At 72.3% G+C, this 57,671-nt stretch carries 47 protein-coding genes and 1 pseudogene (2 of these 48 cut by a window edge); 29 read left to right on the top strand and 19 right to left on the bottom strand.

The features are described 5' to 3' along the window. The 12 genes from uvrA to ABD832_RS33165 all read left to right on the top strand — a co-directional run. Positions 1–875: the final stretch of an excinuclease ABC subunit UvrA gene (gene uvrA / locus ABD832_RS33220; protein ID WP_344903509.1), read on the top strand. The gene continues 1,966 nt to the left of window position 1, outside the view; only the last 875 of its 2,841 coding nucleotides appear in the window; the start codon falls outside the window, past its left edge; it ends in the stop codon at positions 873–875. Between the two features lie 346 nt (positions 876–1,221). Beyond that, positions 1,222–1,695 carry a Rieske (2Fe-2S) protein gene (locus ABD832_RS33215; RefSeq protein ID WP_344903506.1) on the top strand — a complete coding sequence of 158 codons (474 nt, stop codon included), beginning with the start codon at positions 1,222–1,224 and terminating at the stop codon, positions 1,693–1,695. Between the two features lie 148 nt (positions 1,696–1,843). Next, the gene (gene uvrC / locus ABD832_RS33210) at positions 1,844–3,823 is read left to right on the top strand and encodes an excinuclease ABC subunit UvrC (RefSeq protein ID WP_344904442.1); all 1,980 of its coding nucleotides are present in this window, start codon (positions 1,844–1,846) and stop codon (positions 3,821–3,823) included. Next, positions 3,820–4,692, top strand: coding sequence for an RNase adapter RapZ (gene rapZ, locus ABD832_RS33205; protein ID WP_344903503.1), 873 nt, complete (start codon positions 3,820–3,822; stop codon positions 4,690–4,692). Before uvrC ends, rapZ begins: the two co-directional genes overlap by 4 nt. Then, entirely contained in the window at positions 4,689–5,627 is a 939-nt protein-coding gene (locus ABD832_RS33200) for a gluconeogenesis factor YvcK family protein (RefSeq protein ID WP_344903500.1), read from the top strand. Before rapZ ends, ABD832_RS33200 begins: the two co-directional genes overlap by 4 nt. A 93-nt stretch (positions 5,628–5,720) precedes the next feature. Then, positions 5,721–6,701: a DNA-binding protein WhiA gene (gene whiA, locus ABD832_RS33195; RefSeq protein WP_344903497.1), complete on the top strand. Its 981-nt coding sequence runs from the start codon at positions 5,721–5,723 to the stop codon at positions 6,699–6,701. 382 nt (positions 6,702–7,083) lie between these two features. Then, the gene (gene gap / locus ABD832_RS33190; RefSeq protein WP_344903494.1) at positions 7,084–8,091 is read left to right on the top strand and encodes a type I glyceraldehyde-3-phosphate dehydrogenase; all 1,008 of its coding nucleotides are present in this window, start codon (positions 7,084–7,086) and stop codon (positions 8,089–8,091) included. Beyond that, positions 8,088–9,281 (top strand): phosphoglycerate kinase, encoded by a 1,194-nt coding sequence (locus ABD832_RS33185; RefSeq protein WP_344903492.1) that lies wholly within the window; start codon positions 8,088–8,090, stop codon positions 9,279–9,281. The genes gap and ABD832_RS33185 overlap by 4 nt, the downstream gene beginning before the upstream one ends. 19 nt (positions 9,282–9,300) lie before the next feature. After that, positions 9,301–10,083, top strand: a complete 783-nt coding sequence (gene tpiA, locus ABD832_RS33180; protein WP_344903489.1) for a triose-phosphate isomerase — start codon at positions 9,301–9,303, stop codon at positions 10,081–10,083. 130 nt (positions 10,084–10,213) lie between these two features. Next, positions 10,214–10,444: a preprotein translocase subunit SecG gene (gene secG / locus ABD832_RS33175; protein ID WP_344903486.1), complete on the top strand. Its 231-nt coding sequence runs from the start codon at positions 10,214–10,216 to the stop codon at positions 10,442–10,444. Positions 10,445–10,520: 76 nt separating this feature from the next. Beyond that, on the top strand, positions 10,521–10,868 hold the full coding sequence (locus ABD832_RS33170; protein ID WP_012892502.1) for an RNA polymerase-binding protein RbpA: 348 nt from the start codon (positions 10,521–10,523) through the stop codon (positions 10,866–10,868). A 709-nt stretch (positions 10,869–11,577) separates the two neighbouring features. Then, on the top strand, positions 11,578–12,417 hold the full coding sequence (locus tag ABD832_RS33165) for an arabinan endo-1,5-alpha-L-arabinosidase (RefSeq protein ID WP_344903483.1): 840 nt from the start codon (positions 11,578–11,580) through the stop codon (positions 12,415–12,417). A gap of 214 nt (positions 12,418–12,631) precedes the next feature. Here ABD832_RS33165 and ABD832_RS33160 read toward each other — a convergent pair whose 3' ends face one another. Continuing rightward, the gene (locus tag ABD832_RS33160) at positions 12,632–13,288 is read right to left on the bottom strand and encodes a pyridoxamine 5'-phosphate oxidase family protein (protein ID WP_344903481.1); all 657 of its coding nucleotides are present in this window, start codon (positions 13,286–13,288) and stop codon (positions 12,632–12,634) included. A gap of 281 nt (positions 13,289–13,569) precedes the next feature. On the opposite strand from ABD832_RS33160, the gene ABD832_RS33155 reads away from it, so the two are divergent. Continuing rightward, entirely contained in the window at positions 13,570–14,787 is a 1,218-nt protein-coding gene (locus ABD832_RS33155; RefSeq protein ID WP_344903478.1) for an FUSC family protein, read from the top strand. Positions 14,788–14,832: 45 nt separating this feature from the next. On the opposite strand, the gene ABD832_RS33150 is transcribed toward ABD832_RS33155, so the two are convergent. The 5 genes from ABD832_RS33150 to ABD832_RS33130 all read right to left on the bottom strand — a co-directional run bounded on the left by ABD832_RS33150 (position 14,833) and on the right by ABD832_RS33130 (position 20,820). Continuing rightward, positions 14,833–15,297, bottom strand: coding sequence for a carboxymuconolactone decarboxylase family protein (locus tag ABD832_RS33150; RefSeq protein WP_344903475.1), 465 nt, complete (start codon positions 15,295–15,297; stop codon positions 14,833–14,835). Then, the gene (gene sigJ / locus ABD832_RS33145; protein WP_344903472.1) at positions 15,294–16,169 is read right to left on the bottom strand and encodes an RNA polymerase sigma factor SigJ; all 876 of its coding nucleotides are present in this window, start codon (positions 16,167–16,169) and stop codon (positions 15,294–15,296) included. The genes ABD832_RS33150 and sigJ overlap by 4 nt, the downstream gene beginning before the upstream one ends. 54 nt (positions 16,170–16,223) lie before the next feature. Further along, complete coding sequence (locus ABD832_RS33140) at positions 16,224–17,555, bottom strand: MFS transporter (RefSeq protein WP_344903469.1); 1,332 nt, start codon at positions 17,553–17,555, stop codon at positions 16,224–16,226. 201 nt (positions 17,556–17,756) lie between these two features. Further along, positions 17,757–19,385 carry an amidohydrolase gene (locus ABD832_RS33135; RefSeq protein WP_344903466.1) on the bottom strand — a complete coding sequence of 543 codons (1,629 nt, stop codon included), beginning with the start codon at positions 19,383–19,385 and terminating at the stop codon, positions 17,757–17,759. Positions 19,386–19,416: 31 nt separating this feature from the next. Continuing rightward, the gene (locus tag ABD832_RS33130; protein ID WP_344903463.1) at positions 19,417–20,820 is read right to left on the bottom strand and encodes an NAD(P)/FAD-dependent oxidoreductase; all 1,404 of its coding nucleotides are present in this window, start codon (positions 20,818–20,820) and stop codon (positions 19,417–19,419) included. Between the two features lie 178 nt (positions 20,821–20,998). Between ABD832_RS33130 and ABD832_RS33125 the strand changes: the two genes are divergently transcribed. Further along, complete coding sequence (locus ABD832_RS33125) at positions 20,999–22,030, top strand: GNAT family N-acetyltransferase (RefSeq protein WP_344903460.1); 1,032 nt, start codon at positions 20,999–21,001, stop codon at positions 22,028–22,030. Between the two features lie 487 nt (positions 22,031–22,517). Here ABD832_RS33125 and ABD832_RS33120 read toward each other — a convergent pair. Beyond that, positions 22,518–22,943: pseudogene (locus tag ABD832_RS33120) on the bottom strand (Clp protease N-terminal domain-containing protein); the annotation flags it as partial. A gap of 212 nt (positions 22,944–23,155) precedes the next feature. Between ABD832_RS33120 and add the strand changes: the two are divergent. After that, positions 23,156–24,184: an adenosine deaminase gene (gene add, locus ABD832_RS33115; RefSeq protein ID WP_344903457.1), complete on the top strand. Its 1,029-nt coding sequence runs from the start codon at positions 23,156–23,158 to the stop codon at positions 24,182–24,184. A 36-nt stretch (positions 24,185–24,220) separates the two neighbouring features. Here add and ABD832_RS33110 read toward each other — a convergent pair whose 3' ends face one another. From ABD832_RS33110 to tkt, 9 genes are all read right to left on the bottom strand, one after another. Next, entirely contained in the window at positions 24,221–24,874 is a 654-nt protein-coding gene (locus ABD832_RS33110) for an SLATT domain-containing protein (RefSeq protein ID WP_344903454.1), read from the bottom strand. 5 nt (positions 24,875–24,879) lie between these two features. After that, a complete protein-coding gene (locus ABD832_RS33105) occupies positions 24,880–30,051 on the bottom strand; it encodes a WD40 domain-containing protein (RefSeq protein WP_344903451.1) in 5,172 nt (1,723 codons plus the stop codon). Positions 30,052–30,521: 470 nt separating this feature from the next. Continuing rightward, positions 30,522–32,327, bottom strand: coding sequence for a serine/threonine-protein kinase (locus ABD832_RS33100; RefSeq protein WP_344903448.1), 1,806 nt, complete (start codon positions 32,325–32,327; stop codon positions 30,522–30,524). 50 nt (positions 32,328–32,377) lie between these two features. Continuing rightward, positions 32,378–33,151, bottom strand: a complete 774-nt coding sequence (pgl, locus tag ABD832_RS33095; RefSeq protein ID WP_344903445.1) for a 6-phosphogluconolactonase — start codon at positions 33,149–33,151, stop codon at positions 32,378–32,380. A 467-nt stretch (positions 33,152–33,618) separates the two neighbouring features. Beyond that, complete coding sequence (locus ABD832_RS33090) at positions 33,619–34,530, bottom strand: glucose-6-phosphate dehydrogenase assembly protein OpcA (RefSeq protein WP_344903442.1); 912 nt, start codon at positions 34,528–34,530, stop codon at positions 33,619–33,621. After that, the gene (zwf, locus tag ABD832_RS33085; protein WP_344903439.1) at positions 34,531–36,216 is read right to left on the bottom strand and encodes a glucose-6-phosphate dehydrogenase; all 1,686 of its coding nucleotides are present in this window, start codon (positions 36,214–36,216) and stop codon (positions 34,531–34,533) included. Between the two features lie 19 nt (positions 36,217–36,235). After that, on the bottom strand, positions 36,236–37,864 hold the full coding sequence (locus tag ABD832_RS33080) for a glucose-6-phosphate isomerase (RefSeq protein ID WP_344903436.1): 1,629 nt from the start codon (positions 37,862–37,864) through the stop codon (positions 36,236–36,238). Positions 37,865–37,872: 8 nt separating this feature from the next. After that, entirely contained in the window at positions 37,873–38,976 is a 1,104-nt protein-coding gene (tal, locus tag ABD832_RS33075; RefSeq protein WP_344903433.1) for a transaldolase, read from the bottom strand. 2 nt (positions 38,977–38,978) lie between these two features. After that, positions 38,979–41,012: a transketolase gene (gene tkt, locus ABD832_RS33070; RefSeq protein WP_344904439.1), complete on the bottom strand. Its 2,034-nt coding sequence runs from the start codon at positions 41,010–41,012 to the stop codon at positions 38,979–38,981. 445 nt (positions 41,013–41,457) lie between these two features. Here tkt and ABD832_RS33065 point away from each other — a divergent pair, with 445 nt between their 5' ends. Together ABD832_RS33065 and ABD832_RS33060 are read left to right on the top strand one after the other, a co-directional pair. Next, on the top strand, positions 41,458–42,417 hold the full coding sequence (locus ABD832_RS33065) for a heme o synthase (protein ID WP_344903430.1): 960 nt from the start codon (positions 41,458–41,460) through the stop codon (positions 42,415–42,417). A 322-nt stretch (positions 42,418–42,739) separates the two neighbouring features. Next, entirely contained in the window at positions 42,740–43,924 is a 1,185-nt protein-coding gene (locus tag ABD832_RS33060) for a PrsW family intramembrane metalloprotease (RefSeq protein WP_344903428.1), read from the top strand. Here ABD832_RS33060 and ABD832_RS33055 read toward each other — a convergent pair. Then, on the bottom strand, positions 43,912–44,592 hold the full coding sequence (locus ABD832_RS33055; RefSeq protein WP_344903425.1) for a SanA/YdcF family protein: 681 nt from the start codon (positions 44,590–44,592) through the stop codon (positions 43,912–43,914). The genes ABD832_RS33060 and ABD832_RS33055 overlap by 13 nt on opposite strands. Positions 44,593–44,671: 79 nt before the next feature. After that, positions 44,672–45,718: a COX15/CtaA family protein gene (locus ABD832_RS33050; RefSeq protein WP_344903422.1), complete on the bottom strand. Its 1,047-nt coding sequence runs from the start codon at positions 45,716–45,718 to the stop codon at positions 44,672–44,674. 163 nt (positions 45,719–45,881) lie between these two features. Here ABD832_RS33050 and ABD832_RS33045 point away from each other — a divergent pair, with 163 nt between their 5' ends. From ABD832_RS33045 to ABD832_RS32990, 12 genes are all read left to right on the top strand, one after another. Further along, entirely contained in the window at positions 45,882–47,066 is a 1,185-nt protein-coding gene (locus ABD832_RS33045; RefSeq protein ID WP_344903419.1) for an NAD(P)/FAD-dependent oxidoreductase, read from the top strand. Next, the gene (locus ABD832_RS33040; RefSeq protein ID WP_344903416.1) at positions 47,063–47,467 is read left to right on the top strand and encodes a (2Fe-2S)-binding protein; all 405 of its coding nucleotides are present in this window, start codon (positions 47,063–47,065) and stop codon (positions 47,465–47,467) included. The genes ABD832_RS33045 and ABD832_RS33040 overlap by 4 nt, the downstream gene beginning before the upstream one ends. Continuing rightward, a complete protein-coding gene (locus ABD832_RS33035) occupies positions 47,464–49,107 on the top strand; it encodes an FAD-dependent oxidoreductase (RefSeq protein ID WP_344903413.1) in 1,644 nt (547 codons plus the stop codon). The genes ABD832_RS33040 and ABD832_RS33035 overlap by 4 nt, the downstream gene beginning before the upstream one ends. Further along, the gene (locus ABD832_RS33030; RefSeq protein ID WP_344903410.1) at positions 49,104–49,997 is read left to right on the top strand and encodes a dihydrodipicolinate synthase family protein; all 894 of its coding nucleotides are present in this window, start codon (positions 49,104–49,106) and stop codon (positions 49,995–49,997) included. Before ABD832_RS33035 ends, ABD832_RS33030 begins: the two co-directional genes overlap by 4 nt. 103 nt (positions 49,998–50,100) lie before the next feature. After that, a complete protein-coding gene (locus tag ABD832_RS33025) occupies positions 50,101–51,102 on the top strand; it encodes a proline racemase family protein (protein WP_344903407.1) in 1,002 nt (333 codons plus the stop codon). Between the two features lie 353 nt (positions 51,103–51,455). After that, entirely contained in the window at positions 51,456–52,631 is a 1,176-nt protein-coding gene (locus tag ABD832_RS33020) for a branched-chain amino acid ABC transporter substrate-binding protein (protein WP_344903404.1), read from the top strand. Beyond that, positions 52,628–52,837, top strand: a complete 210-nt coding sequence (locus tag ABD832_RS33015; protein WP_344903401.1) for a hypothetical protein — start codon at positions 52,628–52,630, stop codon at positions 52,835–52,837. The genes ABD832_RS33020 and ABD832_RS33015 overlap by 4 nt, the downstream gene beginning before the upstream one ends. Next, positions 52,834–53,727 carry a branched-chain amino acid ABC transporter permease gene (locus ABD832_RS33010; RefSeq protein WP_344903398.1) on the top strand — a complete coding sequence of 298 codons (894 nt, stop codon included), beginning with the start codon at positions 52,834–52,836 and terminating at the stop codon, positions 53,725–53,727. The genes ABD832_RS33015 and ABD832_RS33010 overlap by 4 nt, the downstream gene beginning before the upstream one ends. Positions 53,728–53,790: 63 nt before the next feature. Next, complete coding sequence (locus ABD832_RS33005) at positions 53,791–54,690, top strand: branched-chain amino acid ABC transporter permease (protein WP_344903395.1); 900 nt, start codon at positions 53,791–53,793, stop codon at positions 54,688–54,690. Then, positions 54,687–55,634, top strand: a complete 948-nt coding sequence (locus ABD832_RS33000) for an ABC transporter ATP-binding protein (protein WP_344903392.1) — start codon at positions 54,687–54,689, stop codon at positions 55,632–55,634. The genes ABD832_RS33005 and ABD832_RS33000 overlap by 4 nt, the downstream gene beginning before the upstream one ends. Then, positions 55,627–56,334 (top strand): ABC transporter ATP-binding protein, encoded by a 708-nt coding sequence (locus ABD832_RS32995; protein ID WP_344903389.1) that lies wholly within the window; start codon positions 55,627–55,629, stop codon positions 56,332–56,334. The genes ABD832_RS33000 and ABD832_RS32995 overlap by 8 nt, the downstream gene beginning before the upstream one ends. 175 nt (positions 56,335–56,509) lie before the next feature. Continuing rightward, on the top strand, positions 56,510–57,193 hold the full coding sequence (locus tag ABD832_RS32990) for a GntR family transcriptional regulator (RefSeq protein ID WP_344903386.1): 684 nt from the start codon (positions 56,510–56,512) through the stop codon (positions 57,191–57,193). 124 nt (positions 57,194–57,317) lie between these two features. On the opposite strand, the gene ABD832_RS32985 is transcribed toward ABD832_RS32990, so the two are convergent. After that, positions 57,318–57,671: the end of an EamA family transporter gene (locus ABD832_RS32985; protein WP_344903383.1), read on the bottom strand. It continues 564 nt past the right edge of the window; 354 of the gene's 918 nt are visible here — the last part of the coding sequence; its start codon lies beyond the right edge, outside the window — the gene reads right to left on this strand; the stop codon is at positions 57,318–57,320.

The following is a 57,671-nucleotide window of genomic DNA, read 5'->3' as shown; positions in this document are numbered from 1 at the left end:
ATGACATCCTCTACAACGCGCTGGCCAAGGAGCTCAACGGAGCGCGCACCGTCCCTGGCCGCCACTCGCGGATCAACGGGATGGACCTGGTCGACAAGGTCGTGCACGTCGACCAGTCGCCGATCGGCCGCACGCCCCGCTCCAACCCGGCGACCTACACCGGCGTCTTCGACAAGGTCCGCGACCTGTTCTCGCAGACCACCGAGGCCAAGGTCCGCGGCTACCAGAAGGGCCGCTTCAGCTTCAACGTCAAGGGCGGCCGGTGCGAGGCGTGCTCGGGAGACGGCACGCTCAAGATCGAGATGAACTTCCTGCCCGACGTCTACGTGCCCTGCGAGGTCTGCCACGGCGCGCGGTACAACCGGGAGACCCTGGAGGTCCACTACAAGGGCAAGACGATCTCCGAGGTGCTCGACATGCCGATCGAGGAGGCCCTGGGCTTCTTCGACTCGATCCCGTCGATCAAGCGCTACCTGCAGACGCTGTTCGACGTCGGGCTGGGCTACGTCCGGCTGGGCCAGCCGGCCACCACGCTGTCCGGTGGCGAGGCCCAGCGCGTCAAGCTCGCCTCCGAGCTGCAGCGCCGTTCCACCGGACGCACGATCTACGTGCTGGACGAGCCCACCACGGGCCTGCACTTCGAGGACATCCGCAGGCTGCTGGGGGTGCTGGGCAAGCTCGTCGACGGCGGCAACACCGTCATCGTGATCGAGCACAACCTCGACGTGATCAAGACCGCCGACTGGCTGATCGACATGGGCCCGGAGGGCGGTTCCCGCGGCGGCAGCGTGCTGGCCGTTGGCACGCCCGAGGAGGTCGCCCTGGTCGACGAGAGTCACACCGGCCGCTTCCTGCGCAAGATCCTCGGCAGCTGAGGGCGGGGCCGGCGGCGGGGCCCGCCGCCGGCGTCCCCGGCACGAGTTCCGTGCCGGCTCCGTGGCGACTCCGTGGCGACTCCGTGCCGGGTCCCCTGGCGGTCCTCGAGCCGGGGTCCCGGTGACGGGCCGCGCCGGTCCCGGTGCCGAAGGGCCCGGTATGAAAGGCCGGTACGAAAGGTCCCGGTACGGAAGGTCCCGGCGTGGAAGGGCCCGTGGCCGGATCCCGGGGCGGCGGACCTCCCCAGGGCGTATTTCTTCACAGTCTCCTGATGCGCCGTACGGCATGCTGAACCGTCATCGGGGTGTTGGCCGTACCTGAACATGACGATCCTGGAGGACATAGATGACTGAGACGACGCGTCGCACGGTGATGTTGAGCGCCGGTGGAGCCGGTATGGCCGCGGTGCTGACCGCCTGTGCCGGGTACGGGGAGCCGGCCGCCGGTGGCGGGGAGACCTCCGCGACCGCCGCCTCGGAGGCGCCCGGGAAGAGCGCGGACACCGGCGCGGGGTCGGGCTCCGACTCCGCGGCGGAGGCGCTGGCCAAGACCGCGGACATCCCCGAGGGGGGCGGCAAGGTCTTCAAGGACGAGAAGATCGTGATCACCCAGCCCACCGCGGGCCAGTTCAAGGCGTTCAGCTCGGCCTGCACCCACCAGGGGTGCGACGTCGACAAGGTGGCCGACGGCACCATCGACTGCCCCTGCCACGGCAGCAAGTTCAAGATCACGGATGGTTCGGTGGTCGACGGTCCCGCGACCAAGCCGCTGCCGGAGAAGACGATCAAAGTGGACGGCGACTCCATCACGCTGGCCTGATCCCCGCCGCCGGACTCGCCGCCGGGGGACGGGTTCCCCGGCCGCGAGGCCCGTGCCGTGACGGGCGCCTCCTTCGAGGAAGGGCGGCGCCGTTATCGTAAGGAAAGCTGTCGGTCGGGGCCGATAGGCTCATGGTGTGGCGAGATCTGTGGGTGGTCCGGCGAGTTTCCGGCCGAAACCGGGGTCGATCCCCGATTCTCCCGGCGTCTACCGGTTCAAGGACGGCGACGGCCGGGTCGTCTACGTCGGCAAGGCGAAGAACCTCCGTCAGCGGCTCAACTCCTACTTCGCCGACTTCGCGGGCCTGCACCAGCGTACCCAGACGATGCTCACGACCGCCGCGGCCGTCGACTGGACGGTCGTCGGCACCGAGGTCGAGGCGCTCCAGCTGGAGTACTCCTGGATCAAGGAGTACGACCCGCGTTTCAACGTCAAGTACCGCGACGACAAGTCCTACCCCTACCTGGCGGTCACCATGGGGGAGGAGTTCCCCCGGGTGCAGGTGCTGCGCGGCGCCAAGCGCAAGGGCACCCGCTACTTCGGCCCCTACTCGCACGCCTGGGCGATCAGGGAGACCGTCGACCTGCTGCTGCGGGTCTTCCCGATCAGGAGCTGCTCCACCGGCGTGTTCAGGCGCGCCGAGCAGATCGGCCGCCCCTGCCTGCTGGGCTACATCGACAAGTGCTCGGCCCCCTGCGTCGGCCGGGTCACCCCTGCCGAGCACCGCGCCCTGGCCGAGGACTTCTGCGAGTTCATGGCGGGCAACACCGCCAGGTTCATCAGGCGGCTGGAGCGCGAGATGCGCCAGGCCGCCGTCGAGCAGGAGTACGAGCGGGCGGCCAGGCTGCGCGACGACGTCCAGGCGCTCCAGCGGGCCCTGGAGAAGCAGGCCGTGGTCCTGGGCGACACCACCGACTGCGACGTGGTCGCCCTGGCCGAGGATCCGCTGGAGGCCGCCGTCCAGGTGTTCTACGTCCGCGGCGGGCGGATCAGGGGGCAGCGCGGCTGGGTGGTCGACAAGGTCGGCGAGGTCACCCCGGCGGAGCTGGTCGAGCAGTTCCTGCTGCAGATGTACGGCGACGCGGCCGCCGAGGCGCTTCCCAGGGAGGTGCTGGTGCCGGTGCTGCCCCCCGACGCCGAGGCGGTCTCGCAGCTGCTCTGCGAGCACCGCGGCGCCCGGGTGGAGATCAGGGTCCCGCGGCGCGGCGACAAGAGGTCGCTGATGGAGACCGTCGAGCGCAACGCGGCCGAGTCGCTCAAGCAGCACAAGCTCAAGCGGGCCAGCGACCTGACCACGCGGAGCAAGGCCCTGCAGGAGGTCGCCGACGCCCTCGGCCTGGACCAGGCGCCGCTGCGCATCGAGTGCTACGACGTCTCCCACATCCAGGGCACCGACGTGGTGGCCTCCATGGTGGTCTTCGAGGACGGCCTGGCCCGCAAGAGCGAGTACCGCCGCTTCTCCGTGCGCTCCACCGAGGGCGACGTCGCCTCCATCCACGAGGTGATCGCCCGGCGGTTCAAGCGTTACCTGCAGGAGCGCTCCGAGACCGGGGAGCTCGACGCCGACCCCGGGGCCGAACCGGGCGAGGGGACCGAGGGGATCGAGGGGATCGAGGGGATCGAGGGGATCGAGGGGATACGGCCGACCGGCATCGACCCGGAGACCGGGAAGCCGCGCCGGTTCGCGTACCCGCCCAACCTGGTGGTGGTCGACGGCGGTCCCGCGCAGGCCGCGGCGGCCCGCAGGGCCCTGGACGAGCTGGGGATCGACGACGTGGCCGTGTGCGGCCTGGCCAAGCGGCTGGAGGAGGTCTGGCTGCCCGGCGAGGACCTTCCGGTGATCCTCGCCCGCTCCAGCGAGGCCCTTTACCTTCTGCAGCGGGTACGCGACGAGGCCCACCGCTTTGCCATCACCTACCATCGAGCCAAGAGGTCCAAGAGCGTCACGGAAAGCGCCCTGGACGAGGTCCCCGGACTCGGCCCGGCCCGCAGACAGGCGTTGATCAAGCATTTCGGATCGGTGAAACGGCTGCGGGAGGCGACCGCGGCCCAGATCCGCGAGGTTCCCGGAATCGGCCCGGCGACGGCCGAGACGATCGTGTCGGCCTTGAAGGGGCAGCACCCATGAGCGAGAGAGAGTCCGCGTTCGTCCTGGTCACCGGCATGTCGGGGGCGGGGCGGAGCACGGCGGCCAAGGCCCTGGAGGACCTGGGCTGGTTCGTCATCGACAACCTGCCGCCGGGGCTGCTGTTCGCCATGGCCGAGGAGGCCGGCCGGGTCAAGCTGGCCGCCGACAAGGTGGCCGCGGTGGTCGACGTGCGCAGCCTGGCCTTCACCAGCGACCTCAACAGCGCGATCGAGGAGCTGGAGGGGCGCGGCGTCGGCGTGCGCGTGGTGTTCCTGGAGGCCAGCGACGAGGAGCTGGTCCGCAGGTTCGAGAACGTCCGCCGCCCGCACCCGCTGCAGGGCGACGGCCGCCTGGTCGACGGGATCGCCCGCGAGCGCGGCATCCTGCGCGAGGTCCGGGCCAACGCCGACCTGGTGATCGACACCTCCAACCTCAACGTGCACGAGCTCCGCGGGAAGATCGTCGCCTTCTTCGGCGGGGAGGACCGCCCCGGCCTGCGGGTCAACGTCGTCTCCTTCGGCTTCAAGTACGGCCTGCCGGTCGACGCGGACCTGGTCGTCGACTGCCGCTTCCTGCCGAACCCGCACTGGGTGCCGGAACTGCGCCCCATGAACGGCCTGGACGCTCCCGTACGGGAGTACGTTCTCAATCAAGCGGGTGCGAAGGAACTCCTCGACGCCTACGAGGAGGTGGTCTCCATCATCGCCTCGGGCTACACCCGCGAGGGCAAGAGCTACGCCACGCTCGCCGTCGGCTGCACCGGCGGCAAGCACCGCAGCGTCGCCATGGCCGAGCAGATCGGCGGGCGGCTGCGGGACCGGGGTGGCATGGAGGTGCAGGTGAGCCATCGGGATGTGGGCAGGGAGTGAACGATGAGGGTCTCAAGGTCGTCGCACTGGGCGGGGGACACGGGCTGTACGCCTCGCTGTCGGCGCTGCGGAGGGTCACCTCCCGTCTGACGGCGGTGGTCACGGTGGCCGACGACGGGGGGTCCAGCGGGCGGCTCCGCCGCGAGCTGGGGGTGCTGCCCCCGGGGGACCTGCGCATGGCGCTGGCCGCGTTGTGCGACGACGACGAGTGGGGGCACACCTGGAGCGAGGTGGTCCAGCACCGTTTCCGCAGTGACGGCGACCTGCACGGCCACACGGTCGGCAACCTGCTGATCGTGGCCCTGTGGGAGCGGCTGGGCGACACGGTCGCCGGGCTCGACTGGCTCGGGCGGCTGCTGGGCGCGCACGGGCGGGTGCTGCCGATGTCGTCGGTGCCGCTGGACATCGCGGCCGAGGTGGAGCTGGACGGCCGGGTGAGCACGGTGCGCGGCCAGGTGGCCTGCGCGCTCACCCCCGGCCGGGTGCGGGCCGTCTCGCTGCTCCCGGCGGACCCTCCGGCCTGCCCCGAGGCGGTCGAGGCGGTCCTGGACGCCGACTGGGTGGTGTTCGGTCCCGGCTCGTGGTTCACCAGCGTGCTGCCGCACCTGATGGTGCCCGAGCTGGCCGAGGCGCTGCTGGCCACCCGCGCGCGCCGCCTGGTCGCGCTCAACCTCGCCCCGCAGCCGGGCGAGACCGACGGCTTCTCCCCCCAGAAGCACCTGGAGGTGCTGGGCCAGCACGCCTCCTCCCTGGCGATCGACGTGGTGGTCGCCGACACCGGGGTGACCCACGACCGCGACGCCCTGGCCAAGGCGGCCGCCGATCTCGGCGGACGGCTGGTCCTCGCCCCGGTGGCCGACGAGGACGGCTCGCCGCGACATGATGCGCAACGTCTTGCCTCCGTCCTGGACGAGATTTTCCGTGAGAAGCGTTGATCCTGGTCAGCGGTGCTCAGGAGTGCGAGAAACTTCTGTGAGCCCGATTCATCTCGGGCCGCAAGGGGTCTGTATGGGGGAGGACGAACGCGCATGGCGATGACCGGTGTGGTCAAGGACGAGCTGAGCAGGCTTCCGGTACTGAAGCCCTGCTGCCGCAAGGCCGAGGTGTCGACGCTGCTGCGGTTCGCGAGCGGGCTGCACCTGGTGAGCGGGCGGATCGTGATCGAGGCCGAGCTCGACACCAACGTCACCGCCCGGCGGCTCATCAAGGACATCGGCGAGGTCTTCGGGCACAAGGCCGAGGTGCTCGTGCTGGCCCCGGCCGGGTTGCGCAAGGGCTCGCGCTACCTCGTGCGGGTCTACCGCGACGGGGAGGCCCTGGCCCGCCAGACCGGCCTGATCGACAACCACGGCCGCCCGGTGCGCGGCCTGCCGCGCCAGGTCGTCGCGGGGGCGACGTGCGACGCCGAGGCCGCCTGGCGGGGGGCGTTCCTGGCGCACGGCTCGCTCACCGAGCCGGGGCGTTCGATGTCGCTGGAGGTCACCTGCCCCGGGCCCGAGGCGGCGCTCGCGCTGGTCGGCTCGGCACGGCGCCTGAAGATCCACGCCAAGGCCCGGGAGGTCCGCGGCGTGGACCGGGTGGTGGTCCGCGACGGTGACGCGATTGGCGCGCTGCTGACCCGGCTGGGTGCCCACGACAGCGTGCTGGCCTGGGAGGACCGGCGGATGCGCCGGGAGTTCCGGGCCACGGCCAACCGGCTGGCCAACTTCGACGACGCCAACCTGCGCCGTTCGGCCCGCGCCGCGGTCGCCGCCGGGGCCAGGGTCCAGCGGGCCCTGGAGATCCTCGGCGAGGAGGCCCCCGAGCACCTGGTGATCGCCGGTCGCCTGCGGGTGGAGCACAAGCAGGCGTCCCTGGAGGAGCTGGGCCAGCTCGCCGACCCGCCGCTGACCAAGGACGCCATCGCCGGCCGCATCCGCCGCCTGCTGGCCATGGCCGACAAGCGCGCCCAGGACGTCGGCATCCCCAACACCGAGGCCAACCTCACCGTGGACATGCTCTCCCCCTGAGGACGGTACGGCGGTCCGGGCCGCCCGCCGGGAGCGGAACGCTCCAACCGTCCGGCGGGGAGCGCGGGGGTGGGCACCGCGGGGCCCGCGGGGCGGGTGAGGCCGCCGGGGTGGCGTCCGCGCCGTCCTCGCGGGGGCGTCCCGCGGGGTGCGGATCGTGGCCCGTCGTCGCAGGTCCCGGCGGGGCTGGAGGAATTTACCGGACGATCCGGGCGTCTTACGTGAAGGGTGCGATACCCCTTCATGAAGCATGAAATAACGCACCCTACCCCTCCAGTGGTCTACACCAATTTGGGTCCGATAGGGTTCGTGGTTGAGGTTTCAGCCACCCCCAGTCGCCGGTCCCACGATCGGCGCACCGACGTACGAGGAGATCGGCACCGTGACCATCCGCGTAGGCGTCAACGGATTCGGCCGTATCGGCCGCAACTTCTGGCGTGCGGTCGCTGCCAGCGGCAAGGACATCGAGATCGTCGCGGTCAACGACCTGACCGACAACGCCACCCTCGCTCACCTTCTGAAGTACGACAGCATCCTCGGCCGCCTGCCGTACGAGGTGAAGAGCACCGCCGACGAGATCATCGTCGACGGTAAGACCATCAAGGCCTTCGCCGAGCGCGACCCGGCCAAGCTGCCCTGGGGCGACCTGGGCGTCGACGTCGTGGTGGAGTCCACCGGCTTCTTCACCGACGCCAACAAGGCCCGCGTGCACGCCGACAACGGCGCCAAGAAGGTCATCATCTCGGCCCCGGCCAAGAACGAGGACGTCACCGTCGTCATGGGCGTCAACCACGACACCTACGACCCGGCCAGCCACACGGTGATCTCCAACGCCTCCTGCACCACCAACTGCCTGGCCCCGATGGCCAAGGTCATCAACGACACCTTCGGTATCGAGAAGGGTCTGATGACCACCATCCACGCCTACACGCAGGACCAGAACCTGCAGGACGGCCCGCACAGCGACCTGCGCCGCGCCCGCGCCGCCGCGCTGAACATCGTGCCGACCTCCACCGGCGCGGCCAAGGCCATCGGCCTGGTGCTGCCCGAGCTCAAGGGCAAGCTCGACGGCTTCGCGCTGCGGGTGCCGATCCCCACGGGCTCGGCCACCGACCTCACCGTCGAGGTCGGCCGCGAGACCACCGTCGAGGAGGTCAACGCCGCGCTCAAGGCCGCCGCCGAGGGCCCGCTCAAGGGCTACCTCACCTACACCGAGGACCCGATCGTCTCCTCCGACATCGTCACCGACCCCTCCTCCTGCATCTTCGACTCGGGCCTGACCAAGGTCATCGGCAACCAGGTCAAGGTCGTCGGCTGGTACGACAACGAGTGGGGCTACTCCAACCGCCTGGTGGACCTCATCGAGCTGGTCGGCGCCGACCTGCGATGAAGGACATCACCGAGTTCGACGTGAAGGGTCGGCGCGTCCTGGTGCGCGCCGACCTCAACGTCCCCCTGGAGGGGGACGTCATCACCGACGACGGCCGCATCCGCGCCTCGGTGCCGACGATCAAGGACCTGGCCGGTCGCGGCGCCCGCGTGATCGTCGTCGCGCACCTGGGCCGCCCCAAGGGCAAGCCCAACCCCGAGTTCTCCCTGGCCCCGGTGGCCAGGAGGCTGGGAGAGCTGCTGGAGGCCGAGGTCGCCTTCGCGACCGACGTGGTCGGGGAGTCCGCCCAGGCGGTCGTGGACGGCCTCCAGGACGGCCAGGTGGCCCTGCTGGAGAACCTGCGCTTCGAGCCCGGCGAGGAGTCCAAGGACGACGCCGCGCGGGCCGCGTTCGCCGGGAGGCTGGCGGCGTTCGCCGACCTGTACGTCGGTGACGGCTTCGGCGCGGTGCACCGCAAGCACGCCAGCGTCTACGACGTGCCCGGCCTGCTGCCGCACGCCGCGGGCACGCTGGTGCTGGCCGAGGTCGACGTGCTCAGGAAGCTGACCGACGACGCCGAGCGCCCCTACGTGGTGGTGCTGGGCGGTGCCAAGGTCTCCGACAAGCTCGGGGTCATCGGCAACCTGCTGACCAAGGTCGACCGGCTCCTCGTCGGCGGCGGCATGGCCTACACCTTCCTGGCGGCCCAGGGCTACGAGGTGGGCGGGTCGCTGCTGCAGGAGGACCAGCTGGAGCAGGTGCGCGGCTTCCTCGACGAGGCGGCCAAGCGCGGCGTGGAGCTCGTCCTGCCGGTCGACGTGCTGGCGGCCGTCGAGTTCGCCGAGGACGCCGAGTACGAGGTGGTCGACGCCACCGCCATCCCGGCCGACCGCGAGGGGCTCGACATCGGCCCGCGCACCCGCGAGCTGTTCGCGGGCAAGCTGGCCGACGCCGGCACCGTGTTCTGGAACGGCCCGATGGGCGTCTTCGAGTTCGAGGCGTTCTCCGGGGGAACCCGCGCGGTCGCCGAGGCGTTGATCGCTTCGGAGGCCTTCACGGTCGTCGGCGGGGGGGACTCGGCCGCGGCCGTGCGCAAGCTCGGCCTGCCCGAGGACGGTTTCTCGCACATCTCCACCGGTGGCGGGGCCAGCCTGGAGTATCTGGAGGGCAAGACCCTCCCCGGCCTCGTGGCCCTGGAGGAGCAGAAGTGAACCCGGAGGTCGGTGCCCGATGACAGTCCGCAAGCCGCTGATGGCCGGCAACTGGAAGATGAACCTCAATCACCTCGAGGCCATCGCCCACACCCAGAAGCTCGCCTTCGCCCTCAACGACAAGGACTTCGACCGGGTCGAGGTGGCCGTGCTGCCGCCCTTCACGGACCTGCGCAGCGTGCAGACGCTGGTGGACGGTGACAAGCTGCGGATCACGTACGGCGGGCAGGACCTGTCCGCGTACGACGGCGGGGCCTACACCGGAGAGATCTCCGGTGCGATGCTCGCCAAGCTCGGCTGCACGTTCGTCACCATCGGGCACTCCGAGCGCCGCCAGTACCACCGCGAGGACGACGACGTCGTCAACGCCAAGGTGCACGCGGCCTACCGGCACTCGCTCACCCCCATCCTGTGCCTGGGAGAGGGCCTGGACGTGCGCCGGCAGGGCGAGCAGGTGGCCTTCAGCCTCGCGCAGCTCGACGGGGCGCTCCGCAAGGTCACCGCCGAGCAGGTCGCGTCCATCGTGATCGCCTACGAGCCGGTATGGGCGATCGGCACCGGCGAGGTGGCCACCCCGGACGACGCCCAGGAGGTCTGCGGCGCGCTCCGGACGCGACTCGCCGAGCTGTACGATGCGCAGGTGGCCGCCGGTGTCCGTATCCTTTACGGTGGGTCGGTCAAGGGCGACAACATCGCGGGCATCATGGCGCAGCCTGATGTCGACGGTGCCCTGATCGGCGGGGCCAGCCTCGACCCCGGGGAGTTCGTTAAGATTTGCCGTTTTGGTGAATTGTCGAACTGACTGAGCCATTCGGGGGGTACGACTTGACATCACGTCATACCCTCTTAGAGCAAGTTTGAATCGTCACGCCTCGGCGTACACAGGGTCGTGCCCGGACGCGGGTCACGCGCACACAGGGAACAGGTCAACGGTGACAATCGGAATCTCCATCGCCCTCATGCTGGCGAGCTTGCTGATGATGCTGCTCATTCTGCTTCGCAAGGGCAAGGGCGGCGGTCTGTCGGATCTGTTCGGTGGCGGGTTCTCGTCGTCGTTCGGAAGCTCCTCGGTGGTGGAGCGCAACCTCGACAGGCTCACCGTCATCACCGGTCTCCTCTGGCTGGTGTGCATCGTCGCGCTGGGACTTCTCCTGCGACCCTGACCCGATTCGACAGGCGTGACAGTGGTTCACTCCCCGCATCCCCAAGCGGCGGGGCCATCGAGCAAGGAGTTCATCCGTGGGTAGTGGCAACGCGATCCGTGGCAGCCGTGTCGGTGCCGGCCCGATGGGAGAGGCGGAGCGCGGCGAGGCGGCCCCCCGTGTACGGGTGCCTTTCTGGTGCGCGAACATGCACGAGACGCGCCCCAGCTTCGCCAGCGACGCGGCCGTTCCCGAGTTCTGGGACTGCCCTCGGTGTGGTCTCCCCGCCGGTCAGGACGAGGCCAACCCGCCCGCCCCGCCGCGCAACGAGCCGTACAAGACGCACCTCGCGTACGTGAAGGAGCGCCGTAGCGACAAGGACGGCGCGCAGATCCTGGCCGAGGCCCTGGAGCGGCTGCGCTCCTCCTCGCGCCCGATCTACTAGTCCGGCTCCGCGCGGCCTCGTGCCGTGCGCCGTCGAAGGCCCTCGCGGTGATCCCGCGGGGGTCTTCGTCGTTCCCGGGCCGCCGGGCGGTCGCGGGCTGCCGGGCGCTCCCGGACTACCGGGCGGTCGCGGCCGGTCTCACCGCGCTCCGGTGCGGACGGTGAAACTTTCATCTCCCGGCGGGGGTCCGGTTCGTCGCGATCACGGTTCTGGGGTGCGCCGACGGACGGTCGGGACGGGGGCCGCGTTCCCGGAGGGTTGACCTTAGAAAACGCTTTCCATACCGTGCGGTCAGTCCGATGAACACGTTTTAATCGACGTCGCGAAGCACGGTGATCAGGTCGGCCCCCGCCTGAAGAGGATGACGATGACATGAGACGCCCCAGGTTCGGCCGCGCCCTGGTCGCGGCGTGCGCGATCGCCGTCACCGCACTGGGACTCCCGCAGTCGGCGCTCGCCGCGCAGCGGGCCTCCGCCCCGTCCGACGCGATGTCCGACGCCCCGTCCGGCGCCGTGCCCGGTGCGACGGCCGTCACGCTAGCCGTCACACAGGCCGTCACGTGGGCCTCGGCTCCGGTGTCGACGCGGGCCTCGGTGCCGGTGTCGGTGCCGGGTGCCGCGCCGGCTTCGGGAGCCGCCGGGACCTCGCTCGCCGACTACCCGGGGCCCGGCCGGGTCACCGGGGGACGTCCTCGTCCACGACCCCTCGATGGTGAAGAAGCCGGACGGCACCTACCTGCTGGTCCACACCGCGGACGGCATCGGCATCAAGACCTCCGCCGACCGGACGGCCTTCCGCAACGCCGGCGTCGTCTGGCCCAACGGGGCGCCCTGGACCACCGCCTACACCGGTGGGAGCCGCAACCTGTGGGCTCCCGACCTCTCCTACCGCAACGGCCGCTACCACCTGTACTACTCGGCCTCCACCTTCGGCTCGTCCCGCTCGGCGATCTTCCTGGCCACCAGCACGACCGGAGCCTCGGGGTCCTGGACCGACCGGGGGCTGGTCGTCGAGACCACGGCCGACAGCGGGTACAACGCCATCGACCCCAACCTCGTCGTCGACGGCCAGGGCAGGTGGTGGCTGTCCTTCGGCTCCTTCTGGTCCGGGATCAAGATGATCCGGCTGGACCCGGCCACCGGCAAGAGGTCGTCCTCCGACACCTCGGTCCGCGGCCTGGCGCAGCGGACCACCGCCTCCGGCGCGGTCGAGGCGCCCTTCGTCCACCGTCGCGGCGGTCACTACTACCTGTTCGTCTCCTTCGACCTGTGCTGCCGGGGGGCACAGAGCACCTACCGCACGATGGTGGGCCGCTCGACCTCGGTCACCGGGCCGTTCGTCGACCGTAACGGGACCCGGATGACCTCGGGCGGCGGGACCGAGATCCTGGCGGGCCACGGGAACGTCCACGGCCCCGGCCACCCCGCGGTGATGCCCGACGCCGACGGGGACCTGCTCGTCTACCACTACTACGCCGACGACGGCTCGGCCAGGCTCGGGGTCAACCTGCTCGGCTGGGACTCCGCCGGCTGGCCGTACGTCCACTGAGACCCCGCCGTACCGGCGGGAGGCGCGGTCCGGGCCGGGCGCAGAGCGCCGGCTCGGAGAACGGCGCGACGGCGACGGCCCCCGGGTCGGGAGCCCCCAGGGTGGCCTCGCCGGCGTGACCGGCCCGGCCGCGCCGGACTATGACGTCGAGCGGCGATGTGAGCGGTGACGTCAAGTGTGACGTCGGGCGGTGACGGGTGTGGCGGGGGACGGGTCAGGAGGCGAGGATGCGGCGGCCGGTGATCCGGCTGGGGGCGATCCTGACGTAGAGGTCGCGCTCACCGCCCGCCCAGGGCTCCACGCCCACGCCCGCCACCGAGGGCAGCTCCTCGGGAGCGACGTGGTGGACGGGGCCCTGGACGAGCACGCTCCATCCCTCCCGGCGGGTCTCGTCGATCCGGTCCACCTCGAAGCCGATCTTCATCTCGACGCCTTCGACGCCGGTGCGCAGGTCCTGGTCCATCGGGCCGCCCGAGCGCGTACGGAAGACGATCACTCCGTCGTGCACCCGGTAGTTGACCGGCAGCACGGACGGTCCGGCCGGGCCGTCGAAGGCGATCCTGCCGACGCCGCCGGGGGCGATGAGCCGCATGCACTCGTCCGGGGCGAGCTCCTTCGGCGGGGGAGGCTCGTCGTCCAGGGGCCGTTCCACGTCGCCGGCGAGCAGGTCGCCGGGCGTGGTGTCCAGCGCGTCGGCCAGGTGCGACAGCGCGCCGTCGGTCACGCCGACCGGGTTCTCCTCGATGTACTCCACCGAGGTCGGGGGGATGCCGCTGCGCTCGGCGAGCTCCTCGCGGCTCAGGCCGAGACGTTCACGGTTGAGGGCCACACGACGGCCGAGGCCGTCCGGTGCGGGGGTGATGTCCGGCATCGACACTCCTTGTTTTCGCGGGTGCGGTACGGCTCGCGCCGCGGGTGGGGGAGGGCGGCGGCGCGGCGCCCCGGTGTCGCTTCCATGGAGTGTGCATCGAATCGCCCGTATCTCGTCCATGCGCCTTGCCGGGCAATCCGACATAACCGGTGTGCCCCCATGTTGGGAACTTACGCCGCATAGGAGCATGACCATTACGAGACCTCCATCTTCCAGGCAGGGGTGGGGCGGGAAGGTGCCCCTGGTTTGCCAAACGATGATCATTGCGTGATGGTCGGGGCATGGCTGATCCGGGCACCGACCGGCTGCGCGCCGCGATCCGGCGCGAGCTGCGGTACGTACGCGAACAGGCGGCAGGGCTGGCCACGCGCGACTCCGAGCAGCGCTTCGAGCTCCGGCAGATCGCCAAGGCGACCCTGGCGGCGGTGCTGGCCTGGTTGCTGGCCGACCGCCTCCTGCCGCGCGAGACCGTGTGGATCGCCCCGGCGACCGCCGTCATCATGGTGCACGCGACCGTCTACCAGACCCTGACCAACGGGGTACGGCGGGTGTTCGCGGTCGCGGCCGGAGTGATACTGGCCGGCAGCGTCGGCTACCTCATCGGCCTCACCGCGCTGGGCCTGCTCCTGGTCGTGCCGCCCGCGCTGGTCGCGGCCCGCTGGCACCGGATGGGCCGCCACGGCACCGACGTGGCGACCACCGCGGTGCTGATGCTGTCGTTCGGCGCCGCCTCCCAGGAGCGCTACCTGCTGGCCTACGTGGTGGCCACCGGCGTCGGAGCCGTCTGCGGCGCGCTGGTCAACGCGATGCTCTGGCCCCCGCTGTACTACCGCCGCCCGCGCGAGGCGGTGCGCCGCCTGAGCGGGGAGGCCGCCACCCTGCTGGAGAACGTCGCCGGCGGAATGCGCGAGGGCTGTGACCTGTCCGGCCTGCCCGACTGGCGGCAGCAGGCCGAACGGCTGGACGAGCATCTGGCCCGGGCCGCCTCGGCCATCGCCGACGGCGCCGAGAGCCGCCGCTACAACCTGCGCGGCGCCCGCGTCCCTGAGCCGGACGACTACCAGCGGCTGCTGTCGGCGATGAGCGAGATCGGCGTGCACCTGCACGCCCTGGTGCGGGCGCTGGCCCACATCGCCCAGCGCGGGCGCCCCCACGGCGACGGCCCGCCGTGGATCAGCGAGGAGTTCGGGCGCGACTACGCCGAGCTGCTGGACCTGCTCGCCCGGGCGCTACGGGCCCGGATGCGCATCGCGGACGAGCCCGCGCGGCTGAGCGCGCTCATCTCCGTCGCGCTGGAGCGGGCCGACGCGATCCAGGAGCAGATGACCGAGGAGGTGCGCACCGGCAGCCTGGACCAGCCGCGCGGCTGGGCCGTCACCGGGAGCCTGCTCACCGACGCCGAACGCGTCCTGACGATCCTCAAGGCGCTGCACGCCGACTCCCTGCGGGACCCGGCCGTCCTCGGCGACGGGGACGGGGTGCCCGACGCCCTCGTGTGAGACGGGCCACAGGGAACGTACGGGCACCCGGCGTGCGGGCCCGGGTCAGGCGGTCCGGCCGCGGAGCGTTCCCGGGACCGCGCGCGTGATGACGGCGATCCGGTTCCACGCGTTGATCGTCGAGATCGTCACGACCAGCGCGGCCAGCGTCTCGGGCTCGTAGTGCCGCTCGGCCTCCGCCCACACCTCGTCCGGCACGGTCTCGCCGCGGTCGCACAGGCGGGTGGCCTCCTCGGCCAGGGCGAGGGCCGCCCGCTCGGCCTCGGTGAAGAAGGGCGTCTCCCGCCAGGCCGCCACCGCGTACAGCCGCTCGTCGCTCTCACCCGCGGCCTTGGCGTCGTGGCAGTGCATGTCCACGCAGAAACCGCAGCCGTTGATCTGGCTGACCCTGATCTTCACCAGTTCGCGCGTGGTGTGCGGCAGGTCGCTGGAGGCCGTGTACCTCTCCAGCCCCTGCATGGCCCGGTACGCCTCGGGGGCGAGCTCGGCGACGTTCATCCGCTGCTTCATCGGACACTCCTTAGTTTCTCCGGGTTCATCACGATGTCGATCTCGGTGATCCGGCCCTCGGACACGGTCAGCCCGTAGACGGCGTCGATCGTCCCGTTCCGCGTCCGCAGCAGCCCGGCCCGGCCGTTGACCGTGGCGGACGTCAGCACGCTGTCGCCGCGGTCGTACTTCCCGGCCACCCCGAGCACGAAGCGGGCCACCCGGTCGGCGCCGTGGATCGGCCGCCGGGCCGCCCCCACCACCCCGCCGCCGTCGCTGCGCAGCACCACGTCCGGGTCGAGCAGCAGCATCAGCGAGGCGAGGTCGCCCTCGCCGTCCCGGGCGAACCGCGCGAACGCCTCGACCACCCTGCGGTGCTCGGTCTCGTCGACCTCGAAGCGAGGCGCCCGCGCCGCGACGTGCCCGCGGGCACGGGCGGCCAGCTGCCGGCACGCGGCGGCCGACCGTCCGACCGCCCGCGCCACCTCCTCGAACGGCAGCCCGAACACGTCGTGCAGCACGAAGGAGGTGCGCTCGGCCGGGCTGAGCGACTCCAGCACGACCAGCATGGCCAGGCTCATCGACTCGTCCAGCGTCACCCGGTCGGCCGGGTCGCCGTCGGTCACCACCGGTTCCGGCAGCCACGGCCCGACGTACTCCTCGCGGCGTACGCGTGCCGAACGCAACACGTCCAGCGCGAGCCTGGAGACCGTGACCACCAGCCAGCCCGTGACGTCCTCGATCTCCGCGCGCCGGGTCCTGCCCAGCCGGAACCAGGCGTCCTGCACCACGTCCTCGGCCTCGTCGAGACTGCCGAGCAGCCCGTACGCCACGCCGACCAGCCGCGGCCGGATGGCCTCGAACTCGGCCGCGAGGGCCTCGTCACCGTTCACACGACAAGGACGGGACGGGCCCGGAGTCTGTGACATCCGTTCTGTGGCCGCGCGTCACGAGGTGGCGGGCGCCGTGTGCTCGGGGCCGGAACGGCGGATGGGGGTCAGCAGCGCGGTCACCGCGATCAGCAGGCAGGCGATGCCGGCGACGAGACAGGTCACGGTGACACCGTACTCGCCCGCACCCCAGGTCAGCACGGCCGCGCCCACCGGGCCGAGGGAGAAGTGGATGGTCCAGAACGCCGAGGTGACGCGGCCGAGCAGATGGTCCGGGGTCACCTGCTGGCGCAGGGACATCGAGCAGATCCCGGCCACGCTGACGCCGCCGAGGTAGACGGCCATCAGCGCGGCGATCACCGGGACCCGGCCGGAGAGGCCGACGCACGCCATGGCGACCCCGCTGACGGCGATGGCGCCGATCCAGGTGGCGCCGAACCCGAGCCTGCGGCGGACGGGCGCCACGAGCAGGGAGCCCGCGATCGTCCCCGCGGCGGCGATCGCGAGGACCGTGCCGACGGTGCCGTCGGAGCGGCCCAGGTCGTGCTTGAGGTGGTAGATCAGCACGTCGGTCATCCCGAGCGTGAAGAAGACGAAGAAGGACAGCAGGATCGTCAGGGAGCGCAGCACCGGATGCCGCCAGAGGAACCGGGCACCGGCCGACAACTCCCGCCAGGGCCTCTGCCGCGCCGGCGCGGGCTCGGTGACCCCGGTGCCTTCGGCGGCCTCGGCGGCCTCGGCGGCCTCGGTGACCCCGGTGACCCCGGTGACGTCGGCGGCCTCGGCGGTTCGGAACCGGACGAAGAACAGGCCCACCGCCGACAGCGCGAAGCTCACCGCGTTGACGGCGATCGCCGCGGCCGGTCCGAACTGCCCCGACACCACCCCGGCGAGCAGCGGGCCGCCGAGACCGGCCGCCGCGGCGGTCGCGTACAGCCGGCCGTTGGCCTCGGTGACGCGGTCGACGCCCACCAGGTTGCGCACCGCGGTCACGTAGGTGACCTGGAAGACCATGCCGACCGCCTCGCCGACCGGCAGCACCACGTACAGCAGCCAGACCTGGGGGCCGAACGTCCAGGCCAGCGGGATGAGCCCGTACAGCACCAGGCGGACGAGGTCGCAGCAGATCATCAGGGTCCGCCGGTCGAACCGGTCGGCCAGGACGCCCGCGAAGATCCCGGCGCACACCGACGCGGCACCCGCCACGCCCGTCAGCAATCCCATCTGCGCGACCGACCCGGTCACGTGCAGCACCAGCAGCGGGACGGCGATGTAGGCGAACGAGTCCCCGGCGACGGAGAGGGTCTGGGAGACCCAGAAGACCCCGAAGTTCCGGTCCCGCCACAACGGCGGCGAGGGCACGTCCTCCGCTCCCGATGCTTCCGCCACCGGATCACTATCACCCGCTTCGAGGATCTTTTCCAGTGATCGAACGATCTTCTACGGAAGGGCACCGGCGCCCCGCCACGGCCGCCGGTGCCGTCACGGGCCCCGTGACACCGCGATCAGCGGCGCGTCCCCCCGGCACCGCCGCTCGCCGGAAGGCCCTGTCACGGCCGGGGCGCCACAGGCTCACCCCCGCGCAGGCGGTCAGCGGCGGTAGACCTCCTGGCCGTCGACGAAGGTCATGGCGACCCGGGTCCGCCAGATGTCGGCGGCGGGCTCGGTGAACGGGTCGCGGTCCAGGACGACCAGGTCGGCGCGGTTGCCCGGGACGATGCTCCCGGCGTCGTCGTCGTGGTTGATCCACGCCGAGCCCGCGGTGTAGGCGGTCAGGGCCGTGGCCAGGTCCAGGCTCTGGCCGGGCAGGAACGGGGTCTGCGCCGTCGGGTAGTCCGCGTGCACCGATCCGCCCGGTTCGGTGCGGTTGACGGCCACGTGCATGCCCTGGATCGGGTCGGCGACCGAGACCGGCCAGTCGCTGCCCGCGCAGAACCGCGTGCCCGCGCGCAGCAGGTCGGCGAACGGGTACTGCCAGCCCGACCGTTCCTCGCCCAGGAACGGGATCGTCAGCTCGTCCATCTGGGCGTGGTGGGTGGCCCAGAGCGGCTGCAGGTTGGCGGTCACGCCGAGCCGGGCGAAGCGCGGCACGTCGGACGGCTCGATGATCTGCAGGTGCGCGATGTGGTGCCGGTTGGCCGGGTCGGTCCCCTCGAAGGCGTCCAGCGCCTCGCGGACGGCCCGCTCGCCGATGGCGTGGACGTGCACCTGGAAACCGTGCCGGTCCAGCTCGGCGACGTACCCTCCCAGCAGCGCGGGCTCGACGTACGACAGGCCGGTGCCGCCGCAGCGGCAGTAGGGCTCGATCACCGCGGCGGTGAAGTTCTCGGCGATGCCGTCCTGCATGATCTTCACCGAGGTGGCGCGGAACCGCTCCAGGCCCTCGGCGGAGCGGCGGCGCTCCAGCAGCTCGGGGATCTGCTCGGCGCCGCGGGTGCGGTCCCACCAGAGCGCACCCACCACGCGGGCCCGCAGCGCGCCCGAGGCCGCCGCCGACAGGTACGTGGGCAGCGGGTCCTCGCAGCCCGCGTAGGAGCCGATGATGGCGTCCTGCCAGCCGGTGACGCCGAGGGAGAACAGGTGTTCCTGGGCGGAGAGCAGGGCCTCGTGCAGGTCGCCGGGGGTGGGGCGGGGGGCGAGCAGGCCGACCAGGTCCATCGCGCCCTCGTGCAGCACGCCGCTCGGGGTGCCGTCGGGGTCGCGTTCGATCCGGCCGTCGGCGGGGTCGGGGGTGTCGCGGGTGATCCCGGCCAGCTCCAGCGCCCGGGTGTTCACCCAGGCGGCGTGGTGGTCGCGCTGGATGAGGTAGACCGGGCGGTCGACGACGTCGAGCTGGGAGCGGTGCGGCAGGCCGCCGGGGAAGGCCGACATGTCCCAGCCCCCGCCCTCGATCCACGCGCGCCCGGGATGGGACCCGGCGTAGGCGGTGACCCGCTCCAGGTAGTCGGGCAGGCCGTAGACCGCCGACAGGTCGCACCTGGCCCGCTCCAGGCCCGCCAGCACGGGGTGGATGTGCGCGTCGGTGAACGCGGGGGTCAGCAGCGCGCCGTCCAGGTCCACGACCTCGTGGCCCAGGGCGGCCAGCCGTACCACGTCGGACTCGGTCCCCACGGCGGCGATGCGGCCGTCGCGGACCAGGACCGCCTCGGCGAAGGCGCCGGCGGCGAGGAAGACCCGGCCGCCGCGGAAGAGCAGGTCGCTCACGGGAGTGGGGGGCATGGCTCTCCTCGGCGTGGGGACGCGACCGTCGTCAGCGTCCGGTGATGGAGTCGGCGACGCGGGCCAGCACCGAGGTGCGGCCGAGCCCCGCGTTCTCCCGGGCGTCGGCCCGCCGGTAGAGGTCGTACATGGCGTGCACGCCGATCCACCGCAGCGGTTCCACCTCCCAGCCTCGCACCTTACGGTCCACCCAGGGCAGGGAGGCCAGCTCGGTGTCCTCGCGCAGGATCAGGTCGCGCAGGGTACGGCCGGCCAGGTTGGCCGTGGTGACCCCGTGGCCGGTGTAGCCGCCCGCCCAGCCGATGCCGGTGGCGTGGTCGACGTGCACGGTGGCGCACCAGTCGCGCGGCACGCCCAGCACGCCGGACCAGGCGTGCGCCACCCGGGAGGCCCGGACGGCGGGGAACATGCCGGTCAGCAGCTCCCACAGCGCCTCGATCGTCCAGGAGTGGGTGCGGCCGCGGTCGTCCACCCGCGAGCCGAACAGGTATGGCCTGCCGCGCCCGCCGAACGCGATCCGGCCGTCGGCGGTGCGCTGGGCGTACATGTAGTAGTGCGCCATGTCGCCGAGGAGCTCGCCGCCGGACCAGCCGATCTCGTCCCAGAGCTCCGCCCCCAGCGGCTCGGTGACGATCATGGAGCTGTTCATCGGCAGCCACGTCCGGTGGTACTGCCTGAACCCGGCGGTGAACCCCTCGGTGGCGCGGATGACGTGACCGGCGCGGACCGTGCCGCGGGGGGTGCGGGCCTCGTGCGGGGCGATCTCGGTGACCGGGGTCCGCTCGAAGATCTCCACCCCCATCTCCCGTACGGTGTCCGCCAGGCCGCGGGCCAGCTTGGCGGGCTGGATGCGGGCGCAGTGCGGGCTCCAGATCGCGCTGACCGCGCCGTTCACCCGCAGCCGCTCCTCCCGCTCGGCCGCGTCCAGCAGCCGCACGTCCTGCTCGGTCCAGCCCCAGTGGCGCTCGTGGGCCAGCAGCCGGCGCAGCCGACGGTCCTGGGCGGCGTTGGTGGCGACCGTGGTGACCCCGCCCTTGACGATCTCCGCGTCGATGTCCTCGTCCTCGGCCACGGCCACGACCTCGTCGACGGTCTCGAACATCACCCGCTGGAACCGCCTGGCCGCGTCCGCCCCGTGCGTCCTGGCGTAGCGCTCGGGGGTGCCCGCCAGCTCGCCGACCAGCCAGCCGCCGTTGCGCCCGGAGGCGCCGTAGCCCGCGAACTCCTTCTCCAGCACCACGACCCGCAGGCCTGGGGCCGCCTTCTTGAGGTAGTACGCGGTCCACAGGCCGGTGTATCCGGCGCCGACGACGGCCACGTCGGCGTCGAGGTCGCCGTCCAGGGGCGTACCGGCCGCGGGGAGACCGAGGGAGCGGTACCAGAAGGAGACGTCTCCGTTGACGAAATCCCCAGCCAGGGGAACACGCGTACTCATAGCTTCATATCCTGCTATATCCGTCTATATGGGCATAACCGGCAACGGAAATCGTTGCGGGAACGCCGTCCGGCCGCGTAATTAGTGATCTTGCCATACGTAACGATGGGCTCACTCATGTGTAGCAGTCCCGTAACAGGATCAGGAAAGGCTATCCCCTGACAGAGGGAGCGTTCTGATGGGATTTCTGCGAATCCGCACCACCGTCGACGAGCGGCCCGGGCGTCTCGCCTCGCTGGCCGCCGCGCTCGCCGCCAAGGGCGGCAACATCCTGGGCCTGAGCGTCCAGACCGACGCGAACGGCACGGTCGACGAGTTCGTCACGGACATCCCGGCGAACGCCGAGGCGGTCCGTGAGGCTCTGGAGGCCGCCGGGGGACGCGAGGTCCAGGTCGTCACCGCCACCGCGCACGAGCTGACCGACGAGCCCACCCGGGTCCTGCTGCTCGCCTCACGGCTGCGCACGACGCCCTGGCGCCTGCCGGAACTGCTCGGGGAGCTGCTGCGCGCCGAGGACTCCCGGTGGGTCTACGGCTCGGAGATGAGCGATCTTCCCGACCCGACGCTGCTCACCGTCCCGGTCACCGCGCGCCGTGCGATCAGGGTGCGCCGCTCCGAGCTTCCCTTCACCCTCACCGAGGCCGCCCGCGCCGCCTCCTTCGTACGGCTGGCGCAGCCCCCGGCCGAGCAGACCGGCTCCGACCGCGAGCTCAAGCTCTCCGACGGCACCGAGGTCCAGGTCCGCCCGCTCACCGGCCTGCACCGCGAGGCCGTACGCGACCTGCACGACCGCTGCTCGCCCGAGGCCCGCAGGTTCCGCTACTTCACCGCCATGCCGGTGCTGCCGCCGAAGGTCTTCGACCGCCTCTGCGACCGCACCCGCGGCCACTCGGTCGTCGCCGGACAGGACGGCCAGGTCATCGCCGTCGCCAGCCTGATGTTCACCCCGGACCCGGGCATCGCCGAGATGGCCTTCCTGGTCGAGGACCGCTGGCAGGGCAGGGGACTGGGCACCCACCTGGCCGGGGTGCTCGTCCGCCAGGCCCGCGACCTGGGCTTCGCCGAGGTCAGGGCGACCCTGCTGTCGGACAACGTGCGGATGCGCAGGCTGCTGGTCTCGCTCGGCGCGACCCTGAACCACACCGAGGACCCCGGCGTGGTGGAGGCCAGGCTGGCCGTGGGCGCGATGGCGACGGCGTCCCCGGGGTGAACCCGTCACACGTCCTCCCCGTTCCGGGATCGCTCAGGGGTCCCGGAACGGGGAGGCCACCCTCCCGCGCCTCCCGTCGGGGGCGGGCGCGGGCACGCCCCGATCCCTCCGGCTCCCCGGCCTTCCCGGTCTCTCCGTCCCCTCGCGGGTGAGGCCCTCAGGCGCCCGGTCTCTCCCCGGCCGCCGGCCCCGGGTCCTGTCCGGACCCGGGAGTCTCGTCGGGATCCCCGTCCGGCCGCCCGGGAACGCCGCCGGACGGTGCCGACGACTCCGGTGACGCCGGTGACGCGGATGACGCGGATGACGCCTCCGGGGAGAGCGGCGCCCCCGGGGAGCCGGAGCTCTCGCCCTCCGGCCCCAGCGCCGCCAGCCTGAGCTCGATCCGGTCCAGGCTCTCCTGGACGCGGTCCAGCCGTGCCTCCACGGAGGTCCCCATGATCGGGAAGCCCTCCTCCACGGCCGGCACGCGGCCCGGATCGCGCCGGCCGAGCACCGTGATCACCTGGGCGCGTACCGCCTCCAGGTGCGCGCCCCGGCCGGCCAGCACGCGCGCGGCCACCCCGTCGCCCTCACGGATCAGCCCGAGCAGGATGTGCTCGGTGCCGATGTAGCTGTGATGCAGGCCGAGCGCCTCCCGCAGGGACAGTTCGAGCACCTTCTTGGCGGGGGCGGTGAAGGGGATGTGACCGGGCTCGGTCCGCCCGCCCTTGCCGATGATCTCTTCCACGTCGTTCCTGACCTGGTCGCCGCCGATGCCGAACCTCTGCAGGGCGCGGCCGGCGACGCCGTCCTCCTCGCGGATCAGCCCGAGCAGGATGTGCTCGGTGCCGATGTGCCCGTGACCCAGGCGCCGGGCCTCCTCCTGGGCCAGGACCACGACCCTGCGGGCGCGGTCGGTGAAGCGCTCGAACACGGGGAGCCTCCAAGAGGGGTGTCGAGGTGCCTGACACCCACTATGCGCCAGGTGCGGGACGATCGGGAGGAGATCCCCCCGGGGATTTTCGCCCCGCGCGGCGCGCCCCGCGTGCTCCGGCCATTCCCTGTGAACGGGAAACCGTACATTTTCATGTCAGGTTCCTTGAGAATGCCTTCCGTGGGCGGCCGGGGGGTGCGTAGGGTCCCGGCATGACGATCGACGCCTTCATCGACGCGCTCCCCAAGGTCGAACTGCACGTCCACCTGGTCGGCTCCGCCTCGGTGCCCACCGTGCTCGAACTCGCCCGCCGCCACCCCGACGGCGGCGTCCCCGCCGAGGAGGAGGCGCTGCGCGCCTTCTACCGCTTCCGCGACTTCCCGCACTTCGCCCGGATCTACCAGGCGGTCAACGCCCTGGTCCGCGAGCCCGAGGACATCGCGACCCTGGTGCTCGGCCTGACCCGCGACCTGTCCGGGCAGAACGCCCGCTACGTCGAGCTGACCGTCACCCCGTACGCCCACCACGTGGTGGGCATGCCGATGCGCGAGGTCACCGAGGCCCTCGACCACGCCGCCCGCCGCTCCCTCGAGGAGCACGGCGTGCGGGTGGCGTACGTCTTCGACATCCCCGGCGAGTACGGCACCGAGGCGGCCCGGATCACCCTGGACCACGCGCTCGGAGAACCTCCCCACGCGCTGGTAGGTTTCGGGCTGGCCGGGATCGAGCAGGAACGCCCCAGGTACCGGGACACGTTCCGGGACGCCTTCCGTGCCGCCACGGCCGCCGGGCTGCGCAGCCTGCCGCACGCGGGCGAGATGAGCGGCCCCGAGACCATCTGGGAGGCCCTGGAGCACCTCGGCGCCGAGCGGATCGGCCACGGCATCTCCTGCATGGACGACCCCCGGCTGATCGCCCACCTGCGCGAGACCCGGATCCCGCTGGAGGTCTGCCCCACCTCCAACGTCTGCACCGGCCAGGTCGCCCGGATCGAGGACCACCCGCTGCCCCGCATGATCGAGGAGGGCCTGTTCGTCACCCTCAACAGCGACGACCCGCCCATGTTCGCCACCAGCCTGAGCCGCGAGTACCGGGTCGCCGCCGAGGACCTCGGCCTGGACCGCGACACCCTCGTCACCCTGGCCCGCAACGCCGTGCACGCCTCCAGCCTGGACCCGCAGGGCAGGCAGGAGATCCTCACCGAGATCGACGCCGTCTCCACCGGCCCGGTACCGGGGTGAACCGTGCCGGTCTCCGGTGGCCGTCGACGGCCGGGATCACTTCTGGCCGGGCGGCGGATTGAGCTGGGCCAGCCCGCTCTGGAACTCGGTGACCCACTCTCCGGTCTCCCTGGTGATCGTCGCCGACAGGTCGGTGATGAAGGCCCGGAGCAGTTCGAGGTACTCTTCCACCGGGATCGGCCCCTGTCCGGCCGCGTCGCGCGCGTTGAGCACCGCCCAGTCGAGCTGGAAGTCGTGAAGGCGCGACCGGATCTCCTGCGCACAGACCATGTTCCGCATCCAGCGGGACGACAGCCCGAGGAAATGGTCGAACGCGACGCAGACACCGGCCGAGGCGAGCAGCACATAGCCCCACCCCAGACCGCCCCCCGCCCCGGCCGCGCTGGCCAGCGGCTGGAGCCCGCCCGCGGCGGCCAGCACGATCGCCGCCCCTCGCACCACCTTGGAGGAGACCCGCTTCCTGACGCGGTCCCGCATGTACCAGGTGTACGCCTCGACGGCCCGCTCCTCGGCCTCGAGATACATCCGCCGCAGGACCTCCTCGGGCCTGCGCCACTCCTCGGCCGAGACCAGCGGAAAGGTCCTGACCCCCAGGTCGGGTTGCCTGAACGTACGACGCCCGCCCGGTGCGGAGCCTCCGCTCCCCTCCGGTGCCCGGCCGCCGGAGGGAACAGGGGCGGTGCTTGACATGAGGGTCACCTGTCTTCGGGGCGGGGGAGGAGCGCGCTCAGGGGAGAGTCGTACGGCACCCGGCGAAGGCCGGAGACGTAGGGGGCGAGTTCTTCCGCGGAGAAGGTGCACAGGTTGACGGCCCACCAGAACACGCCGGTGGGAGTGCCGCTGAGCTTGTGGACCAGCCCGTCGGGCCCGAAGGCGGCGGATCCGTCGGGCAGAGCGAGCAGCGAGGCGAGGTGGGCGCCGGTGGCGGGGTCCCAGACGCGGACGGTCGCGTCGTGTCCGGCGGTGGCCAGGCGGGTGCCGTCGGGGCTCCAGGAGATGGAGCGGATCCAGTGGGTGTGTCCTTCGAGGGTACGGACCAGGGTGCCGGTGGCGGGGTCCCAGACGCGGACGGTCGCGTCGTCGCCTGCGGTGGCCAGGCGGGTGCCGTCCGGGCTCCAGGAGACGGAGCGGACCCAGTCGGTGTGTCCTTCGAGGGTGCGGGTCCGGGTGCCGGTGGCGGGATCCCACAGGTGGACGGTCACGTCGTCGCCGCCGGTGGCGAGGCGGGTGCCGTCGGGGCTCCAGGCCAGCGCGTTGACGCCGCCGGTGCGACCCTCGACGGTGCGGGCCACGACCCCCGTGGTGTGATCCCAGATGCGGACGGTCGTGTCGTCACTGCCGGTGGCGAGGCAGGTGCCGTCGGGGTTCCAGGCCAGTGCGTTGACACCGCCGTCGTGGCCTTTGAGGACGCGGGATCGGAGGCCGGTGGAGGGATCCCAGACGCGGATGATCGCGTCACCGTCGGCGCTGGCGAGGTGGGTGCCGTCGGGGCTCCAGGCCAGCGCGTTGACGCCGCCGGTGTGTCCTTCGAGGGTGCGGGTCCGGGTGCCGGTGGCGGGGTCCCACAGGTGGACGGTCGCGTCGTCGCCGCCGGTGGCCAGGCGGGCGGCGTCGGGGCTCCAGGCGACGGAGCGGATCCAGTCGGTGTGTCCTTCGAGGGTGCGGGTCCGGGTGCCGGTGGCGGGATCCCACAGGTGAACGGTCGCGTCGTCGCCGCCGGTGGCCAGGCGGGTGCCGTCGGGGCTCCAGGCGACGGAGCCGGTCCAGCGGGTTCGGCCTTCGAGGGTACGGACCAGGGTGCCGGTGGCGGGGTCCCAGACGCGGATGATCGCGTCGTTGCCGATGGTGGCCAGGTGGATGGCGCCGGGACTCCAGGCCAGTGTGTTGACGCGGCCCGGGTGTCCTTCGAGGGTACGGACGAGGGTGCCGGTGGCGGGGTCCCAGACGCGCACGGTCGCGTCGTTGCCCGCGGTGGCCAGGTGGATGCCGTCCGGGCTCCAGGAGACGGAGTTGATCCAGTCGGCGTGTCCTTCGAGGGTACGGACGAGGGTGCCGGTGGCGGGGTCCCAGACGCGGACGGTCGCGTCGTTGCCCGCGGTGGCCAGGTGCGCGCCGTCCGGACTCCAGGTCAGTGTGTTGACACGGCCCGGGTGTCCTTCGAGGGTACGGACGAGAGCGCCGGTGGCGGGATCCCACAGGTGGGCGGTCGCGTCGTTGCCCGCGGTGGCCAGGTGCGCGCCGTCCGGGCTCCAGGCCAGCACGTTGACGCGGCCGGGGTGGATGTGGACGGCGCGGATCCGGGCGCCGGTGGCGGGGTCCCAGACGCGGACGGTCGCGTCGTCGCCGGCGGTGGCCAGGCGGGTGCCGTCCGGGCTCCAGGAGACGGAGCGGACCCAGTCGGTGTGTCCTTCGAGGGCACGGACCAGGGCGCCGGTGGCGGGGTCCCAGACGCGGACGGTCGCGTCGTCGCCGGCGGTGGCCAGGCGGGTGCCGTCCGGACTCCAGGCCAGCGTGTTGACGCCGCCGGTGTGGCCCTGGAGGGTACGGATCAGGGTGCCCGCGGCGGGATCCCAGAGGTGTATCCGATGACTGCTGCCACCGAAGGCCAGGATGTCCCCGCCGGGACTCCACGCCAACGAATGGAGCAGGCTGTCGTGTGACGGAGCCGACTCGTGCGACGGCACGAAGCGGGAAGGCAGGGCCGCGCCTCGGGTGTCGCAGCCGTCGAGGCGGCCCGGGGTCAGGACGGCGCCCAGCAGAACCGTACGGACCCACCGCGAGCCCTCGAAGCGCGCGCCGGTGAGGCCGGCGTCGAAGAACCGGGCCAGGGAGAAGTCGGCGCGCCGCAGGTCGGCGCCGTCGAGGCGCGCCTTCCTCCCAGAACTCTCCCGCAGTACGGCGTCGCGCAGGTCCGCACCGGTGAGGTCGGCACCGTCGAGGCGGGCCTCCCGCAGGTCCGCGCCGGAGAGGTCCGCGTCGCGGAGATCGGCTCCGGTGAGGTCGGCGCCGCGCAGGTTCATCCCGGAGAGCCTGACGCGCGGCCGGTCGCCGTCCCCGGAGCGCAGGGGAGCGTTCAGGCGGCGCAGCAGCGTCAGGGCGTTCTGCTTGGCCGTCCGTGTCGTCGTGTCGGTCCCGGCCGCGAGCGACGCCTGCGCCCAGGCGGTCACCGTGGATCTTCCCGCCAGTTCCGCGACGAAGTCGGCCATCAGCTCGGACAGGGCCCGCACCAGCAGTTCGGGCGGATTCCGCTCCCCCTCCTTGAGCCGTCCGGCGATCCGGTCCGCGACCAGCCACTCCATCACCGAGCGGTGCACGAACGCGAACCGTCCGCTCTCCGGGCGGACCAGGAGGGTGCCGGAACCGATCACGTGGGACGCCTGGCCGGGGGTGAGCCGGAGTTCGGCGAGGCTCCGCAGGGTCTCGGCGACGGTTCCCAGGGCGTCGAGGCCGAGGGTCTCCTGACCGGTGTTCCACAGCTCCAGCGCGAGCGCCTGCACCGCCGTCCAGCGATCCGTGACCGGCAGGGACGGCATCGTGCCCTTCGGCCGGGCACGGTCGTACTCGAACTCCAGCCAGCGTTCCAGCAGCTCGCGGTAGAGCACCGCGGCGCTGATCGTGCCCTTCCGGTCCCGGATCCGCCGGAGCCGGTTCTCGTCGAGCCGGGAGATGAAGCCGAGCATGCGCGGGTTCCGCGACAGCCCCAGAAGATCCTGCACGTCGCGCAGCAGTTCGAGTCGCGCGCGGGCACCGGCCTCGTCCCCGCCGAGGAGACGGGTGAGGAAGGCCAGGATCTGGGCGTCGTCGAACTCGTGGAGCCTGACGAGCCTCCGGCCCGGTACGGTGGCCAGCCTGCCGCTCAGGGCGGTCTCCACGTCCCGGTCGGACAGGAAGTACTGGGTGCGGCTGGTCAGCACCACCTTCGCCCGCCCCTGCGCGGCCTGGACCAGGGTGCCGAGGTGCTCGGCGGCCCGCTCGTAGGTCACGCGCAGCGCGAGCTCGTCGAAGCCGTCGAAGAGCAGCAGCACCCGTCCCTCATGGATGAGATAGCGCAGCAGGCGGTGGTCGATGACCTCCTCGCCGCCCGCCGTCAGGTGGGCGGCGAGGAGCTCGTCGAGGGTGTGGGCCTTCTCCAGGTCCCTGAGCTGGATCAGGATCGGGATGACCGGAGGGACGCCCTCCCGGTGGATCAGCCGGGTGAGCTCGCGGAGAAGGAAGGTCTTGCCGTGGCCGAAGTCGCCCAGCACGACGACGAACCGGCCGTCGTGGTCGGCGATCCACTCCCTCAGCCGTTCCAGCAGGCCGGGCCGGGCCTGTCCCGGTCCGCGGCCGTCCGCGACGCTGAAACGCTGCGGCACGTAGAGCTCGGAGGGATAGACCTGGCTGCCGGCCAGCCGCTCGGCCTGCTTGTCCGCGTACGGCTGCAGGTCGGGAACCCCCTGGAACTCCATCAGCCGCTGGAGGCGCACCCCCCGCATGCCCGACCAGGTCCTCAACTCCTCCGGGACGGCCTCGCCGTCGTAGACGAAGTACGAGGTCAGGTGAGGATCGCCGGCTCGATAGCGCGCGTCCACCTCCGACAGGAAGGACTCCATCACCTCACGACCCGGCGGCCCCTCGCACACCCCGATCGGATACATCGACACCTGGGGCTCGGACGGCACCGTGACCCGCAGGTAGCCGGAGCGCCTGTCACCGCTCCTGATCTCTTTCACATCCGCTTCCGGATGGCGCACCCGGCAGACCTGACGCACCCGGGTGAGCAGGTCGTCGCGGTGGACGTCCGGTGAGCGGCGGGTACGAGGGTCCGCCTCCTCGTCGCGCTCGTCGTCCCGGGACGCGAGGGAGGGAAAGGTGGCGTGGCAGTCGTCGAAGGAGCGCTTCAGCCGGCGCGTCGCCTGGTCACGGCCGATCCCGATGCCCGTGTCACCCTCCCAGCGACGGCGGGAGGCGTTGTACCGCCTCGCGTACACCTGGAGGCCTCCGGGGGTGACCTCGACGAGCTGGTACTGGTTGGGCACCTCGTCCGGGCGTGCCGCCTCACGGACCCCGGTGCTGCCCGCGCAGAGCACGGCGAGGGCGTCGGCGCCGTAACTGTCGATGCGGCCCTCATGGGTGTGGCCGTGCAGCAACAGGTTCAGGTGCGGGGCGACGAGCTCGCCGAAATGGTGCCGATCACGCAGGAAGGCGTCGTCCTCCGGGTCGACGATCACCGGGTTGTGGTGCATCACGCCGATCCTGAGCCAGCCCCGCCCGGCGTACGCGCGCAGCCTGTCGGCGAACCAGCGCAGCTGCTCCTCGCCGCAGAAGCCGTAGTGGTCCGGGTCCCGATGGCTCTCGGCCATGGTGGAGTTGAGCCCGGCGACGACCGTGTTCAGCTCGGGCATCTCGAACAGGGACCACGGCTGGTCCTTGGGGAATTCGATACCGGGTATTCCAATATAAAACTGGCTGAACATCCTGAAAAAGGGCATCCATTTCGGCCAGTACGGGGGCACGGGATTGATTTCGTCCCCGGCGCAGTCATCGAAGTACGCCCGGCATTTCTTCCAGCTGATGTCATGGTTGCCCGGCACCATCGCGACCCGGTCATTTCCGAGCCCGAGACCCTCCGCCACTTCGGTGAGAAACTCGTTCACCTTCGTGAACTCGGTGGGAAGTGCCCATTCGGTCAGATCTCCGGAGGCGACCACCAGGTCGGGCCGCAGCTCATGCTCCCCCTGGAGCCAGGCGAGGTCGTCCAGCAGCCGTGCGGCCAGCGAGGAGCATTTGCGATCCCCCTCGGTGATGCCCTCTGTCCCGAATCGATGCTCCTTTCCGAACTGCATGTCCGAAACATGAAGAATGGTGACAGAGTGCCGACCGGTCATGATCCCTCCACGGATACCGCCGTGGTCGCAATCATAAGGCGGTCGTTGATATGAAAAATCCTCGCAAATCAATTTTCATCTGTCGGCCCAGAGCCGTGACAACGGATCGTCGGCCGGGGTCGGGAGGCGGCGAGCGCCGCCCGTGCGGCGGCCGTCTTCATCACCGGCCGACGGGGATCGTCCTTGACCGGGAGAAACCCGTGGAAGGAGGAGAAGCCGGCGGCACGGTCGTCGATCGCGTCGACCACGATGACGCGACCCCCGCCGTCCCCGAGGCCGAGACGATCTTGGAGACGGCGTTCACCGGCCGTGGCCGTGGCCTGTCGCGCGGTCGGGAGCGAACCGCGATCCTCCGTGCCGGCCCGCAACGCCGTGCACGCCTCCAGCCCGGACCCGCGGGAGATCCTCACCGAGATCGACGCGGTCGCCGGACGGCGTCCGTGAGCGTCCGGGGGACCGGTGAGGTGGGGCTAGTTGTTCCTGCCGTTCGGGTTGGGGTTCGCGTTCGGGTTCGGGTTGTTGTTCCCGTTCCCCCCGTTGCCGTTGTTCCCGTTGCCACCGTTGTCGCCGGGCTCCGGCTTGGGCGCCGCGGAGGTGGCCGCGACGGTGGGTTCCGTGCCGGATCCGGTCGCGGTCGGCCGCGCCGGGGTGGTGGACCGCTCACGGGGCGAGGTGGTCGCGGCCTGGTCGCGAGGCTCGGCCGTGGAACGGTCGCGAGGCGCGGTCGTGGGCTGCGGCCGGGGTTCGGCCGTGGAACGGCCGCGAGGTTCGGACGTGGACCGCCCGCGGGGCGTGGAGGTGGAACGGTGGCCGGTCGTGGGATGCACCTCGGGGACCTCGGGCACCTCGGGAACGCGGTCGATCCGGAGCGTCGCGGCGGGATCGGCGCTGGCGGGGGCGACACGCGGCGACCGGTCGAGCCCGCCGTCCGGATGCTGGGACGTGAAGGCGCTGATCGTGACGAGAACGCCCGCGAGCAGGGCCACGACGCCCGCCGAGAGCCACCGGTACCCGATGGTCCGCCGACGCGCCGGAGCGGGCCCGGAACGGTCACCGTTCCCGGCGTGCCCGTGACGCGTGGACGGGGGGACCGTACCGGACCCGAGGCCGAACACGGGCGAGGGGACGGACGCGGGGCCGGACATGGGGGAGGGGGCGGAGCCGAGGGCAGGGGCTGAGACAGAGACAGGGGCAGGGGCGGAGGCAGCGCCGGGGGCGGGGACGGGCGGAGGGGTGGGGGTGGGAACGGGATCGGGGGAGGGGACGGGGGCGGAGTGCCCCGTGGTGCTCCGGACGGCGGCGGACGTCACGATCGCCCCGGTGCGGAAGGGGATCCCGGCCTCACCGGTGTCCCGGTCCCACGACGCGGCCTCTTTCGGTTCCCGGCCCTGCGACGTGACCGTGTCCTGCTCCCGGTACCCCGGCACGGCCGTGTCCCCCTCCGGGACGCGCAGCGCGGCCACCTCCCTCAGCTGCTCGCGGGCGCGGGCGGCGTCGGTACGCAGGGCGGGATCCTTCTGGAGCAGGCCGGTGATGACGGGCGCCAGGGGGCCGGCGTACCGGAACACGGGGGCGGTCGTCATCACCGCGGTGAACGTGGCCATCACGGTGCTGCGGGCGAACGGAGCGTGTCCCTCGACGGCCGCGTACAGGGTGGCACCCAGGGACCACAGGTCGCTCCGGGGGCTGGAGGCGCCGCCGCCGGCGCGCTCGGGAGCGATGTAGGCGGGCGTGCCCACGACCATGCCCGCGCTGGTGAGACCGCCCTCCTTGTTCACGGCGGTGGCCAGCCCGAAGTCGGTCAGGATCGACCGCCCGTCGTCGGTGAGCAGGATGTTGGCGGGCTTGACGTCGCGGTGGACGACACCGGCCGCGTGCGCGGCCTCCAGCGCCGACAGCACCTCCAGCCCGATGCGCGCGACGACGGGCACGGGCAGGCGGCCCTCGGTGGTGATCACCTCGGTGAGGTCGCGGGACCGGACGAGCTGCAGCATGATCCACGGGTTGCGGTCGGTGCGGACCACGTCGTACACCGCGGCGATGTTGGGGTGGTTCAGCCGCGCGGCCAGGCGCGCCTCCCTCAGGGTGCGCTCCAGCAGGACCTCGCGCTCCGCCTGGGGCAGGTGGTCGGAGATCACGACCTCCTTGGCCGCGACCTCGCGATCGAGGAGCTCGTCGTGGGCGCGCCACACCGTCGCCATGCCGCCCCTGCCCAGTTCGGCGATGAGACGGTACCGCCCGGCCAGCAGCAGGCCCTCGTAGTGCAGAAAAGCCACGACACCTCCCTACCCGGTTGATGATCCGACATGCCGGTCGTACGCGCCGGTCATGGGGAGGAGATGCGCCCCAGCGAGGAGGGGATCTTGGAGGCGGCGGCCCTGTCCAGCAGGAAGAGGGTCCGCCGGCTGCCCCGGGCGCCGGCCGCGGGGACCTGCATCGGTCCCGAGTCCGACAGGGCCAACCGTACCGCCCCGGCCTTCTCCTCGCCCGCGGCGATCACCCACACGTCGGCGGAGTTCCGGATGACCGGCATGGTCAGCGAGATCCGGGTGGGCGGCGGCTTGGGCGAGCCGTGCACCGCCACCACCGGGCGGGTGTCGTACAGCGCGGGCATGCCGGGGAAGAGCGAGGCCACGTGCCCGTCCGGGCCCATGCCGAGCATCGTCAGGTCGAAGGACGGGGCCGGGCCGTGGTCCTCGGGGCGGGCGGCGCGCCGGAGCTCGTCGGCGTAGGCGTCGGCCGACTCCTCGGCGGTCATCCCCGAGTCCGGGCCGCGCATCACGTGGACCCGTTCCGGGTCGAGGTCGAGGTGGTCCAGCAGGGCCTCGCGGGCACCGGTCTCGTTGCGCTCGGCGTCGCCGGAGGGCAGGAAGCGCTCGTCACCCCACCACAGGTCCACCCTGCGCCAGTCGACGGCGTCCCTGGCCGGGGAGGCGGCGATCTCGGCGAGGGTGGCGATGCCGACGGTGCCGCCGGTCAGCACCAGGTGCGCCGAGCCCTTGGCCGACTGCGCGTCGACGGCGCGGACGATGACCCGGGCCGCGACGGCCTTGGCCAGCATGTCGGCGTCACGGTGGATGATCACGGTGGGAACGCTCACGGGACTACTTCTTCTCTTTCGGCCCGGAACCTCGGGCGCGGGAATCGTGGGGCGCGGGACTGTGGAACGCGGGACTCATGGGACGAGGCCTCGGGGTGAGGCCTCAGAGGCCGGGCCTCGAAGGCCAGGCCTCACGGGTGAGGTCTCAGGGGCGAGGCCGATGACGCGGGGCCTCCGGTACGGGACTCCGGGCGCGAGACTACCCGGCCCGGGACGTCCCGCGCGGGACGTCGGGTACGGGAAATTCGCGCCCCCGGAACAGGCGAAACCGAAATTCTTCTATGGAACGCCCGAAACAGGACGAGCGGCACACCCCGTATCCGGGACACGCCGCACCGGGGAGCGGCGGACGGGGAAGCGGCGGACGGGTGCCCCGCGGCTCACCGCGGGGCACCCACCACTCAGGACCGGCTCAGGACCGGCTCAGGACCGGCTCAGGACCGGCTCAGGACCGGCTCAGGACCGGCTCAGGACCGGTTGGTCTTGGCGAGCCGCTGGAGCGCGGCCGCGTAGACCTCGTCGGGGTCCAGCCGCCGCAGTTCCTCGGCGAGCAGCTCCGACGTCGGGCGCCGGGTCAGGGCGACCCTGCGGTCCGGCTGGCCCGGACGCGAGAGCGTGGCCAGGTGGCCGTCGGACCGCGTGATCACGATGTCGCCGTCCGCGGCCGACAGCCTCACCGCGGTCAGGCCCGGACCCTCGGACTCGGAGACCTTCACGGACGCGCCCAGCCGGTCGCTCAGCCAGGCCGCCAGCAGCAGGGCACTGGCGTGACCGGGCACCGCCTCCACGCCGCCCCGCTTGACCTTGCCCACCGGCTGGTCGAACGCGGCGGCCAGCAGGCTCCGCCACGTCGTCAGCCGCGTCCAGGCCAGGTCGGTGTCACCGGGCACGTAACCGCGGGCCCGGCCGACGATCGCCTTGACCGCGTCGGACGCGGCCCGCGCGTCGACGATGCGACGCTGGGCCAGCATGCCGATCGGGTCCTTGGCCGGCACCTCCGGGCACTCGCCCGGCCACCAGGCCACCACCGGGGTGTCGGTGAGCAGCAGCGGGCTGACCACCGAGTCGGCGTGCCGGGTCAGCTCCCCGTACAGGCGGAGCAGGATCACCTCGCCGGGCGTCGACTCGCCGAACCGGATCTCGGCGTCCAGCCGGTTCGGCTCGTTCGGGTCGCGGGAGATGACGACCAGGATCCGGGAGGGGTGCTCCCTGGCGGCCTCGGTCGCCGCGCGGACCGCGTCGTACTGCTCGCTCTCGCCGCAGACCACCACCAGGGTCAGCACCATGCCGACCGCGGGGGTGCCCATCTGGTGGCGCAGGTGGGTGAGCTGCGAGGAGATCTTCGAGGCGGTCGTGCCGCTCAGCATGAAGCTGGTCATCTACAGCCGCCTCCAGACGCGCCCGTCGCGGGCCATCATCTCGTCGGCCGAGGCCGGCCCCCACGTGCCCGCCGGGTACTCCTCCGGCGGGCCCTGGGAGCTCCAGTACTCCTCGATCGGGTCGAGGATCTTCCACGACAGCTCGACCTCCCGCTGGTGCGGGAAGAGCGGCGGGTCGCCGATCAGCACGTCCAGCAGCAGCCGCTCGTAGGCCTCGGGGGAGGACTCCATGAACGACTCGCCGTAGGCGAAGTCCATCGAGACGTCCCTGACCTCCATCGCGGTGCCGGGCACCTTGGAGCCGAACCGCACCGTGATGCCCTCGTCCGGCTGCACCCGGATCACCAGGGCGTTCTGCCCCAGGATCTCGGTGTCGTCCTTGCTGAACGGCAGGTGCGGCGCCCGCTGGAACACCACGGCCACCTCGGTCACCCGCCGGCCGAGCCGCTTGCCGGTCCTCAGGTAGAACGGCACCCCGGCCCAGCGCCGGTTGGCGATCTCCACCTTGACGGCGGCGTAGGTCTCGGTGATGGAGTCCGGCGGGATGCCCTCCTCCTCGGTGTAGCCGATGACCGGCTCACCGCCCTGCCAGCCGGGACCGTACCGCCCGCGCGCGGTGGCCAGCGACAGGTCGGCCGGCAGCCGCAGCGCCTTGAGGACCTTCTCCTTCTCCCTGCGCAGCGAGTCGGCCCCGAACGACGTCGGGTCCTCCATGCCGACCAGGGCCAGCAGCTGGATCAAATGGTTCTGGATCACGTCGCGGGCCGCGCCGATGCCGTCGTAGTACCCGGCCCGGCCGCCGATGCCGATGTCCTCGGCCATCGTGATCTGCACGTGGTCGACGTAACCGCGGTTCCAGATCGGCTCGAACAGGTTGTTGGCGAAGCGCAGCGCCAGGATGTTCTGGACCGTCTCCTTGCCCAGGTAGTGGTCGATGCGGAACACCGAGCTCTCCGGGAACACCGCGCTGGTGATCGCGTTGAGCTCCTGGGCGCTCTTCAGGTCGTGCCCGAACGGCTTCTCGATCACGACCCGCCGCCAGGAACCGTCCGGGCCGTCGGCCAGGTCGGTCCGCTTGAGCTGCTGAACCACGACCGGGAAGAACTTCGGCGGCACCGACAGGTAGAAGCCGTAGTTGCCGCCGGTGCCCCGGGTCTGGTCGATCTCCTTGAGCATCATCGCCAGCGCGTCGAACGCGCCGTCGTCGGTGAACTCGCCCCGGCAGAAGAAGATGCCCTCCGACAGCTGCTTCCAGACCTCCTCGCGGAACGGCGTCCGCGCGTGCTCCTTGACCGCGTCGTGAGTCAGCTGCGCGAAGTCCTGGTCCTTCCAGTCGCGGCGGGCGAAACCGACCAGCGAGAAGCCCGGCGGCAGCAGCCCCCGGTTGGCCAGGTCGTAGATCGCCGGCAGCAGCTTCTTGCGGGCCAGGTCGCCGGTCACGCCGAACAGCACCAGCACGCAGGGCCCGGCCACGCGCGGCAGGCGCTTGTCGCGCGGGTCGCGCAGCGGGTTGGCGTCGATCACGGCCTCGGTGATGCCGACGCTGGAGGCGGCGGTGGCCGCGGTGGTGGTGTCCGTCCCCTTGGCGGGACTCTTGTGCCCCTTGTGCCCGCCCTGCCGGTCGGACGCGGCCGGGGAGCCCGTCCTGCTCTCCCCGGCGGGCGCCGGGGAGCTGTCCTTGCTCATGCGAACCTCCAGCGGCCCATCAGACCTCCCTGGCGGCGGCCAGCAGGCGCGCGACGCCCGCGACGCGGTCGGTCAGGTGCAGCCGCACGACGGGACGTCCGCGGCCGGCAAGCGCTCCCAGGTCACCGAGCGCCTGGGCGAGCTGCAGCCTGCCCAGGGTGTACGGCTTGCCGGGTACTTCGAGATCGTTCTCCACGGCCCCGGTGATCTGCAGGAACGCCCCGTTCTGCGGGCCGCCCTTGTGGTACTGGCCGGTGGAGTGCAGGAAACGGGGACCCCAGCCGAAGGTGACCGGGCGGTCGGTGCGGATGGCGAGCATCCCGCGCAGCGTGGCCGCGTCGGCCCCGCTCCACACGTCGGTCATCTCCTCGAACGAGGCGCCCTCGGCGTAGGGGGCGTCGAAGGCCGCCTCACGGTCGAGGTAGGCCATCACCGCGAGGTAGCCGTCGGAGGGGATCGCCTCCAGCAGCCGGGTGAACACGTCGGACAGGTCCTTGGCCTCCCCGTCCCCGGGAAGCTCGCCGTAGACCTCCACCGGGCCGTCCACCAGGAGCGGCGTGCCGACCGGCAGCTCGGCCCGGTCGAGCAGCGCGGCGGTGTTCTCCTTGGACTCCGACACGTTCGGCTGGTTGAACGGGTCGATGCCCAGCACCCGCCCGGCCACGGCCGTGGCGTACTCCCAGACGAGGAACTGCGCGCCCAGCGGACCGGCCACGGTCACCACGCCGTCGGTGTCGATCCCGGCGAGCAGCTCGTCCTCGGCGTCGCCCGGGTCGGCGCCGACCACGGGCAGGATGCCCTTGCCGGACTTGCCGGTGGACTCGGCGACCAGCTGCTCGATCCAGTCGGGCAGACCGTTGATCTCCGACAGGCCGTCCTCGATGACCAGCTTGTCGCGCCCGGCGGCCGCGGCGGCCCCCAGGGCGGCGCCGAGGTCGAGGCCGGGGTTGCCCTCGGTGCGCGACAGCAGTGGCAGCACCTCGGCCGCGTCGTCGAGCAGCCGCTCGACGTCGGCCCCGGCCAGCGCGCTGGGCACCAGGCCGAACGCGGTCAGCGCGCTGTAGCGCCCGCCCACGTTCGGGTCGGCCAGGAACACCTGGTAGCCGGCCTCGCGGGCGGTCTGCTCCAGCGGCGAGCCCGGGTCGGTCACGACGACGATCCTGCTCGCCGGGTCGATCCCGGCGTCGCGGAAGGCCTTCTCGTAGATCCGCCGGTGGCTGTCGGTCTCGACGGTCCCGCCGCTCTTGCTGGCCACGACCAGGATCGTGCTCTCCAGCCGGTCCGACAGGGCCCGGCGCACCTGGCCGGGGTCGGTGGTGTCGAGCACGGTCAGCGGTACGTCGTCGGAGGCCGTGATGACCTCGGGGGCCAGGGAGGAGCCGCCCATGCCGGCCAGGACCACGTGGTCCAGGCCCTCGGCGCGGGCCCTGCGCACCAGCGCGTCGATCTCGGGCAGCAGCTCCCGGCTGGTGTGCGGCAGGTTCAGCCAGCCGAGGCGGACGGCCGCCTCGGCCTGGGCCTCGGGCCCCCACAGGCGGGAGTCGCCCGAGGCGAGGGCTTGGGGAACGCCCTCGGCGGCGAGCCGTCCCGCGGTCTCGGCGGCAAGCTCGGTGAGATCGTCCTCACCGAACGTCACGGACACTGACATGTGCTCCCTCACGCCTTCTTCAGCTCGGCGGAGACGGTCGCCAGCAGCTCGGTCCAGGAGGCCTCGAACTTGTCCAGGCCGTCCGTCTCCAGGAAGCCGACGACGTCGTCGTAGTCGATGCCGGCCTCCTTGAGGGCGGCCATGGTGTTCCAGGCCTCCTCGTAGGAGGAACGGATCGTGTCGCCGTCGATCTTGCCATGGTCGGCGGTGGCCTCGAGGGTCTTCTCCGGCATCGTGTTGACCGTGCCGGAGGTGACCAGCTGGTCGACGTAGAGCGTGTCGGGGTAGTCGGGGTTCTTGGTCCCGGTGGAGGCCCACAGCGGGCGCTGCGGCCGGGCCCCGGCCGCAGCCAGCGCCTTCCAGCGCTCCGAGGCGACGACCTCCTCGAAGGCGGCGAAGGCCAGGCGGGCGTTGGCCAGCGCGGCCTTGCCCTTGAGCGCCAGCGCCTCGGGGGTGCCGATCTTGTCGAGCCGCTTGTCGATCTCGCCGTCCACCCGGCTGACGAAGAACGAGGCCACCGACTCGATGCCGCCCAGCTCAAGGCCCTTGTCCCTGGCCTGCTCCAGGCCGGTCATCCAGGCGTCCATGACCGCGCGGTAGCGCTCCAGCGAGAAGATCAGCGTGACGTTGACGCTGATGCCCTCCGCGATCACCTGGGTGATCGCCGACAGGCCCTCGACGGTGGCCGGGATCTTGATGAACAGGTTGGGCCGGTCGACCAGCCACCACAGCGCGCGCGCCTCGGCGACGGTCTTGTCGGTGTCCTTCGACAGCCGCGGGTCGACCTCGATCGAGACCCGGCCGTCGGTCTGGCCGCCGCTCTCGTAGACCGGCTTGAGCACGTCGGCGGCCCAGCGGATGTCGTAGGTGGTGATGGCGCGCACCGCCTCCTCGACGTCCACACCGCGGATCTTCAGGTCGTGCATCTGCTGGTCGTAGGCGTCGCCCTTGCTCAGCGCCGAGGCGAAGATCGTCGGGTTGGACGTGACGCCGACCACGTGCTTGTCGCGGATCAGGTCCTGGAGGTTGCCGGTGCGCAGGCGCTCGCGGCTGATGTCGTCCAGCCAGATGGAGACGCCCTGCTCGGACAGTTTCCTGAGAATCTCACTCATGATCAGTTTCCCGTCGTCTCGCCCTTGTCGGCTCCGGTCTTGGCGAGGGTCGCCTTGGCGGCGGCGGCCACGCGCTCGGCGGTCAGCCCGAACTGCTCGTACAGGGTGCGGTAGGGGGCCGAGGCACCGAAGTGGTCCAGGCCCAGGATCACGCCCTCGTCTCCCACGAACTCCCGCCAGCCCAGCGGGATTCCCGCCTCGACCGCGACGCGCGCCTTCACCGAGGGCGGCAGCACCGACTGGCGGTAGGCCGCGTCCTCGGCCTGGAACCACTCCACGCACGGCATCGACACGACCCGGGCGGTGATGCCCTCGGCCTCCAGGAGCTCGCGGGCCTCGACGGCCAGCTCGACCTCGGAACCGGTGGCGATCAGCAGCACCGACGGCTGGCCGTCGGAGGCGTCCTGCAGGATGTAGCCGCCGCGGGCGACCTTGGTGGCGTCCCGGGTGCCCTCGTAGACCGGCAGGTTCTGCCGGGTCAGCGCCAGCGCGGCCGGACGGTCGTGGTGCTCCAGCACGACCTGCCAGGCGGCGGCCGTCTCGTTGGCGTCGGCCGGGCGGACCACGTCCAGGCCCGGGATGGCGCGCAGCGCCCACAGGTGCTCGATGGGCTGGTGGGTCGGGCCGTCCTCGCCCAGGCCGATGGAGTCGTGCGTCCACACGTAGGTGACCGGCAGCTTCATCAGCGCCGCCAGCCGCACCGCCGGGCGCATGTAGTCGCTGAAGACCAGGAACGTGCCACCGTACGGGCGGGTGCCGCCGTGCAGCGCGATGCCGTTCAGGATCGCGCCCATGCCGTGCTCGCGGATGCCGAAGTGCAGCGTGCGGCCGTAGGGGTGGCCCGGGAAGTCCTTGGTTTGGAACTCCTCGGGGATGAAGGACGGCTCGCCCTTCATCGTGGTGTTGTTGGACTCGGCCAGGTCGGCCGAGCCGCCCCACAGCTCGGGCAGCACCGGCGCGAGGCTGCTGAGCACCTCGCCGGAGGCCTTGCGGGTGGCGACCGAGGAGCCGATCTCGAACGTCGGCAGCGCGTCGGTCCAGCCCGCGGGCAGCCGCCGGGAGGCGATGCGGTCGAACTCGGCGGCGCGCTCGGGCTCGGCCTCGCGCCAGCTCTCGTAGCGCGCGTTCCAGTCGGCGCGGGCGGCACGGCCGCGCTCGACGACCTCGCGGGTGTGCCCCAGCACGTCGGCGGGGACCTGGAAGTCCTTCTCGGGGTCCAGGCCGAGGACCTTCTTGGTGGCGGCGACCTCCTCGGCGCCCAGCGCCGAGCCGTGGATCTTGCCGGTGTTCTTCTTGTTCGGCGCGGGCCAGCCGATGATCGTGCGCAGCCGGATGAACGACGGCCTGCCGGTCTCGGCGCGGGCCTCCTCCAGCGCCTGGTGCAGCGCCTGGACGTCCTCGACGTAGTCGCCGGTCTGGGTCCAGTCGACGGTCTGGGTGTGCCAGCCGTACGCCTCGTAGCGCGCGACGACGTCCTCGCTCAGCGCGATCTGGGTGTCGTCCTCGATCGAGATGTGGTTGCTGTCGAAGACGACCGTCAGGTTGCCCAGCTTCTGGTGCGCGGCGAGCGCGCTGACCTCGTGGCTGATGCCCTCCTCGATGTCACCCTCGGAGGCGATGCACCAGATGGCGTGGTCGAACACGCTGGTGCCCGGCGCGGCGTCCGGGTCGAACAGGCCGCGCTCGCGGCGGGCGGCCATCGCCATGCCGACCGCGTTGCCCAGGCCCTGGCCCAGCGGGCCGGTGGTGGTCTCCACACCGGCGGTGTGACCGTGCTCGGGGTGGCCGGGGGTCAGGCTCTGCCACTGGCGCAGCCCCTTGAGGTCGTCCAGGCTCAGGCCGTAACCCGACAGGTACAGCTGGATGTAGAGGGTCAGGCTGCTGTGCCCGGCCGACAGGACGAACCGGTCGCGGCCCGTCCAGGAGGGATCCGACGGGTCGTGCCGCATGACCCGCTGGAACAGCAGGTAGGCGGCGGGCGCCAGACTCATCGCGGTACCGGGGTGTCCCGAGCCCGCCTTCTCAACCGCGTCCATGGCCAGGGCCCGTACGACGTCGACCGCGCGGCGGTCCAGGTCGCTCCATTCAAGGGTTGGCACGAGTTCACTGCTCAAGTGCTCGATCTCCGGATCTTTAATCGTGTGATGATGGCGCCGATCTGGCTAGTTCCCGCCCACACCGGACCCTAACGGTTTCGGCCGCGCCGTCGTGGCGCGAGCGGCTCCCGGACAGGCCCGCGGGACCCGTGATCCGCCCGCGCCGTCGCGGCGCGGACGTTCCCGGGACGGGCCCGCGGGATCGGTGAGCGGCCCGGACGCCGTCCCCGCGGGGTGGCGCGCCGTGCCGCTTCCGTACCCCGTGCCGGGACCGTCCCCCCCTGCAACTACAGTTGAGTCCTCAAGGCTGGCTGGTGCCCGCATTCACGGATCCGCTCTAATCAGAGGTTACGCGTTGACCCCGCACGTGCTGGAAGCGCCTTAGATGGTGCTCACCGACAAGCAATCGACGGCCCCGCACGAGCCGGGCGCGACCCCGCACACGCCGGGCGCGACCCGCTCCCTCGGCGACGTCGTGAAGGCGTACGTGGCCCTCACGAAGCCGCGGATCATCGAGCTGCTGCTGATCACGACGCTGCCGGTGATGTTCCTGGCGGCCAAGGGCCTGCCGCCGCTCTGGACCGCCGTCAACACCCTGGTCTTCGGCACCCTGTCGGCCGGTAGCGCCAACGCCCTGAACTGCTACATCGACCGGGACATCGACGCGGCCATGCGCCGCACCCGGCGCCGGCCGCTGGCCCGCGACCTGGTCCCGCCCACCAACGCGCTGATCTTCGGGATCGTCCTGGGCGTGCTGTCCACCCTGGGCCTGGGCCTGACGGTGAACTGGCTCGCCGCGGGCCTGTCGCTGGCCGCGAACCTGTTCTACGTTCTGGTCTACTCGATGATCCTCAAGAGGCGGACCTCGCAGAACGTGGTCTGGGGCGGGCTCGCCGGGTGCATGCCGGTGCTGATCGGCTGGGCCGGTGTCACCGGAAGGCTCGACTGGGCGCCCGTGGTGCTCTTCGGCGTGGTGTTCTTCTGGACGCCGCCGCACACCTGGACCCTGGCCATGCGCTACAAGGAGGACTACGCCGCGGCCAAGGTCCCCATGCTCCCGGTGGTCGCCACCGAGCGCCGCGTGGTGATGGAGAGCATCGTCTACACCTGGGCCACCGTGCTCTGCTCGCTGCTGCTGTGGCCGGTGGCCGGCACCACCGCGCTCTACCCGGTGGTCGCCGCCGTCCTGGGCGCCGCCTGCCTGTGGGAGGTGCACCGCCTCATGGGCCGGGTCAACGCCGGCAAGACCGGGGTCGACCTGCGACCGATGCGCTTCTTCCACTGGTCCAACGCCTACCTGGCGCTGCTGTTCCTGGCCGTGGCGATCGACTCGATGCTCGTCTGAGGCAGCCCCCGGGCCGCGGTCTCCCCGCGACCCTCGGGACGGGCCCGTGAGGGACGGGAAGGGACGCTCGTGGTCACCGGTGACGGGTACCGGCCGGATTCCGGGTTCGCTCGCGGAAGCGGGCCCCCACCCGGTAGGGTCACGGGATTCCAGGCGGCCGTACGGGGCCGCCGGACCGTCGGCAGGGTGTGGGGGCCCCGCCGCCGGACGATCCGCCGTCCGGTCGCCCACCCGGTGATCCGCGCCCGGCCGATCGCCGACGCCGGAGGTGGGATCCCCCTGTACGAGCCGTGGTGTGCACATCAGCGGTTACGGTTGCCACATGTCCAGCAGTGATCCCCGATGGGTGCTCAGGGACCGTCCGTCACGCGCGCTGATCGGCGGGCTCGTGCTGACCGGGCTCTGCGGCCTGGTGTCGCTCTCCTTCGACGTGCTGAACGGCGACCCGGTCTACTTCTTCATCGCCCTGGCCCTGGCGCTGGCGCCCGTCCCGGTGCTGCTGGCCGCGGTGCTGGCGCTGGACCGGATCGAACCGGAGCCGCGCGGCAACCTGGTCTTCGCGTTCGCCTGGGGCGCGGGGGTGGCGGTCCTGTTCGCCGGGGTGATCAACTCCTTCAACCTGATCTACCTGGAGAACACCGTCCGGCTGGGCTACGACTACGCGCGCAACCTCACCGCCACGTTCGGCGCCCCGGTGGTGGAGGAGACGATGAAGGGCCTGGTCCTGCTGGGCCTGCTCAGGTTCAGGCGCGCCGAGCTCGACGGGCCCACCGACGGCATCATCTACGCCTGCATGGTCGGCCTCGGCTTCGCCATGAGCGAGAACGTCAGCTACTACGTGGCCGCGCTCGACGAGATGGGCGCGCAGGGCCTGGCGGTGACCGTCGTGCTGCGCGGGGTCCTGTCGCCGTTCGCGCACCCGCTGTTCACCTCGATGATCGGCGTCGCGGTGGCCTACGCGGCGCAACGGCGCGGGCCGGGCCGGATCCTCGTCATCGCCGCCGGATGGGCCGGGGCGATGCTGCTGCACGGCATCTGGAACGGCTTCGCCTCCTACGTCGGCATCGCCGGCCTGGCCATCGCGTACGTGCTGCTGATGATCGTGCTGTTCGTCCTGATCTGGATCGTCTTCCGCGACCGCAAGCGCATCATCGGGCTCATCCAGGCCTACCTGCCCGCCTACTGGGCGACCGGCCTGGTCTCCTCCGCCGACGTCGCGATGCTCTCGTCCCTGCCGGGCCGCCGGCACGCCAGGCAGTGGGCCAGGGCCAACGGGGGGCGGCCCGGGCTGCGGGCGATGAGCGACTACCAGCTCGCCGCGACCGAGCTGGGCCTGCTGCACGAGCGGGCCAGGGGACACGTGATCGACGAGCCCACCTTCAACGCCGAGCAGCGGGCGCTGCTGGAGTGCATGGCCGCCGCCCGCGCCCGGTTCCCCGCGGTGCCCCCGCCCCCGCCGCCCTCACCGTTCCCCGCGCCCCCGGCCGGAGGCGCTCACCTCGGCTGAAGCGCCGCCTCCAGGGTGGTCTCGCGCGGCCCGGGGAAGACCGGCGCGGAGTCCAGGACCACCGAGTCCAGGAGCCCCTTGGCCGCGGCGGCGAACTCGCGGGCCGCGTAGGCGTAGGTGGACGCCCACACCCGTGAGGAGTCGTCGCCCACGCCGAAGGTCTCCAGGCCCGCGGTACGGCAGAGCGTGACGGCCCTGGGCAGGTGGAAGACCTGGGTGACCACGGTGAGCCGGGTGGCGCCGAACACGGTACGGGCCCGCACGCAGGAGTCCCAGGTGTCGAAGCCCGCGTGGTCGAGGACGAGCGCGTGCCCGGGGATCCCCCGGGCGAGCAGGTAGTCGCGCATCACGGTCGGCTCGTCGTAGCCCACCCGGCCGTTGTCGCCCGAGAGCAGGATCGCCCTGACCCTGCCGGCCCGGTACAGCTCGGCGGAGATGTCCAGCCGCCTGGCCAGCATGGGGGAGGGGGTGCCCCCGAAGGCGGCGGCCCCCAGCACCAGCGCCACCGGCGCCGCGGGCACCCCGGCCGTCCAGCCGGGGGAGGTGCCGGCGACTGCGCGGTGTCCGGAACTGGCCAGCCAGACCCAGGTCAGCGGCGCGATCGTCAGGACGCTCAGCAGCACGGCGCCCTGGTAGCAGAGGCGGAGGGCCCGTCGTGACGGTGACATCCGATCATTGTCCCGGCCGGGCGGGACCGTGTCGAACCTGCGGGGTGAGCGGGGGAACGGGGCCGGGAGGACGCGGGGGTCAGGCGGGGACGGTGGGGGCGGGGGCGGCAGGGGTGCCGTCGAGCCGGTCCGCTTCGCCGGTCCCGGAGGTCCCGGAGGTCCCGGTCCCGGTGTTTCCGGAGGGCTCGGCCGGGACGTACGGGCGGGTCGCGAAGAGCACCCGCAGCGCGCAGACCCAGACCAGGGCGGCGCCGAGCACGTGCAGGTTGACCAGGGCCGCGGGCACCCCGGTGAAGTACTGGACGTAGCCGATGAGGCCCTGGGCCGCCTCCACGGCCAGCAGTGTCCACGCGGCCCGGCGGGCGCGTCCGGGGGCGCCGGTGAGGTGCAGCGCGAACGCCAGCGCGAAGGTGAGGCCGACCGTCACGTAGGCGATGTCGGCGTGGATCCGCGCCACGGTCTCGATGTCGAAGCCGAACCGGGAGGCCATCTCGTCGCCGGAGTGCGGGCCGGTGCCGGTGACCACCACACCCGCGACCACCAGGACGAACGTGGACGCCAGCAGGGCCCAGGCGAGCGCGCGCACCTCGCGGCGGACCGGCGGCTCCGGGCCCTCGTACCGGCGGGAACGCGCGTACAGCGCGTACGCCGCGGCGGTCATGCCGATGGAGACCAGGAAGTGCACGCTCACGGTGACCGGGTTGAGCGCGCTGCGCACGACCAGGCCGCCCCACACGCCCTGGAAGGCCACGCCGATCGGCTGCACCCAGGCCAGCAGGACCAGGTCGCGGCGCCGGGGCAGCAGCCGCAGGGCGGCGAACAGGCAGCCCAGGGCGATGATCAGCACCACGAAGGAGAGCAGCCGGTTGCCGAACTCGATCGCCATGTTGATCGGCGAGATCTCGTCGTGGGCCCTGGGGACGAAGCTCTCCGGCGTGCACCGGGGCCAGGTGGGGCACCCCAGCCCCGAGCCGGTGACCCGCACCGCCGCGCCCGTGACGGTGATCAGGACGTTGACGGCCACCGCCACCAGCGCCCAGCGGTGCACGGTGGGAAGGGTCGGGGGACCCACGATCCGCGCCGCGCTCAGGGCGCGCCGGCCGGCCCGGTCAAGGAGGTGTTTCACGGCTCATATGGTAGGCGGCCAGGTGGGCGGTCCCGTGGCGGACCCCGGCGGGTGAGGGGGGGCCGGGCGGAGCGTCCCCTCGATGTCCGATTTGGGACATTGATCCGATTAAAGGTATGTGACATAGTACTGACGGATCCGGGCCGCGAGAGCGAGGTGGGACATGCCGGACGTCGTGGTCATCGGGGCCGGGGTCGTCGGTGCCGCCTGCGCCTACTACGCCGCCCGCGCCGGACTCGACGTGGTGGTCGTCGACCGGGGACCCGTGGCCGGGGGGACGACCGGCGCCGGTGAGGGCAACATCCTGGTCTCCGACAAGGAGCCCGGACCCGAGCTGGACCTGGCCCTGCTGTCCAACCGCCTCTGGCGCGACCTGGCCGGGGCCGAGACGGGTGACGGACCGGGGAACGGATCAGGAAAAGCGGCGGGCGGGTTCGAGTTCGAGGCCAAGGGCGGCCTGGTGGTCGCCGAGACGGACGAGGTCCTGGAGGCGCTCACCGGCCTGGCCGCCGCGCAGGGTGTCGAGCACGTCCTGGCCGGTCCCGGAGAGCTGCACGACTACGAGCCGCACCTGGCCCGGGGGTTCGCCGGGGGCGTGTTCTACCCGCAGGACGCCCAGGTCCACCCCATGCTGGCGGCGGCCGGGCTCATCCGGCGGGGCGCCGAGCGGTTCGGCCACGGCGCCCTGATGCTGCGCACCGGCGTCACCGTGACCGGCTTCGTCCGCCGCGGCGGCCGGATCGCCGGTGTCACCACCGACCAGGGAGAGATCCTCGCCGGGGCCGTGGTCAACGCCGCGGGCACCTGGGGCGGCCAGGTCGCCGCGCTGGCCGGGGTGCACGTCCCGATCCTGCCCCGGCGGGGCTTCATCCTGGTCACCGAGCCCCTCGCCGGGCCGCTCGTCCGGCACAAGGTCTACACCGCCGCCTACGTCACCGCGGTGGCCAGCGACTCCGCCGGGCTGGAGACGTCCGCGGTGGTGGAGAGCACCCCGTCCGGGCCGGTACTCATCGGCGCCAGCCGGGAGCGGGTCGGCTTCGACCGCACGGTCTCGATCCCGGTGCTCGAACGCCTCGCCCGCCAGGCTGTGGAGCTGTTCCCGGCCCTGGCGGACCATCGGGCGATCCGCGCCTACTGCGGGTTCCGCCCGTACTGCCCCGACCACCTGCCGGTGATCGGCGAGGACCCCCGGGTACGGGGTCTCTACCACGCCTGCGGCCACGAGGGCGCGGGCATCGGCCTGGCCCCGGCCACCGGCCACCTCATCGCCCGGCTCCTGGCGGGCCTCCGCCCCGAGCTGGACCTCACCCCCTTCCGCCCGGACCGCTTCGCCGAGGAGGCATCGTGAGAGGGCCGTACGACCTGGTGCGGGCACGTCCCGAGCCGGGCTTCGAGATCAGCGTGGACGGCGTCGGTGTCCCGGTGATCCCCGGTCAGACGATCGGCGCGGCCATGCACGGCGCGGGCATCCGGTCCTGGCGGACCACCAGGTTCGGCGGGCGCCCGCGCGGGCTGTTCTGCGGCATCGGGGTCTGCTTCGACTGCCTGGTCACGGTGAACGGCGTTCCCTCCCTGCGTGCCTGCCTGACCGAGGCCCGCCCCGAGGACCGGGTGACCACCGGCGCCGCCGGGGACACCGGGGACACCGGGGACACCGGGGACAGCGGGGACACAGCAGAGATCGGGGACCCCGGGGACCTCGGGGACGACGGCGGGAGCGACGGAGGAGGGGCGGTGAGCGGTCCGTGACGCGGATCCACGACCTGGCCGTGGTCGGCGCGGGCCCCGCCGGGGTCGCCGGTGCGCTGACCGCCGCCCTGGCCGGGCTGGACGTGGTGCTGCTCGACGGCGCGGCCAGGCCGGGTGGACAGTACTTCCGCCGTCCGGCCGAGGGCTTCCGCGCGGCCCGGCCCGGTGCCCTGCACCACGGCCTCGACGGGTTCACCCGCCGCTGGGATCTGCTCACGGAGCGCGCCGAGGTATTGCTGCGCCACCGGGTGTGGGCGGTCGAGCACACCGGCGAGACGGTCGTCCTGCGCTGCCTGGAGGGGGACCGCGAGGAGCGGCCCCGCACGGTGACCGCGCGCGGGCTGCTGATCGCCACCGGCGCGTACGACAGGCCGCTGCCCTTCCCCGGCTGGGACCTTCCCGGCGTGCTCACCGCGGGAGCGGCACAGGCGCTCCTCAAGGGGGACCTGGTCCTCGCCGGGCGCGAGATCGTGGTCGCCGGTACAGGCCCGTTCCTGCTCCCGGTCGCCGCGGGCCTGGCCGACGCCGGCGGACGGGTGGTCGGCGTGTACGAGGCCAACGGCCGGTTCGGGCTGGCCGCGCACCCGATGCTGGTGGCCGGCCGGGCCGGGGAGGCCCTGGGGTACGGGGCACGCCTGGCCCGCCACCGGATCCCGTACCGGGGACGGCGGGCGGTGGTCGCCGCGCACGGGGACACCGCGCTGACCCACGTCACCGTCGCCACCCTGGACGCCGCCTGGCGGCCGGTCTCGACGACGACCGTCGCGTGCGACACCCTGGCCTGCAGTTACGGCTTCGTCCCCCAGCTCGACCTGCCGGTCCAGCTCGGCTGCGCCACCCGCCGCGACCACGACGGCAGCGCGGTCGTCACGGTGGACGCGAGCATGCGCACCAGCGTGCCCGGGGTGTACGCGGCCGGGGAGAGCACCGGCGTGGGCGGCGCCGTCCTGGCCGAGGTGGAGGGCCGCCTCGCGGGCCGCTCCGCCGTCACCGACCTGGGCCGGTCCGCTGCCAGCGGCCCGGGCCGGTCCGCCGTCGTCGGCCTGGGGCGCTCCACCGGCCGGGCCGCCTTCCCTCCCGCGTCTATCGGTCCCGCGGACCTCGTGCCTGTCGACCCGTCCGGTCCTGTGCCCCCCGACCGGCCCGATCCCGCAGCCGGTCGACCCGACCCCGCGCTGACCCGTCGCAGGGACCGGCTCGCGGCCTTCGCGCGGGCCCTGCAGGAGGCGTACCCGGTACGGCCCGGCTGGCAGGACTGGCTCCGCGACGACACGCTCGTCTGCCGCTGCGAGGAGGTGCCCCTGTCGGCCGTGCGCGAGGCCCAGGCCATGGGCGCCGCCGACGCTCGTTCGGTCAAGCTGCTGGCGCGGCCCGGGATGGGCTGGTGCCAGGGCCGGATGTGCGGCTACGCGGTCGCCTGCCTGGCCGGTGAGGACCCCGCCCCGGCCAGGCGCCCGATCGCCCAGCCGATCCGGCTCGGTGCCCTCGCGTCGCAGACCGGGCCCGAGACCGCACAGGCCGATCCCGAAGCCGCGCGTCCCGGAGCCGAGCCTTTTCCCACGGAACCGCCGGTGTCCCCGGCGGGCCCGGACCGGCCCGAACCCCCTCGGGACCGACCCCACCGGAAGGATGAACGATGACGACCCGCGTGAAGCCCTGGCACGGCGTGATGGTGGCCACCGCGCTGCCCCTGGCCGAGGACCTCTCCGTCGACCTGGACGGCTACGCCGAGCACTGCCGGTGGCTGGTCGACTCCGGCTGCGACGGCGTCGTGCCGAACGGGTCGCTGGGGGAGTACCAGACGCTGACCCCCGAGGAGCGCGCCGCGGTCGTGGAGACCGCGGTGGCGGCCGTCGGCGGCGACCGGGTGATGCCCGGGGTGGCGGCGTACGGCTCCCTGGAGGCCCGGCGCTGGACCGAGCAGGCCGCGGAGGCGGGGTGCCGGGCGGTGATGCTGCTCCCGCCGAACGCCTACCGGGCCGACGACCGGACCGTGGTGGAGCACTACCGGGAGGTGGCCGCGGCGGGCCTGCCGGTGGTGGCGTACAACAACCCCTTCGACACCCGCGTGGACCTGACCCCCGAGCTGCTGGCCACCCTGTACGGCGAGGGCCTGATCGTCGGGGTCAAGGAGTTCAGCGGCGACGTCCGCCGCATCTACGAGATCGCCGAGCTCGCACCCGGCCTGGACGTGCTGGCCGGGGCCGACGACGTGCTGCTGGAACTGGTCACCGCGGGCGCGGTCGGCTGGGTCGCCGGGTACCCCAACGCGCTGCCCGTCTCGACCGTGGCGCTGTACCGGGCCGCCGCGGAGGGGGACATGGCCACCGCGCTGCCGCTCTACCGCGCGCTGCACCCGCTGCTGCGCTGGGACTCCCGGCCGGTGTTCGTCCAGGCCATCAAGCTCTCCATGGACCTGGCCGGGCGCACCGGCGGCCCGTGCCGCCCGCCCAGGCTCGCGCTCGCCGGCGAGCAGGAGGCCGCCGTGCGCGCGGCCACCGAGAAGGCGCTGGCCGAGGGCATGCGATGACCTCGGCGTCGCCGGCCCCCGCCCGGCCCGTACGCGTACCCGTGCCCGTTCCGCCGGTCCCCGGCCCGTCCGTGGCGGGAGACCCCTCCCGCGAGGAGCGCCCATGAGAACCAAAAGGGTCTTCCACGCGGTGGACTCCCACACCGAGGGCATGCCCACCCGGGTGATCACCGGGGGAGTGGGGGTGATCCCGGGCGCGACCATGGCCGAGCGGCGCGAGCACTTCCTGGCAAAGATGGACCACGTCCGCACCCTGCTCATGTACGAGCCGCGCGGCCACTCGGCGATGAGCGGCGCCATCCTGCAGCCCCCCACCCGGCCCGACGCCGACTACGGGGTGCTCTACATCGAGGTCTCGGGCTGCCTGCCGATGTGCGGGCACGGCACCATCGGGGTCGCCACCGTCCTGGTCGAGACCGGGATGGTCGAGGTCGTCGAGCCGGTCACCACGATCCGGCTGGACACCCCCGCCGGGCTGGTGGTCGCCGAGGTGCGGGTCGCCGACGGCGCCGCCGTCGAGGTGACCATCACCAACGTGCCCTCCTTCAGCGTGGGCCTGGACCGCGTGGTCCGGGTGCCCGGCATCGGGGAGGTCGTCTACGACCTCGCCTACGGCGGCAACCACTACGCGATCCTGCCGATCGAGTCCGTGGGCCTGCCGTTCGAGCGCTCGCACAAGCAGGAGATCCTGGAGGCGGGCCTGGCCGTCATGGGGGCGATCAACGAGCAGGACGAGCCCGTCCATCCGCTGGACGCCGCCATCCGGGGCTGCCACCACGTGCAGTTCACCGCGCCGGGCTCGGACGCCCGGCACTCGCGGCACGCGATGGCGATCCACCCCGGCTGGTTCGACCGCTCGCCGTGCGGCACCGGCACCAGCGCCCGGATGGCCCAGCTGCACGCCAGGGGGGAGCTCCCGCTGGGGGCCGACTTCGTGAACGAGTCGTTCATCGGCACCCGGTTCGTCGGGCGACTGGTGGAGGAGACCCGGGTGGCGGACCTGCCCGCGGTGATCCCGACGGTCACCGGCAGGGCGTGGATCACCGGCACCGCGCAGTACTTCCTGGACCCCTCCGACCCGTTCCCGGCCGGTTTCCTGCTCTGACCGCAGCTCCGGCCCCGTCACGACCGTGTCCCGCTCCGGCTCTGTCACGACCGAGCCCCGTCACGACCGTTTCGCAGCCTCGTGGACCAGCTGCGGCCCTGTCACGACCGTGTCGCGGACCCGGGGACCCGCTCCGGCCGGGGCCGGATTCGGCCTGTCCGGAAACCCCCGCGACGCCCCCCTGCCCGGAGCCGGGAAGGGCCCGCCGGGAGCGCCACGACGACGGTTCGTACCCGGCGGAAGGGGTTTCGCGGGGAAACGGCCACTTAACGCTAACGGTCTGATTTCGGCCCTTGACGTTGTGCTTCCCTTACCCATGCAATGTCACACATCACCAGATGTGAGGAGCGGCAATGCGCGCCATCCCCCTGAAATCCTTCACGTCCCTGGCCGTCCTCGGTCTCCTGGTCACCGGATGTGGCCAGGGGCTGCTCGGCGGCGGCGAGGACGGCGGCCAGGCGGCCGGCAAGAAGGGCGAGCCGATCGTGCTCGGCATGCTGATCCCGCAGTCGGGCAGCGAGGCCGCCATCGGTCCCTACATGAGCAACGCGGCCCAGCTCGCGATCGACGAGATCAACGCCAAGGGCGGCGTGCTCGGCCGCCAGCTGCAGCTGAAGACCGCGGACGACGCCTGTGACGCCCAGTCGGCGGCGGCCGGCGCCAACAAGCTGGTCACCGAGGGGGTCGACGTCTCCGTGGGCGGTTACTGCTCCGGGGCGACGCTACCCACCCTGCCGATCTTCGGCAAGGCCGGCATCCCGATGATCATCCCGGCCGCCAACTCCCAGGAGCTGGTGGACCAGAAGCTCAAGCACGTCTTCCTGATCAACGGCACCGGCTCCCAGCAGGCCGCCGCCGCCGAGAAGTGGATCACCAAGCAGGGCGCCAAGAGCGTCGCGCTGATGCACGACAACACCAGCTACTCCAAGGACATCGCACTGCGGACCGAGACCCTGCTGAAGGCCCCCGACGGGGCCGAGGCGGTCATCACCGAGGCGGTCACCCCCAAGGAGAGCGACTACAGCGCCAACATCACCAACGTGCTGGCCAAGAAGCCCGACTTCGTCTACTGGACGGGCTACTTCCAGGAGGGCGGCCTGATCGCCCGCCAGCTGCGGCAGGCCGGCTACAAGGGCTCCATCATGGTCGGCGACGGCTCGGTCTCGCCCAAGCTGATCGAGATCGCCGGGGACGAGGCCGCCGAGGGCGTCTACGCCACCATGACCCAGACCCCCGACACCCTCGAGGGCGCCGAGGGCTGGATCGACGCGTACAAGAAGAAGTTCGGCACCGACCCCGGGCCGTACTCCAACCAGGCCTACGACGCGGTGCGGCTGGCCGCCGAGGCGGTCACCAAGGCGGGCGGCACCGACGGCCCGAAGGTGATCTCGGCCCTGGAGGCGGTCGACGGCTTCTCGATGTTCTCCGGGCCGCTGAAGTTCACCCCCGAGCACACCCTGGCCAACGGCGGCTTCCAGATCCTCGTCGTGAAGGGCGACGCCTTCGCCCTGCAGGACTCCCTCAAATGACCGGCAACACCTCACCCGGCGCCTACGGCGGCGACGCCGGGTGCGAGAGCGCCCGGGGCGGCGAGAACGACGCCCGCCCCGAGTCCTCCGAGGACCGGCAGCCCGCCGGGTACCGGGGCCGTCACCGGCGTCCGGCCGGCGGCACCGGCGGCAGCGGCGGGCACGGCGGCCCGGACCGCCCGCCGGGGAAGCGGGCCGCGCGATGACGCAGCTCGTCTGGAACGGCCTGTTCGTCGGCTCGTTCTACGCCCTGGTGGCCCTGGGCTACAGCATGGTGTACGGGATCATCAAGCTGCTCAACTTCGCCCACGGTGACCTGTACATGCTGGGCGCGTTCGCCGGCTTCGCCATCCTCGGCGCGGTCGGCGGCGTGACCTCGGCGATGGCGCTGCCGCTGCTGCTCGCGGTCCTGCTGGCGACCATGGCGCTCACCGGCCTGGCCGGGGTCGCGCTGGAGCGGATCGCCTACCGGCCGCTCCGCCGCGCTCCGCGCCTGTCCCTGCTGATCACCGCGGTCGGCGCCTCCTTCGCCCTGGAGTACGGGATGCGCGCGGCGGCCGGGGCCGACCCGCGGGTCTACCCGGTACGCCTGGGCGGCACCTCGATCGAGATCCTCGGCGCCCGGATCACCCTGCAGCAGCTCGCCCTGGTGGGGGTCGCGGTGGTGCTGATGGCCGGGCTCAACCTGCTGGTCACCCGCACCCGCGAGGGACGGGCCATGCGGGCCATCGCGCTGGACCCGCGCACCAGCGCGCTGATGGGCATCGACGTCAACGCCGTGATCTCCCGCACCTTCTTCATCGGCTCGGCCCTGGCCGGGGCCGCGGGCGTGATGGCCGGGGCCTACTACGGGAAGATCGACTTCCTGATGGGCTTCCTGATCGGCCTCAAGGCCTTCACCGCGGCGGTCATCGGCGGCATCGGCAACATCCCGGGCACCATGCTCGGGGGGCTGCTGCTCGGGCTGCTGGAGTCGTTCGGCACGTTCTGGCTGGGCGGCGAGTGGCGCGACGTGTTCGCCTTCGGGGTGCTGATCCTGTTCCTGACCGTGCGGCCCACCGGCCTGCTCGGCGAACGCGTCACGGAGCGGGTGTGACGGCCGGGACCAAGGTCCGCCGCCGCGGCACGGACCGTCCCCCCCAGCCTGGCGTCGAAGCTGATGCAGAACAGGTGGGCCGGCACCGCCGGCCTGCTGATCGCGCTGCTGGCGCCCTTCGTCAACGCCAGCCCGTACGCGCTGTCGGTCATGACCAGCGCGGCCATCGCCGTGATGCTCGCGGCCGGGCTGAACATCGTGGTCGGCTACTGCGGCCTGCTCGACCTGGGCTACGTCGCCTTCTTCGCGGTCGGCGCCTACACCAGCGGCGTGCTGGCCACCCGGTTCGACCTGCCGCTGCTGGCCACGGTGCCTGCGGTGATCGTGGTCACCGTCGTCGCCGGGATCGTCATCGGCGCGCCCACCCTGCGGCTGCGCAGCGACTACCTGGCGATCGTGACGCTCGGCTTCGGCGAGATCATCCGGATCACCGCCAACAACCTGGACGTCACCGGCGGCCCGTCGGGCATCTACGGCATCCCGACCCTGGTGGAGAACCCCGCGGTCTTCTACTACGTCACCGTGGCCGTCGTCTCGCTGGCGGTCCTCGGCTCGGCGCGGCTGGGCCGCTCCCGGCTGGGCCGGGCCTGGCGGTTCGTCCGCGAGGACGAGGACGCCGCCGAGGCGATGGGCGTGCACACCTACCGGGTCAAGCTCGCCGCTTACATCGCCGGCGCTGTCTGGGGCGGCCTGGCCGGGGTGCTGTTCGCCGCGCAGCTGTCCGCCGTCTCGCCGGGCAGCTTCACCTTCCTGGCGTCGGCGCTGGTGCTGATGGCCGTGGTGCTCGGCGGCATGGGCTCGGTCTCCGGCGTCGTGGTGGGCGCCGTCGTGATCAGCATCCTGCCGGAGATCCTGCGGGACCTGGCCGACTACCGTTACTTCCTGTTCGGCGTCCTGCTCATCGCCTTCATGCTGCTGCGCCCGCAGGGCCTGTGGCCGGCCCGTTCCAAGGAGGTGCCGTGAGCCTGCTGAGCGTGACCGACCTGCGCCTGACCTTCGGCGGGGTGACGGCCATCGACGGCCTGTCGTTCTCGGTGGACGAGGCGGAGATCGTCTCCGTCATCGGGCCCAACGGGGCGGGCAAGACGTCGGCCTTCAACTGCGTCACCGGCTTCTACCGGCCGACCGCGGGCCGGATCACCCTGCGCGGCAAGGACCTGCCGGGACTGCGGCCCTCGGCCGTGGCCGCCCTCGGCGTCGCGCGCACCTTCCAGAACCTGCGCCTGTTCGGCGAGCTGTCGGTCCTGGACAACGTACGGGCCGGATCGCACCTGTGGCTGCGCCAGAGCGTCTTCGACGCCCTGCTGCACACCCCCCGGTACCGGCGCTCCGAGCGCGAGTGCACCGAGCAGGCGCACCACTGGCTGGACTTCGTGGGCCTGCGCGGCGACCGGTACGGGCAGGCCCGCAACCTGCCCTACGGCGAGCAGCGCCGCACCGAGATCGCCCGCGCCCTGGCCCGCAAGCCCGACCTGCTGCTGCTGGACGAGCCCGCCGCCGGGCTCAACCACGGCGAGAAGGCCGAGATGCTCGACCTGATCCGGCGCATCCAGGCCCTGGGCGTGGCCATCGTGCTCATCGAGCACGACATGGGGCTGGTCATGGAGGTCTCCGAGAGGGTGGTCGTGCTCAACTTCGGCAGGGAGATCGCCGACGGCCGTCCCGAGGACGTCCGGCGGAACCCGGCCGTCATCGAGGCCTACCTCGGCGGTGACATCACCGCGGGGGAGAGGGACACCCCGCAGGACGATCCCTCCGGGACCACGCCGGGCACGGACGCCGCGCACACACGGGCCCCGGACGCTGGCGGCGCCGACGGGGACGACCCCGCGGGCGGCTCCGGGGACGGGGCCGGGAACCGTACCCCCGCACGTGACAGGACCGCCGGGAGCGACGCCGATGCTTGAGATCGAGGACCTGGACGTCCACTACGGCGGCGTGCACGCGCTGCGCGGGCTCTCCCTCACCGTCGGCGAGGGCGAGATCGTGGCCCTGCTCGGCAACAACGGCGCAGGCAAGACCACCACGCTGTCCGCGGTCTCGGGGCTGGTACGCCCCAGCGGCGGCGGCGTGACCTTCGACGGGCGGAGGATCACCGGTGAGAAACCGCACCGGATCACCGCCTCCGGCCTGGTGCACGTCCCCGAGGGACGCAGGATCTTCAGCACGCTGAGCGTCCACGAGAACCTCCAGCTGGGCGGCTACCTGGTTCGCGACCAGGCGGAGGTCCGCGGCCGGATCGAGCGGGTCTACGGGCTGCTGCCCCGCCTGGCGGAACGGCGTACCCAGCAGGGCGGCACGCTCTCGGGCGGCGAGCAGCAGATGCTCGCCATCGGCAGGGCGCTGGTCACCGGGCCGCGCCTGCTGCTGCTCGACGAGCCGTCCATGGGCCTGGCCCCGCTGGTGGTCGCCTCGGTCATGGAGCTCATCGCGGGCATCAACGCCGAGGGGACCTCGGTGCTGCTCGTCGAGCAGAACGCCACGGCCGCCCTGGGGATCGCGCACCGCGGGTACGTGATCGAGAACGGTGCCTGCCTGCTGGCCGGGCCGGCCGCCGAGCTCCGCCGGGACCCCCGGGTCGTCGAGGCCTACCTCGGCGGGGTCTGACGGCGGGGTCCGGGAACGAGGTTCGGCGACGGGGCCGGTGCGGGTCCGGTGCGGGTTCGACGGAGAACCCCGCCGGACCTCGGATGTTCGATGGCGGGCGCACCGCCTGGGAGGATGTGACGGTGGCGGGTTCCGTCCGCCGGACGTGGACGCGGTCGACAGGAGAGGCTCCGGTATGGCTTCGAGGGCGGACGGCCGGCTCGACCTGCCCGCGGTGGGGGAGAGACAGAGCCTGCGGGAGCAGGTGGCCCACGCGCTGCGGGCGGCCCTGATCACCGGTGAGATGCGGCCCGGCATGGTCTACTCCGCCCCGCTGCTGGCCGCCCAGTTCGGGGTCTCGGCCACCCCGGTGCGCGAGGCCATGCTCGACCTGGCCAAGGAGGGCCTGGTCGAGGCGGTGCGCAACAAGGGCTTCCGGGTCAGCGAGATGTCCGAGCGCGACCTGGACGAGCTGGCGGAGATCCGCGAGCTCATCGAGGTGCCCACGGTGACGCGGCTGGCCGACACCGGTCGCGCACCGGCCTTCGAGACGCTCCGCCCGATGGCCCAGGAGATCGTCGACGCGGCCGAGCGGGGCGACCTGCTCGCCTACGTCGACGCCGACATCCGCTTCCACCTGGAGCTGCTCGCCCTGGGGGGCAACTCCCACCTGGTGGAGGTGGTCCGCGACCTGCGCAACCGGGCCCGCCTGTACGGGCTGTCCGGCCTCCACCGGCGCGGGCGGCTCGCCGACTCCGCCCGCGAGCACCTCGCCCTGCTGGAGCTGCTCTCCACCGGAGACGCGAACGGCGCCGAGCGGCTGATGCAGCACCACATCCAGCACGTCCGGGGCATCTGGGCCGGGGCCACCGAGCCCTGACACCCGCCCCGGCCACCCCGTCCGCAGCCGCGAACGGAACGGAACTTGGAACAGGCCAGGGCCGGGAACGGGCCGGAGCCGCGGTGGACCCCGGGGGCACGGTGGATCGGCCCGGGCGCCGAGGTCAGCCGGAGGAGCGGGTGGCGCCCAGGGTCGCGATGACCACGCAGCCGACCGCCGCCCACTCGCGTACCTGGAGCACCTCGCCCAGGATCACCAGGCCCGCCAGCGCGGCCACGGCCGGCTCCAGGCTCATCAGGATGCCGAAGACCCGCTTGGGCATCCTGCGCAGCGCCTCCAGCTCGATCGAGTAGGGGATCACCGACGAGAGCAGGCCCACCCCCAGGCCGATCAGCAGCACCTCGGGCCGGAGCAGGTCGGCGCCGCCCGAGGAGATCCCGACGGGGGCGACCACCACGCAGGAGATGATCATCGCCAGGGAGAGCCCGGTCGCCCCCGGGAAGCGCCGGCCGACCGA

The sequence above is a fragment of the Streptosporangium longisporum genome (assembly GCF_039534895.1).
GTDB classification, from domain to species: Bacteria; Actinomycetota; Actinomycetes; order Streptosporangiales; family Streptosporangiaceae; genus Streptosporangium; species Streptosporangium longisporum.
Note: the sequence above shows the minus strand (reverse complement) of the source record. Positions and strands in the feature narration are given on the sequence as shown.

What these genes read in the sequence shown, in the direction of transcription:
- ABD832_RS32990 (WP_344903386.1), top strand. Translation starts at nt 56,510, where the DNA reads ATGGCTTCGAGGGCGGACGGCCGGCTCGACCTGCCCGCGGTGGGGGAG.
- add (WP_344903457.1), top strand. Translation starts at nt 23,156, where the DNA reads ATGACGATCGACGCCTTCATCGACGCGCTCCCCAAGGTCGAACTGCAC.
- tal (WP_344903433.1), bottom strand. Translation starts at nt 38,976, where the DNA reads ATGAGTGAGATTCTCAGGAAACTGTCCGAGCAGGGCGTCTCCATCTGG.
- ABD832_RS33150 (WP_344903475.1), bottom strand. Translation starts at nt 15,297, where the DNA reads ATGAAGCAGCGGATGAACGTCGCCGAGCTCGCCCCCGAGGCGTACCGG.
- ABD832_RS33110 (WP_344903454.1), bottom strand. Translation starts at nt 24,874, where the DNA reads ATGTCAAGCACCGCCCCTGTTCCCTCCGGCGGCCGGGCACCGGAGGGG.
- ABD832_RS33080 (WP_344903436.1), bottom strand. Translation starts at nt 37,864, where the DNA reads ATGTCAGTGTCCGTGACGTTCGGTGAGGACGATCTCACCGAGCTTGCC.
- ABD832_RS33215 (WP_344903506.1), top strand. Translation starts at nt 1,222, where the DNA reads ATGACTGAGACGACGCGTCGCACGGTGATGTTGAGCGCCGGTGGAGCC.
- tpiA (WP_344903489.1), top strand. Translation starts at nt 9,301, where the DNA reads ATGACAGTCCGCAAGCCGCTGATGGCCGGCAACTGGAAGATGAACCTC.
- ABD832_RS33090 (WP_344903442.1), bottom strand. Translation starts at nt 34,530, where the DNA reads ATGACCAGCTTCATGCTGAGCGGCACGACCGCCTCGAAGATCTCCTCG.
- ABD832_RS33185 (WP_344903492.1), top strand. Translation starts at nt 8,088, where the DNA reads ATGAAGGACATCACCGAGTTCGACGTGAAGGGTCGGCGCGTCCTGGTG.
- ABD832_RS33160 (WP_344903481.1), bottom strand. Translation starts at nt 13,288, where the DNA reads ATGCCGGACATCACCCCCGCACCGGACGGCCTCGGCCGTCGTGTGGCC.
- ABD832_RS33105 (WP_344903451.1), bottom strand. Translation starts at nt 30,051, where the DNA reads ATGACCGGTCGGCACTCTGTCACCATTCTTCATGTTTCGGACATGCAG.
- zwf (WP_344903439.1), bottom strand. Translation starts at nt 36,216, where the DNA reads ATGAGCAAGGACAGCTCCCCGGCGCCCGCCGGGGAGAGCAGGACGGGC.
- tkt (WP_344904439.1), bottom strand. Translation starts at nt 41,012, where the DNA reads ATGGACGCGGTTGAGAAGGCGGGCTCGGGACACCCCGGTACCGCGATG.
- whiA (WP_344903497.1), top strand. Translation starts at nt 5,721, where the DNA reads ATGGCGATGACCGGTGTGGTCAAGGACGAGCTGAGCAGGCTTCCGGTA.
- ABD832_RS33025 (WP_344903407.1), top strand. Translation starts at nt 50,101, where the DNA reads ATGAGAACCAAAAGGGTCTTCCACGCGGTGGACTCCCACACCGAGGGC.
- ABD832_RS33005 (WP_344903395.1), top strand. Translation starts at nt 53,791, where the DNA reads ATGCAGAACAGGTGGGCCGGCACCGCCGGCCTGCTGATCGCGCTGCTG.
- ABD832_RS33125 (WP_344903460.1), top strand. Translation starts at nt 20,999, where the DNA reads ATGGGATTTCTGCGAATCCGCACCACCGTCGACGAGCGGCCCGGGCGT.
- ABD832_RS33135 (WP_344903466.1), bottom strand. Translation starts at nt 19,385, where the DNA reads ATGCCCCCCACTCCCGTGAGCGACCTGCTCTTCCGCGGCGGCCGGGTC.
- ABD832_RS33030 (WP_344903410.1), top strand. Translation starts at nt 49,104, where the DNA reads ATGACGACCCGCGTGAAGCCCTGGCACGGCGTGATGGTGGCCACCGCG.
- rapZ (WP_344903503.1), top strand. Translation starts at nt 3,820, where the DNA reads ATGAGCGAGAGAGAGTCCGCGTTCGTCCTGGTCACCGGCATGTCGGGG.
- ABD832_RS33055 (WP_344903425.1), bottom strand. Translation starts at nt 44,592, where the DNA reads ATGTCACCGTCACGACGGGCCCTCCGCCTCTGCTACCAGGGCGCCGTG.
- ABD832_RS33020 (WP_344903404.1), top strand. Translation starts at nt 51,456, where the DNA reads ATGCGCGCCATCCCCCTGAAATCCTTCACGTCCCTGGCCGTCCTCGGT.
- ABD832_RS33155 (WP_344903478.1), top strand. Translation starts at nt 13,570, where the DNA reads ATGGCTGATCCGGGCACCGACCGGCTGCGCGCCGCGATCCGGCGCGAG.
- ABD832_RS33015 (WP_344903401.1), top strand. Translation starts at nt 52,628, where the DNA reads ATGACCGGCAACACCTCACCCGGCGCCTACGGCGGCGACGCCGGGTGC.
- ABD832_RS33130 (WP_344903463.1), bottom strand. Translation starts at nt 20,820, where the DNA reads ATGAGTACGCGTGTTCCCCTGGCTGGGGATTTCGTCAACGGAGACGTC.
- ABD832_RS33065 (WP_344903430.1), top strand. Translation starts at nt 41,458, where the DNA reads ATGGTGCTCACCGACAAGCAATCGACGGCCCCGCACGAGCCGGGCGCG.
- ABD832_RS33060 (WP_344903428.1), top strand. Translation starts at nt 42,740, where the DNA reads ATGTCCAGCAGTGATCCCCGATGGGTGCTCAGGGACCGTCCGTCACGC.
- ABD832_RS32995 (WP_344903389.1), top strand. Translation starts at nt 55,627, where the DNA reads ATGCTTGAGATCGAGGACCTGGACGTCCACTACGGCGGCGTGCACGCG.
- ABD832_RS33010 (WP_344903398.1), top strand. Translation starts at nt 52,834, where the DNA reads ATGACGCAGCTCGTCTGGAACGGCCTGTTCGTCGGCTCGTTCTACGCC.
- ABD832_RS33045 (WP_344903419.1), top strand. Translation starts at nt 45,882, where the DNA reads ATGCCGGACGTCGTGGTCATCGGGGCCGGGGTCGTCGGTGCCGCCTGC.
- ABD832_RS33165 (WP_344903483.1), top strand. Translation starts at nt 11,578, where the DNA reads ATGGTGAAGAAGCCGGACGGCACCTACCTGCTGGTCCACACCGCGGAC.